The organism is Bacillus cereus group sp. BfR-BA-01360 (assembly GCF_022663595.1).
GTDB lineage: Bacteria > Bacillota > Bacilli > Bacillales > Bacillaceae_G > Bacillus_A > Bacillus_A cytotoxicus.
The window spans coordinates 115,343-171,020 of the sequence record NZ_JAKUFV010000008.1; the positions used below are offsets into that span (position 1 = coordinate 115,343).

The window sequence follows — 55,678 nt, forward strand, 5'->3', positions numbered from 1 at the left end:
AGAATTCCAGCTGATTTTTTCGTCATATTCCCTTCATGGAAATGTTCTAATACACGACCATTATTTAATAATAAATCATAGTCTTCTGGTGCTTCAACTGGCGGCACCCATTCATCTAGTGATAAGCGAGCTTTTTTATCAGGAAAATTAAAGCCATCTACATATAACAGCGGTGTATCTTTACCGTCATGGCTTCCCCAACATAAACTATTCCATCCTTCTAGACGATCATATGTTGCTTGTGAATAAAGTGGTGCAAGCGATGCAATTTCATCCATAATTTCACTTGGACTCTCATAATTCCAATCGCCACCAAGAGCGCGTGCTACTTTTTGTAAGATCCACCAATCAGGCTTCGAATCACCAAGGGGTGGCATTACTTCGTACAACCTTTGAATGCGGCGCTCCGTATTTGTAAATGTTCCTTCTTTTTCTAAGCTTGGTGCTGCTGGTAAAATGACATCGGCAAAGCGAGCTGTTTTGGATAAAAACATATCTTGTACAACAAGGAAATCAAGATTTGCTAAAATATGTTGTACGTGATTCGCGTTCGAATCCACCAATGCCATTTCTTCTCCCATTACATACATACCACGTAGTTTGCCTTCTTCTGCTGCAACAAGCATCGCAATGTTATTCAATCCTGGCTCTTTCGGAATCGTAGTTCCATATGCTTTTTCAAATTTCGCACGAAGCGCATCATCTGATACTGCTTGATATCCCGGAAGCCAGTTCGGCAATGTTGCCATGTCGCAAGCACCTTGTACGTTATTATGCCCGCGCAATGGATATGCACCTCCACCTGGACGACGATAGTTACCTGTTACAAGAAGCAAATTAGAGATTGCTGCTGATGTTGTACTTCCTCCTGTATTTTGTGTAACTCCCATACCCCAAAGCACGCAAGTTCCATCTGCTGCATAAACCATACGTGCAATATCTTTTAATGTATCCTTAGAAATCCCTGTAATTTCCTCCGTATAATCGAGTGTATACTTCTCTAACATTTTGCTATATGCATCAAAATTCTTTACATTTTCATTTATGAAGGATTGATCATGCCATCCTTGATCAATAATATATTTTGTTACTCCAGCAAGCCATACATAGTCGGTTCCTTGGCGCGGATGAACAAACAAATCAGCCCGTTCTGCCATTTCATGTTTCCGAAGGTCTGCTACAATAAGCTTTTGTTCATGCAATTTATGAGCACGTTTCACACGCGTTGCCAGCACAGGATGACCTTCTGTTGGATTTGCTCCTACGATAATAACAAGTCCAGCTTCAGCAATATCCTGTATTGTACCAGAGTCTCCCCCCATACCAACTGTTTTAAATAAACCGTCTGTTGCCGGTGATTGACAATAACGGGAGCAGTTATCTACGTTATTTGTTCCATATATTTGCCGAGCTAATTTTTGCATTAAATAGTTTTCTTCATTTGTTACTTTGGAAGAAGAAATAAATCCAAATGCATCGCTTCCATATTCAGATTTGATACGTTGCATATGAGATGCAACTACTTCTAAAGCCTCTTCCCATGAAGCTTCAACAAACATATCCCCTTGACGAATTAACGGTTTTGTAATGCGGTCTTCACTATTGATAAAGTCCCAGCCAAATTTCCCCTTCACACATGTAGAAATTCCGTTTACTGGCGCGTCTGATACAGGTTGTACTTTTAAAATTTGACGGTCTTTCGTCCATACTTCAAATGAGCAACCAACGCCACAAAATGTACAAACTGTTTTCGTCTTACGAATCTTCGTTTTCCTCATTGCAGCTTCCACTTCTGAAACTGCTAAAATACTACTATATCCTGGTTCTACATCTTTCACAAAATCAATCATTGGATCTAGTACATCCGGCTTAAGCCCTGTCATAAATCCAGCTTCTCCGAGCATCGTTTTTTCCATTAATGCATTACAAGGACAAACTGTTACACATTGACCACAACTTACACACGATGAGTCATTAATGCTTACACCGTTATCCCAGATTACGCGCGGACGCTCTAAACTCCAATCAATAGATAATGTTTCATTCACTTGCAAGTTTTGGCACACTTCTACACATTGACCACATGCAATACATTGGTTCGGGTCATAACGATAAAATGGATGTGACATATCCACTTCGCTTGGGCTGACTTTCGGTTTATATGGATATTTCTGCTCTTCAATTCCCATCATATGTACCGTATTGTGAATCTTACAATTCCCATTATTGTTATCACAAACTGTACAATATAATAAATGGTTCTCTAATATGCGGTCCATCGCTTCAGTTTGCGCTGTTTTAGCACGTGCTGATTTTCTTTCAATATGCATACCATCTTCCACTTTTGTAGAACAAGCACGCATTAATTTTCCATCTACCTCAACAATACATGTGTCACAAGTTTGAATTGGATCTACTTCTGGCACATGACAAATTTGTGGATGCTCTAAATTACTTTCGTTAAATAATTGTAGTATCGTTTTTCCATCAGATGAAACGAACTCTTGCCCATCAATCGTTACACGAACTGTCTGTTCAGCCATACTTTCCCCTCTCCTTACCACTCACTGCACAACACAAATATGAATCCGTTTTCATTTTATGTTGTTATACATATTTTGAAATACCTTACATCCTATCTAAGATGGTCAATTCTATGGTGCTATTAACATATAATACGAAAGTCAAAATGACACTATTCTACAGCTCTATTATATCGTAAATATACAATAATAACCAAAAGAATCTTATAATGTAAGTAGTAGTTCAATATTTCATGATGAATAAGAAAAAATACATAAAAAGGGGAAAAGAATATGGGTCCTGTCCAAGAAACATATAACATGGTGCATTATCAAGATGGCATGTTCTCTGAAAAACATGATGAAATTGTTACCGAAACTCCGATTACAATTAAATTAAACGGTGAAGAATATGTTACTGTAGTATGCACTCCAAATTATATTAAAGACATGGTAGTAGGCTTTTTAATTTCGGAAGGCATTATTTCTTCTTACCAACATATTGAAGAGTTATGGATTCAGAAAGATCAGGGAATCGTTCATGTAAAAGCAAAGCAAATTAATCCTCTTTACCAATCTTTATATAATAAAAGATATGTTACCTCTTGCTGTGGAAAAAGTAGACAAGGCTTTGTTTTTGTTAATGATGTAGCCAAAGCAAAAAAATTACATGATGTACATATCACACTTACTCCTGAAGAATGCTTTTATTTAATGACTGCCTTACAACAGTCTTCCACTACATTCCAACAAACCGGGGGCGTTCACAATACAGCCTTATGTGATCGAAATAGCCTCATTTTATCAAGAATGGATATTGGAAGACATAACGCATTAGATAAAATATATGGCTATTGTTTACGCCATGATATACCCGTCACAGGAAAAATCATTGCATTTAGCGGCCGAATTTCATCTGAAATCTTATTAAAAGTATCTAAAATCGGTTGTGAAATTATCCTTTCTAAATCCGCTCCAACAAAATTAGCATTACAACTCGCACATGATTTAGGCATTACTGTTGTCGGCTTTATTCGCAATAACTCTTGCAATATTTATACACATCCAGTGCGAATTGAGGGTTATATATCTTCAAAAAAATAATTCCTGTTTTATATAAACATGGAATTGTCACTATTCGCTTCCAAAGCATCTTTGTTTCATAAAAGATGCTTTTTTCTTACAACAATGTAATGTTTACGTCATCTTTATCGATCGTTCTTTCCCAACCAATTCGCTATACTAAAAATATAAAATAATAATCCAAAATATTCAGCAATGATGCAAGCAATAAAGCGAAACTTTAATCAGTGGGGGTTTTCTTCATCCCCTACTGATTATGAACCCTCACCAATCGGGCTGTTACGGGCAGTAAGACTCCCACCTATCTTCCTTGTTTCTTTCTGAATCTTGAGGTGGGAGTCTTACTGCCCCAAAATAGCGGGATAAACCAATTGTTATATAATTTAAATCCATAATTAGAGGAGTATACAGAATGAAACAAACAAAATATCGGATTTTTTTTATTTGCAGCATGGTAATTGTCACTTCAAGCTTAGCTATTCTTCCGTGGTTTATCATATAAATTACAATCTTTCTCTTGATTATATAAATCAACGCATCCTCACTCATTATTAGCCTGAATTATTTTTCGTGGGATAGCTCTCCTCCCGCCTAGCACCTTTGTTTTTCGCTAAATCTTTAATAATGGGATTAAAAAAAAGCGAGTTGCTTCTAGTTACAGAAACAATTCGCTTTTTTATTTATTATTAAATCCCGAAAAATTTATTTACACACGTTATAATGATTCATGCAGATACTGCAATACATATTATAATTGCATTACGCCTTGTTTATAAACAATCTTCTTTTTCATCTATGTGCACGAAGTCTCCTGTATAAAAAAGTGTGAGATAGGAACCTTTTCTTATCCGATGCGAGGTGAATACGAAAATCCTCACTATCTCACATACACAATAGAATGGAATTGTCATTTTATAATTAAAATGACATGACGTTATGTCGCAACATAGGGTATTTTGTGTCGCTACGTTTTCATTATAAAAAAGAGTTGTGCAAAAGTAGTGCATTTTTTATGTCAATTACTTTTGTGCAAAGAGTTTTTTATTATTTTCATGTAAACTATACAAAGTAGAAAGAATTGTTGGGGTGTACAAAAATATGATAAAAATTTTGTTAATAGACGATGAAGAACGCATGTTACAACTGTTAGACCTATTTCTCAGTCCACGTGGTTATTTTTGTATGAAGGCTAAATCAGGTTTTGAAGCTCTTGAACTCGTCCAGCAAAAAGAGTTCGACATCATTTTGCTAGATGTCATGATGCCAAACATGGATGGCTGGGAAACATGTAAGCAAATTCGGCAACTTAGCAATGTCCCGATCATCATGTTAACAGCTCGGAATCAAAATTACGATATGATAAAAGGATTGACAATAGGAGCTGATGATTATATTACTAAACCGTTTGATGAGCAAGTACTTGTTGCAAGAATCGAGGCGGTATTGCGCCGAACGAAAAAAGAAGGATTTGTTAGCTTCAATGGAATTGAATGGGATAAAATGAAACATACCGTTACTGTTTATAATGAAAAGATTTCACTTACACCAATTGAGTTTGCATTATTAGGACTATTTTTACAAAATGTTAATCGCGCATACAGCCGTGATGATTTAATCGAAAAAATATGGGGTTATCAAACAGATATTGAATATCGTACTGTCGATTCACATATTCGAAATATTCGTGAGAAATTAAGAAAAAAAGGATTTCCTGTTGAAAACTACTTAGAAACAATCTATAAAGTAGGATACAAATGGAAAAGTGACTAATCACTACAACCAGCTGAATATAGCATCTCTTCTTTTATCAAAATTTCATTTCACTACTTATAAGGCAGTTTCCCTTTTATTTCTCAATCGAGCGTAGAAAAGAAAGGGGAACTGCCATGATTCATTAGGGAAAAATATATTTTTAATAACAGACTGATTCAATATAAAAATAAGGTATGGTGGAACAAAATGGACAAACTTTCCCTTAAAATTGCTACATATTTTTTAATATTAGCTTTATGTATTGAAACAATTGCCTTTGTTTCTTTTCATACAAGCCTTGTGAAATTACGTATCGATGAAGAAACAAATACTCTTTTAAATCAAGGGAATAAGTATCGAAACATCATCGAAAAATTTATACATACTGGAAATGAGTCACGTGCTTTTAAAATCATTACTTTAATGGAATCTCACTCCGATTCAGATACAACTATGGTCATAACAGACACAAGCGGAAAAATTATATCCACTTCAGATATTGTTACAGAAAGTATGAAGAAGCAACTAGCTTGTAAAATAAAATCTATTTCGAGAAATGGGAAAACAGTTGAAACAAACTGGAAAAAGTCTAAATTCATTTCAACTGCAAGTCCCATTATTACAAAAGGACAAGTTACCGGATATGTACATATGTTTTTAAACACATCTTTCTTAGAAAAAATGATTTCTCGTTTAACAAATCAATTCATTATTATTGGATGTTTAACTCTTATTTTAACAACTATTTCTGTCTTTCTTTTTTCTCGCGTTATTACAGACCCACTTATTAAAATGAAAAAAGCTACAGAGCGAATGCCTAAATTAAATAAACCCATTGCATTAGGAATCAAACGCAATGATGAACTTGGTAGTTTGGCTACAACAATTGAAGAATTATCAAGTGAACTAACTTATATGAAAAAAGAAAGAAATGAATTTCTTTCCAGTGTTGCGCATGAATTGTTAACTCCCCTAACATATATGAAGGGATATGCAAAGGTCGCCAAAAGAGAGGGTTTGTCCAAAGAAGAACGCGAGGAATACTTACAAATTATCGAAGATGAAACAGATAGTATTACAGCACTCATACAAGACTTATTCGACTTAGCCCAGCTAGAACAGCATCAGTTTATCATAAAAAAACAAAAAGTAACTCTTAGACCATTTCTTGAAAAAATCATTGAAAAAACAAAAACAAACTTTTCTAAAACGGACATACAAATTCGATTACATTGTAATGACCACCTGAACGTTTATATAGATGAACGCCGCATGGAACAAGTTATGCTAAATTTGTTACAAAATGCGTATCAGCATTCTCACGAACCATCTATCATTACAATAAATGTGCTTGAAAATGAGAATACTTTTACTATATGTGTTCAAGATGAAGGAGAAGGTATTCCTAGTGAAGATCTTCCTCATATTTTCGATCGCTTCTACCGTGTTGATAAATCAAGAACAAGGGCAACAGGTGGAAAAGGAATTGGCTTAGCTGTTGCGAGAGAAATTGTAGAACTGCATAATGGGACCATTACCGTCCAAAGTGAATTAAACGTCGGAACAGAATTTCTAATAAAATTACCAATCCAATAAAGTGAAGCTTGAATCGACGGGGAGTTTTCTTCATCCCCACTGATTATAAGCCCTTACCATTCAAGCTACCTGCAAATAACGAAATAAAAGAAACCGATATTTTTCGCCAACAAAAACCATTATTCGAGCCAAGTTTTTGAAATTATTCTTATTTCAATATAAAATATAACTACATTTGTCAGAAATACGGAGGATGATATACTTGGACATTCATGTACTAACAAAGGATGAAGCAGAAATTTATTTAGAACTTCGTGTAGAAGGATTAAAACAAAACCCTGAAGCTTTCAGCTCTTCTTATGAAGATATCATTAATAAAGAATGCCCGATTGAATATAAAGCGCAAAAACTTGAACAAGATGAAAATTATACACTAGGTGCATTTAAAGACGGTAAATTAATCGGGGTTGCAACTCTAGAAACAAAACCATATGTAAAACAAGAACATAAAGCAAAAATTGGTTCTGTATATGTGTCTCCAAAAGCACGCGGTCTTGGCGCTGGACGCGCTCTTATTAAAGAATGTATCGAACTTGCAAAAAAACTCGAAATCGAACAAATTATGCTCGATGTTGTTGTTGGAAATGACGGTGCAAAAAAACTATACGAATCATTAGGATTTAAAACGTTCGGCGTTCAAGAACGCTCTTTAAAATATAATGGCCAATATTGGGACGAAGAACATATGGTATTATTCTTAGATCAAGAGAAATAGTGTAACCAAGAAAAGCACTCTCATACACATGAGGGTGCTTTTCTTGGTTACTCTTACATATCTAATTACGTATCTGATCCTATAATTTCTAATGAAATGTAAAAAGAAGTCGTACGAAACTTATAACCTCTTTGTATCCTTTTAAAGGAATTGTCCCACTCTCTAGTAAATACAATTACAGTAACAATACAAAGTGGGAGTGTGGCTACATGAAAAAAATAAGTACTGCGATACTATCCATCTTTCTTATGAGCGGCTGCGCAGCAATACAACCAGATTCAAAATCCCCCGAAAAACAAATAATGAAGATCTCAAAACCTCAAACAAGCGCACCTTCATTTTTTCACCTTAGCGTTTTAAAAGATGTGAATTGGGAGGAAAGCCCTTCGTTTGCCGAAGGAAAAATGCTCTTAAAAGGTATTGAAGGAAAAATTGGCATTGTAGATAGTGTATTTACTTCGAGTGAAGCAATGGAACATATGTGGGTTTTTCTCGATTCCCAAATACCAAATGGACAATTCTCTATTATTGCTTTAAAACAAGGGAAGACCGCTCCAACTCCCGTTATTCTTTCAAATGAAAACTCCGAAAAAATTTGGACAGCACAAAAATTACTCCAACCAGGTACAAAAGAAATGTCTCTACTTATGTCACTGCCTTCTGCTGGATTATGGGTTTTAAATGTGTATATAAATAAACAATACTATGAGCAACTTGTTATCAATGTAGAGTAATTTCTATTTCCGCAATTCGCTTCTCACACTCTTAATTACTCAAGATAATAGAACAACATTGTCATGAAGTAAAATTCATAATGCTATAAAGAATAACAACTTATTCCTTGTATTAAAGATTTCTTATCTGCTAAAAAGGAGCCTTCTTTCGTAAGAAGGCTCCTTTTTAGCATTCATAACTTGGTATTTTTTTAATTTGCGCTACTCCTGACTCAATTGCTGCTTTTGCTACTGCCGCTGCCACACTTGGCACAACTCTTTTATCAAGCGGATTTGGGATAACATAGTTTTCATTTCTTTCTTCATCCGTAATAATGTTAGCAATTCCATATGCTGCTGCTAATTTCATTTCTTCTGTAACATCCGTTGCACGTACATCTAATGCCCCTCGGAAGATACCGGGAAACGCCAATACATTATTTACCTGATTTGGATAATCAGATCTTCCTGTGCCAACAACAGCTGCTCCGGCTGCTAATGCTTCATCTGGAAATATCTCTGGAATTGGATTTGCCATCGCAAATACAATTGGCTTTTTATTCATCGCCTGTACAAGCTCTTTTGTTAATACATTTGGAGCAGATACACCGATAAAAATATCCGCCTCACGAATTGCCTCTTTTAATGATCCTCGCACATGTTCTCGATTTGTTTTCTTCGCAATTTCTATTTGTGCTGGATTCATCCATAATTCTCCCTCACAAACAATGCCTTCTAAACTTACTAATGTTATATGTTCTACTCCGGCTTTTAATAACAAGTTACCAATTGCTATTCCCGCTGATCCCGCACCATTAATGACAATTTTCACTGTATTCATTTGCTTCTTTACAACTTTTAATGCATTAATTACAGCAGCTAACACGACAATTGCCGTTCCATGCTGATCATCATGAAAAACTGGAATATTTGTTTCCTCTTTTAGACGTTTTTCAATTTCAAAGCAACGCGGTGCTGCAATATCTTCTAAATTGATTCCAGCAAATGTCGGCTCTAAATTTTTCACAAGGGTAACGATTTCATCTACATCTTTTGTTCCCAAACATAACGGAAATGCATCTACGTTCGCGAATTTCTTAAATAAAATACACTTTCCTTCCATAACAGGCATCGCAGCTTTCGGTCCAATATCACCTAAACCAAGTACAGCTGTCCCATCGGATACAACCGCCACCATATTACCACGTGCTGTGTAATCATACGCTGTCTCTTCATCGGCCGCGATAGCTTTACAAGACTCCGCTACTCCTGGTGTATATGTCAAACTTAAATCCTCTGCTGAATTTACTTCTACTTTACTCGTAATTTCAATCTTTCCTACTAACTCTTTATGAAGTAATAATGATCGCTCATTAATTTGCTTTTCTAACATCGGTATATTCTCCCCTCAATTTGACAAGCTAGCCATATCTTTCTATAGCTAGCTTGCCCGATTGTTATTTAAGAAAACATTTTTAATAAAATTGTTGCGGTTACAACCATCGCTGCGCCACCTAAACGTGTTGAGATTTGCGCAAATGGCATCAATTCCATACGATTAGAAGCTGATAAGATTGCAACATCTCCTGTTCCACCTAAGCCGCTATGACACCCTGTTACAATCGCAGATTCAACTGGATACATTTTCATAATCTTTCCAACAAAATAACCGGACATTATCATTGTTAGAACAACTGAAGCACACACAACGACATATCCAAATGAAAGAACCTCTGCTACATCTTTTAATGGAATATATAATAACCCTAGACCAACCATTAGAGGCCACGTTAAATTTTTCGAAATAAATTTATATAATTGAAATGCCCCTTGCTCCATCTTTGCTGGCATTAATCTAAAATATTTCACAATTGCTGCCGAAAAAATCATAATGATAGCGCCTGGAATTCCAATAAATTTAGAGGCAAATCCTCCAAAAATAAAGAATGTGCAAGCAATTAATAATCCTGCTCCCATTAATGAAAAATCAATTGGCTTCTCTGTATTTTGTTCTTTTAGTAATTCTGCTTGATTATCCGTTTTTACTAATACACCATTCCCGCTTAGCTCTGGCTTTTTCTCACCTAAGCGCTTCATATACCCCGCGCCAATAATTGCAAACATATTCCCGATAATCGCCGCTGGAATAAGCTGTGAGACGAATGTTGCTGATGATTCATTTAAAATATCACTATAAGCTAATGAAAGTGGTAAAATCCCTTCTCCAATTCCTCCACTTACAATTGGCACAATAATAAAGAAGAATGTTCTCTTCATTTCAAATCCAAATAATGAACCAACTAATAGTCCTACTACTACAGATGCTATCGTTCCCACCACTAAAGGAATAAACATTCGAATAAATCCTTGCACTAACACTTTTCGATTCATTCCTAAAATACTTCCTACTACTAAACAAGAAATATATAAGTATAAAAAGTTCGATTTCTTCATTAACATCGTTGCAGCTTCCATAGACGCTGGATTCATCCAATTAAAAAAGACGAGTAAGGATGGAATGAATAATGAAAGAATCGCTGGACCACCAATATTTCTTAAAATTGGAATTCTCATTCCAATATCACCTAAGAAAATCCCCATAATCATAATAACGGCAAATCCACCAATCATATCTGCAGGCAATTTCTGATATATAGATGCTCCATAAATAATAGCTGCTAGAACAAGATATAATGGCAATGGTATAACACCTATTTTAATATTCATCATTTGAGAAGCGAAAGTTTCTTGTTTTGATTCATTTCTCTCCACAAATGATACCGCTTCCATATTATTTTGAATTCCCATGTGGCACCCCCTTATATTCTTATTCCCATATTAAAACGCTTCCAATAGTAAAAATAGTTTTTGTAAGTTTTGTAACCAATTTTGTAATTAAAAAAAGTATAAGCGACTTGTAAAAGTCGCTTATACATATAGATTTATTTTGTTATGATCAATACATCTTAATTTGCTTACAGGCCTTCCCACTTGTTGATATACCATTTCATTTTCTAAAACTCCAATTTCTATTAAAAACTTCACATATTTCCGAATAGATACTCTTGAGATCCCTACTAATTGAGCCATTTCATCAGTAGTAAATGACTTGCCGTAAAGCAACTCAATTTGCCGCCAAATGAGTTGTAATGTTTGCTTTGTTAGTCCTTTTGGCAACTCTTGATTTGCATTTCCTTCTACCTTTTCCTTTTTGAGAATGAGTGTATCTAATTCAGATTGACTAATCTGCTGTTGCTCTTTCATAAATTGAAACTTCTCCCGGTATGCAATTAACGCCTCTTTGAACCTTTCAAATGTAAATGGTTTAATTAAATAATCTACAACTCCGTATTGCAGTGCCTTTTTAATGCTGCTCATATCATGCACAGCTGAAATCATCATAATATCAATTTCTTTTTCTTGATTTCGAACATACATCAATAGCTCAAATCCTGTATCTTCAGGCATAAAAATATCGAGTAGAATAAATTCCACATTTAATTTCTCTAATATTCTTATCGCTTCTTTGACAGAGTAGGCGACTGAAACTAGTTCGAATCCCCCAATCTGCTCTAAATAAGATTTATTTAGCATTGCTACCATCGGATCATCTTCTACAATTAAAACTTTAATCATCTTTGTATCTCATCCCTACTTTGTATATGGTATTTCAATTGTGATAGTTGTTCCCTTTTCTAATAATGATTGAATATGTATTTTCCCATTGATTCTCTTCATGCTTTCATTTACAAGAAATAAACCATAGCCTCGATTCTTTCCTTTTGTAGAATATCCTTTCATCAACACTGTATCAAGTCGATCTGTCGGTATCCCATGTCCTGTATCTTTCACTACAATCATTAATGTGTCTTCATAATAAATTGCAATTTGAACTCGCTTCTCTTCACAATTTGTTACCGCATCCAATGCATTATCAATTAAATTTCCCACAATCGTGATTAGCTCATGAATCATACTTTCATCAAATATATCTGGTAAATAAGAATCCTCACTTACAATGAGCTCTATATTCCTCTCTCTTGCATAGCTAAGTTTACCAAGTAAAAAAACAACAAATACAGGATTTTTAACTTTTTTCATAACACCACCAATTTCATATTGATGCTCTGATACCATACTACTCACATATTTCTGTAACTCATCATATTGCTTCATGTGTGTAAGCCCCAGTACAACATGCATCTTATTCATAAATTCATGAGACTGCGCTCGCAAAGCTTCAGCATATAATCGAATCCCTGTTATTTCTTCTGCCAATTTTCTTATTTCTGTTTTGTCACGAAAGGTTGCAATCGCACCAACAATTTCACCATCTACATATAGAGGAACCCTATTTGTAACAATCGTAACTCCATAAACATTTTGCTCTTCATGTAACTGAACTTGCCCTGTCTGTAACACTTCTTTAATACGTGAATTAGGCATATATGATTCAACATCTTTACCAATCCATTCTTCCTCAAGACTACTTTTTTTCAATAATCGCTTCGCCTCATTATTAATAAGTGTAACTCTTGCTTCTTTATCTACTGCAATAATTCCTTCTTTAACAGATTGTAGCATTGTATTTCTTTCTTCTAAAATTTTTGCAATTTCATGTGGTTCAAGGCCAAATAAAATCTTTTTAGTATGTCTGGCTAATAACACTGCCCCAATAATTCCAACTAATATTCCTATGCTAATCCCAATATAAATAATATGTCTACTTTCTTTCGTTCTCTCTTTTACATTATCAGCTGAAATCCCAACAGCAACTGCACCAACTTGCTTTCCTACTTCAGAAAATACAGGTACAAATACGCGCATCGAAATCCCTAACGTTCCTTCAGCTAAAGACACATGTTCTTTTCCCTTTAAAACCGTTCCCTCATCCCCTCCAACAAAATGATGACCGATTTTTTGAGGATTTGGATGAGATTTTCGAATTCCCTTCATATCCATAACGACAATAAACTGAACATCTGTATTTTTTAATAACCTGTTCGTATATGTTTGAATTTCAACTGCATCTCTTCTACCTGTTAAGCCTTCCAGCACAATTGGTGAATGCGCTACAATACGCGCAATTATTTTGGCTTTTTCTGCTTGGCTTTCTTCTGTCGTACGCTCAACATGGTGACTAATTAAAATATCCGTTACAAGTAAAGAAAGTACAACAACAGTGCATACCAGCAGTGTAATCGTTTTCCATAAACTTAATAACCTTCTATTTCTCATCCTTTCATTGACTCCCCTATTGTTTATCAAAATCATACTTCTTGAGATAGAAAAATAAGTAAGGCAATAACAATTTCACCTTACTTATTTCATACTATTCTAGTTTAAATTCGCTAATCATTTCTTGTAATTCTTCCGCCATCTCTGCTAAATTTTGCGCAGCTGAATGAATTTCAGTCATCGAGCTAACTTGTTCTTCAGCAGATGCTGCGATACTTTGCACACTCGCTGTATTTTCTTCTGCGGCCGCTGCAATTTCATCAATTGCATTTGTTACTTCATTCGCTTCTCTTGCCATAAGCTTAGTCGTATCTACCATTTGATTCACTTGTGAAACGATATGATTTGTCGAATCTAAAATTTCAACAAAACTTAATTTTGTTTTGCTTACAACTTCTAATCCACACTGAACCTCGTCACTTACATATCCCATTGATTGTACAGTATTCTCAATATCAGCTTTAATTTCTTTAATTAAATTAGCAATTTCACGTGATGATTCCCCTGACTGCTCTGCCAACTTTCTAACCTCATCTGCCACAATGGCAAACCCTCGTCCCTGCTCGCCTGCGCGAGCTGCTTCGATCGCTGCATTTAAAGCAAGTAAATTTGTTTGCTGAGCAATACTTTGAATAGCTTCTGAAATGACACCAATTTGTTTAGATTTCTCATCAAGACGCTTGACCATACCATCTGAGTGCGAAACAGATTCAGAAATAGAATGCATTTGTTTCGCCGTTTGGTCTACTAGTTTTTCCCCTTCACCAGCTTTTTGTCTTGTATGAGATGAAGAAACAGAAATAGCTTGTACGCTTCCTGTTAAATTTTGAATTGCCATGTTTACTTGCTGTAATGTCGCTGCACCTTCTTCAACCCCTTGACTTTGCGATTCTGCTCCGCTTGATACTTGTTCCAACGCTAATGTAATTTGATCTGTTGCATCATTTGCCTGTTGTACATTCGCTGTTAGCTCCTCAGCTGATGCGGCCACATGCTCTGATGAAAAGCTAATTTTTGAAATAACACTACGAAGAGAATCTGACATTTTATTGAATGACTGTGCTAAATTTCCTATTTCATCCTTCGAGTAAATCTTGAGCTCTTCTCTTAAATCACCTTTACTAATTTTATGTGCAGAATCCACAATTTTACGTAACGGTTTTATAATAGATTGTATAAGGAAATAAACTAAAATACTACCAAGAACAATAGAAATCATAATAACAATTAATGTTTTATAAAAGACTGGCTCAGCTGCTTGAACCACTTCCTCTGCAAACATAACCCCAACTATTTTCCACCCTGTTTTTTCATTTGTTATAAAAATTATGTTTTTGTCATCGCCTTTTTCTGTATAGGATAAGCTTCCTTGCTTTTTCTCATAAATAGGCGTTACCCAAGAATCTGTAATCTTTGAACCAGCTTTTTTTGATGGATGACTAACAACTTGTTTATTTTGATCTAAAATAACAGGATAGCCCTTATTACCGATGTCTATCATTTTAGAAATCTTTAATATGTTATCTAGATTTAAATTAATCCCTACAACACCTTTACCATCTTTCGTTTGCTTCGCAACCGTTACCACCATATTTTTTGTAGATGTTGACTGATACGGAGTCGTAACAATTACTTTTCCTTTGTTTTCAATCGCTTCTTTGTACCATGACCTTTCCGCTGGATTATATCCATCGGGCATTTGCTTAAATGGCTCTCTTATAAATTTCCCTGTCTGCGTTCCAATATAGATGCCTTCTACCTCTGGATGAAGCCTCATATATTGTGTGAATTTTGTTCTTACACTCTCTTCTTGTCCGTCCGGATATGTATCCTCAGTTAAAACATCTGCAAAGTACGCCGCATCCACATATTTCGCTTCCATATTTTGTTTAATCACACTATTTAAAACTGCGACATTTTCCTTTGCTTTTTTCGTAAGTTGTTGATCAAAATTTTCCTTGGCAGTCTGATATGATACACCACCAATAATAAGTCCAGGTATAGTTAAAATAATTAAAAATGCAAAAACTAACTTCTTCTTAATACTTGTTCCTCTAAATCGTTTCCATATATTTTGCATAATCCCCCACCTCTAGTTGAATATCAAACATCTGTGTTATTTTATATAATTAAAATCTATAAAACAATATATAATGATTATTTTTTAGAAAATTGTCAATTAAATGTTTGAAAACTATTCACTCATTTGAATAATCCTTATATATAATTGTTGCTGTTCAATATCTCTTTCTTATAAAAAAGAAGCGGAATTCAGTAGCATATATCTATACTACATTCCGCTTCTTTTTCCGCTTTTTGATGCATTCCAAAATTGAATATATATACTTGCTTGTTTATTTGAATGGTTCTAGAAAAGGATTACATGATTCTAAAACTCTTATTTATACTCGACTAAATAAGTATAAGGAGTTCATTTCTCATAAGTATCATCTGTACTCGTATCCAAAATAATTTCATCAAGTCGTTTCACGTTCATATCTTTTCTCATTCATTGAAATCGCTTGACTTCCCATTTGAACCCATGCCTGTTCAAAGTTTTTTCGTGATACGCGTATGCTCGGTTGGTTGCTAAGCGGGTCATGAATGTATACCGATTCCTTATCGTAGCCAACGAGAAGAACACAATGTTCATTGTACGTAATCGAAACATTTCCTGTCTTTGTTTTCCATATACGAAATTCATCCGCATCTAATGGGGCGTATGTTGCATTTGTAATCATCACAACAGGATTACCAGCACGTATTCTTTCATAAATCCCCTCTATATTTTCACCTGTTAAATCAACAACTTGATTCGGTAAATATTTAGTTGCTAGCTGAAAAAGCGGCTTATGATATACCCCATACCCGGGCTCAGAAAATGTATAAATGTTCCCTACAAATCCTTCATTTGGATTACCGCGCAAACCGTTATGTAAAAACGGAATTTTAGGTATTTCTTCTGCAAGTGTCATTTTATCAACTGTAACACCCGCATACTGTAACATCATCGCTAAACTTGTTACTTCACACCCTCTATCCAATTCTGGCGCTTGTCTAATGAATGGAACATGTTGTAATAATACCTTTTCTTCATTTCTTTTTTGTACATTTTGTGAAGTTGAAAAAAAGCGCTGCGTTTGATCATTTATAGAAACTGGATAAAAAGCAATATTCTTAGTCACTTCTTTATGATCTGTAATCGGCAGAATATCATTCTTATTTATGTACATACTACTGCTGCCGATGCCGACTCCAATTAAGCAAATACATTTCTTCCAATTGCGCATCATTCTTTTATTTCACGCCCTTGTTCATTCGTTAAAAACAAATAGTCTTATTGTTCTTTCGAGCTTTTCAAGTATTTTTCCTTATTGTTTATCTATTTCTTGCTCCATTCACCATTTGAATCGCTTCTTGCTTATTTCTTTTTTATGTTTCATAAATATCTTGTCCATATAAAGTAATATAATACTTTCTAGTAGCTAGGTTCACATGATAAGAAATGATGAATAAAAATAATTATGTATGATCCTCCAACTATAGAAAAAAGTAAGAAATCATGATGTTCCTGACCTCTTACTTTTTCTTTCATACTACTCTATCGTTTCAAGTGTTTCGTTCGCTCCCGCTTCTTTGAGCATATTTACGATTTCTGTAAAACCTCTTCTTTCTGCATGCTCCAAAGGCGTTATCCCTTCACGATCCGCTAAATTTACATCTGCTCCATGATTGATTAGTAGTTGCACAACTTGTTTATGATTCTCACTACCATTTCCTAACACAATTGCCTTAAGTAAAGCTGTCCATCCATCATCATTTTTATCGTTCACATCAATATCTGTACGATTTAATAGCTCTTCGACTACTTCGACATGCCCTCTCTCAGCAGCTGGAATAAGCGCTGTCCCACCAGAACGGTTTGTTTCTCTTACATTTGTTCCAGCATCAATTGTTAATCTAACAATATCGACATATCCTTCGGTACTTGCATAAAGAAACGGATTGTCTTGCTTTTTATCCTGTAATTCAATATCAGCCCCTGCCTGAATCAAAGCCTTTACAGTTTCAACATGATTGTAATATGTTGCAGCCATGATAGGTGTTTCTCCTTGGTCACCCGTTACATTTATATTCGCTCCGTCTTTTATTAACTTAATAGCAGTTTCTGTATCACCAAGCGTTGCCGAAAGCAATAATTGCTTATCCATTAAGTTCATGCTCTTTTCTTCTTTTTCCTTCTGTTTCTTTTCACTTTTCACATGAACTGGCTTCATTTCAGGTTCTTCTTGTTTATCACAAGCCACTGCTATCATTAATAATCCCAATAACATACATAATAAAATCTTTTGTTTCCTCACACTTACAGCTCCTATGAAAGATAATGTTTTTTTAACCATTCCTTCATTACATGTAATAATTCTTCTTCAATAGTTTTATCCAGAAGTCCCTTATATTCCTTCCTTAATCGAAGCATTGTGTGCTTATGTTCAGCATTTCTTAAAACATGATTCATGTTCGGAATGATATGCCACTCTGCTTTATCATGAACATGTGAAACAATTCGCTTCGCATGTTCAGGAGGCACCTGTATATCCCTTCCTCCTGTAATTGCTAAAACTGGGCATAATACTTTTTCTAAATATGAAATTACATTATATTGTAACCGTTCTCTTAACCATTTGGCATCTAATTTTATACTTTTTGTCCGACTGCTGTCTTCTTCCAAAAGTTGTACTTCCCTCATCATTTTATCATTTCTTAATTTCATATGATATGGTATTTTGAAAACCTTCCATAACCAGCTTACAAATCTAGACCATCTCTCGTTCACATGATTTTCTATTTTTGCTTCTAATATAGAATTTGCTGGTTCCACCGCACCTGCAAGCATAATGAAACCAGCAACAGACTCCTTACTATAAAGTGAAAATTTAATCAGTAGGGGGTTTTCTTCATCCCCCACTGATTATGAGCCCTCACCAATCGGGCTGTTACAGGCAGCCCTACTCCCCCCTATCTTCCTTGCTTCTTTCTAAATCTTGAGGTGGGAGTCTTACTGCCCTAAAATAGCGAGATAAACCGCTGGTGCTAGTAGCGCTCCTTCGCCATATCCTGCGATAATGATTCGTTTTGGATCTATGAGCGGATGAGCTTTTAAAAAACGAACCCACAAAGTAGCATCATCAATTAAATCTTGTATTCCTATTTTTCTATAATTCCCTTTACTTTTACAAACTCTCCGCTTATCATAACGCAACACCGCAAATCCTAATGCTGTCCAATAATAAGCTAATTCTTTATATAAGTTTACTTGTAAACATCCAACATTTCATCACGATCCAATTTTCCAGCATCACTAATCATCATAATTGCTGGATATATTTCCGCGTAATATGTAGGAATTGTTAAAGTTCCTTGAAGGGGAGTAACACTTTTGATTGTTACCAACAATTCTTTTCCCATTGTTATTCTCTCCCTATCTTTTTGAAGATAGTCGGAACAAAAATAGTTATAAGTTCTTCCTTTTACGCCTTATGTTATCGTATTAAAAGTGAAATATAGACATTCCATTTCTTCTAACGAAATGTTGTACAGTTTACAATGAATGTGCTTGGAATGAGCCTCTAACCAAAAAAGGTGTGTAGTAACTTCTACGCACCTTTTTATTCACAACCTGTAATGATTAAATCATCTTCTAATGTTATTAATAGTGTGTCCGTATTCACTTTTTGACCAACTTCTATATTTACCGCTCTTATATTTCCGCTAATACCAACTGCAACCTTTTCTAATGTCCCATCATTTTTGCGAATCATCATTAACTTTTCCCATTCATAAACATAGGATGACTCATCAACAAAAATCTCTTCTACCACTCCGATACACGGGCTATAAATTTCTTCAATTATTACTTTCATTCAAAACCTACTCCCTACTTCACACGTCTCTATTTTCTCATCTATTCTATCACCCTTGTCTTGAACAAATTATATTTTTAAATATTCTAAATAAAACTTATGAATAATGTAAAAGCGGAGTAGCCTTCCCCACTCCGCTTTTACCTCTTATACTCTAAATTTCCCTATCATCTCTTGCAATTCTTCAGCCATTTGTGATAAATGTACTGCTGCTGAATTAATTTCTTCCATTGAAGCCAATTGCTCTTCAGAAGAACCAGCGATATTTTGTACACTTGCTGCATTTTCTTCAACTGTTGCTGCAATTTCATTCATAGATGAGCTTACTTGGTTCGCATCCGTCGTCATACGTTTTGCGATTTCTGCCATATTATGAATTTGTGACACAGTATCATTTGTAGATTGTAATATTTCCGCAAAGCTTTGTTTTGTTTCATTCGCAACAACAATCCCTGATTCTACTTCTGCTCCTACTTGATTCATCGAACCTACAGTTTGTTTTATATCCGATTGAATTTCTACAACTAGTTTTCCAATTTCTGTTGAAGATTTCCCCGATTGCTCAGCTAATTTTCGAACTTCATCTGCTACAATTGCGAAACCTCTGCCATGCTCGCCTGCTCGCGCCGCCTCAATCGCTGCATTTAGTGCTAATAAATTTGTCTGCTCCGCAATATTTTGAATGACTTCAAGAATCTCTCCAATTTGTTTTGATTTATCCTCGAGCAGTGTAATTACTTTATCTGATTGCGAAACAGACTCATGAATTAATTTCATTTGTTGAACAGTCTTTTCGACTAACTTCCCACCATTTTCAGCTTTTTGTTTTGTATATGCAGACGCATTTGATACAAGTGAAGAACTATCCGCAACACGTTGAATGCCTTTTGTAACTTCTTCCAGCAACATTGCACCATCTTCAACTTCTCGATTTTGTATTTCCGCACCGCTTGATACTTGCTCCATTGCTTTTGTAATTTGCTCTGTCGCTTCACTTGCTTGCTTCACACTAGCTGTTAATTCTTCTGATGAGGCTGCTACATGGCCTGCTGACAGATTAATTTTGGAAATTAGATCATGTAGAGCTGTTGCCATTTCATTAAAGCTAATCCCTAATTGCCCAATTTCATCATTCGAATGAACACTCACCTTTTCTGTTAAGTCACCTTCACTAATTTTTTTCGAGGACATAACAAGTTGTTTTAACGGTTTAATAATAGATGCAATAATGAAATAAATTAAAACCCCACCAATTAATAAAGAAATACCTATTACAGTTAATGTTTTGAAAAAAATTGGTGCAGCTGCTTGAATGATTTCTGCCGAAGGCATAATACCTACTATTTTCCACCCTGTTTTCTTATTTGTTTCAAAAATTACATTCCGTTCTTCACCGTCTTGGACAAATTTGAAATCTCCTTTTTCTTTTTGATACAGCTCTTGTATTGCTGAGTCTTCTAATTTTTCACCCGGCTTTTTCGTTGGATGTGCCACCACACGTGTATCTTGATCAAAAATTGCTACATACCCTTGCTTACCGATATTAACCATTTTTGAAGTATTTACAATATCATTAATAATTAAATCAATACCAAGAACACCACTTTTATCCTCATTTTGTTTTGCTAATGTAATCACTATGTTTCCTGTCGTTTTGGATTTATATGGAGCTGTTACAATTACCTCTCCGTTTTTTTTCACCGCCTCTTTATACCAATCTCTTTCTGTAGGATTATATCCTTCTGGCATTTCAGTAACCGGTGATTGAATAAACTGCCCATTATTAGATCCAGTATAGATGGCCTCCAATTCTGGATGTAACTGATTATATTCTTCTAATTTATTCTGTATATTTTGAACTTGATCCCCTTGATAACTCGCTTCGGTAAATAATTTTGTAAAATATTCAGCATCTACTTGCTTCTTATCTAGTTCTTTATTAATGACATTATTTAAAATTTTTATGTTATCTTTTGCTGTTTCCAAAATTGTATCATTAAAATTTGTTTTCGCTTGTAGATAAGACGTCCAACCAATTACAATACTTGGAAGAACCAAAATGATAATATATGATACAAGTAATTTCGTTTTTAAACCTATTCCTCTCAATTTCTTTTTTCCTTGTTCCATTTCTCTGTCTCCTTTATATTTTGTTCATAGATATTTCGTGATAGTATCCATTTGTAAAAATGATGACATAATTAAGTCTTACATATATTTTTAATTCTATATAAAACGAATAATGAAGACAATATATAAGATTGTCTATTTTTTTAATTTTCAACAATACAAAAAGAGCTTCTGATACGTGACCCAGAAGCTCTTTTTGTATTATTATTGTTTATCGTTCCTTTGTTCTTCTAACACTTGTACAGGAAGCTGCTCCTTTACTACTTTCTCCACCGCATCTTTTCCTGCGAAACTTTCTAATAGTTCTTTTAAGTCAATACCAGAAGAAGCTTTCAATGTTTCTTGCATCGTTGCCATTAAGTCTGTTGCATACCCTGCAACTTTTCCAGCACCGCTGTTTTTTCCACCACCGCCTGTATCAACAACTGTAATCTTATCAATATTACTAAGCGGACTCGCAATTTCTTTCGCATAGCTTGGAAGCATTTTCAGAACCATATCCATAATTGCTGCTTGCCCATATAATTCAAATGCTTCGGCAATTTTTTGTTTTGCTTCTGCTTCCGCTAAACCTTTTAGTCTAATAACATCTGCTTCTGCAGTACCTTGTGCTTTTTCAACTTCTGCCTTCGCTTCCCCTTGCGCCTTTTCAATTTCTGCTTTTGCTAACCCTTCTACACGCACTTCTTCAGCCCGTGCTTTTGCTTCCGCTTCAATCTTATATTGATCTGCATCCGCTTTTTTCATTTGTCTTACTTTTTCTGCTTCTGCCGCTTGCTCAACTGCATAACGATCTGCATCTGCTTTTTTCTTTACTTCAGCATCATATTGTTTCTCACGACGAGCAATTTCTTTTTCTTCTAATTCAATTTGTTTTTCACGCTCAATAATTTTCACTCGCATTTGTTCTTCTGTTACATTTTGTTGTGCTTTTGCTTGCTGTAATTCATAGGAAAGATCCGCATCCGCACGAGCCTGCTCTTGTTCTTTCTTATATGATTGCACTTTTAACTCTTTATACTTTTCTGCTTCTGCAATTTGAGCATCGCGTTGATATTCAGCTTCTTTCGCTTCCTTTTCAGCACGTGCTTTTTCAATGCGCGCTTCTTTTTCACGCTCTGCATTTGCAATTTGAGCATCACGCTTAACAGTTGCAATTTGCGGTTGACCGAGTGCATCTAAATAGCCATTTTTATCTGTAATTTCTTTAATTGTAAAAGAAACGATGCGAAGTCCCATTTTCTTTAAATCTGAAGACGCTACTTCATGTACTTTCTGTGCAAATTGTTCTCTATTACTATATGCATCTTCCACCGTCATCGAGGATAAAATCGCTCGTAAATGCCCTTCTAATACTTCTTTTGCCTCCACTTTTAACTCTTCTGTTTCTTTTCCTAAATATTGTTCTGCTGCCGTTGATACTTCTTCAATTGTTGAGCCTACTTTAATAATGGAAACACCATTTACAGTAACTGGTACCCCTTGTTTTGTATACGTATCACGCGTTCCAACTTCTAATTTATAGTTTAATAAACTAAGAGGTTCTGCACGCTGCATAATTGGTACAACAAAAGTACCTCCACCACGAATAATTTTAATTTTCTTTCCATCATCCGTCGTCACAACATTTTTACCACCGCCAAGCCAGTTTCCTGTGACAATTAAAGCTTCATCTGGACCAACGGTGCGATATTTCGTGATAAATACTAAAATAAGCAAAAGTAAAATTGCGAGTAATACACCACCAATAATTAATGGAATCATGTAAACTCCTCCTTACCACTTTGGTTTTTTTAAAGAATGAGCAATATTTCGTACAAGTAGTACTCCATCTTGTACTCCTTCTATCATTACTTGTGTACCTTGTAAAATATCCTGCTTTCCAACCGTTTTAGCTGGTATCGCATTACTTCCAAATTTTGAAGAAATTAACACTTCTCCAAATCCTTCCTTTGGAATAGTAATAATGACTTCTCCTCTGCAACCGATAAATTCCTCCATACCATGTACTGTATTTTGTTCAGATTCAGCAATGGGTTTTAAAATTAATATTTTCATAATAAAAACACCAATCAGTGATATACAGAGCGAAAGAATAAAGATAACGATACTATCTAAAGACAATACATATTCACCAATATAACTAAAACCACAAAGCATAGCTAAGAAACTTAGTAGCAACGTGACAATAGAAGTAGATCCACCTCCAAAGCTAAATACAGATTCAAAAATATCTCCAAAAAAGATGTAAATCACAGTAAGAATAGTAATAATAATAAATCCGTATAAATAAATTGTCTCAAGTGGATACCCCAATACAGACATGCCCGCTGTCCTCCTTTCTCTTTCATACTTCTTTTTTATATGTATGCTTCACCTCTTTCGATATTTTTTCACAATTTTCAGTCATTTGTTCTTTAAAAGAAAAACCTGTCGTACAGGTTTCCTAAAAAAGAACAGGAGGAGCCTGTCGTGACAGGCTCCTCCTAAAAAACAACCGATATATTGTATATTTATATAATATATCATTTCCCATAAAAAGTAAAGTTTCGTATACATCGGACATACACTTATTTTACTGATAATGTGTATGTCCCATTTCCGTTATCAAATTTATATACATATAAATAATACTTTCCTGGTTTTGCTTCAAATTTCCCTTTTATATCATTTCCATTAGCTTGGCCATACGCAACATAATTTTGCATATCTGATTCATGATGAAGAACCCATGTCATCCCAATGTTATGTTCATTTACAACAGAAATATCTATATTTTTTGAAGAAGTGACATCAAAAGTATAAATATCTGTACGATCTTCATTCATAAGACTACCTTTTATCAATGTATGGAATGCAATAGGATTCGCTTCCTCCAGACGATTATTTGGTTCGGATTCTACCGTTGTTTCGTGTCCTTTTCTAACAGTAACGGTTGTTTCGGTTTTCGCTTCTTTTCCTTTATCGTCTTTTACTGTTAATGTTACTTTATATGTTCCTTCCTGCTTATATACATGTTTTGGATTTGCTTCCGTAGTTGTTGTACCATCTCCAAAATCCCATAAGTAAGAAGTAATTTTTCCATCCTCATCTTTGGAACCATCACTATTAAACTGAATGGCTTGATTTACATTTCCATTGTATGGACCATTTATATTTACAACTGGAGCTTGATTTTCTCCACTATCTGTTGCGATACCATGAAATACAACATCGTATTCGAATTGATTTTCTGCATTTACACGATAGTTCACAAAATAAGCTGTAACTGTTTTATAACCGCTCCATTCCTTCTGAGTCAATTTTTCTAGAGATTGGTTGATGTGCTTACTCATCTCTTTCCAGTCCTCAGCTTCTCCCTTTGTCGTACTACCTGTATACGTTCCTTCTACCGTAAATGTATCAAAAAATTGGGACTTATGCTTTTTAATCGTTGCCCCTTTCAGATTCGTTGTATCCTCGATATCTTTCTTCACTTCTGTTAATGCCTTTGGTGCATGCTCTGCTAAATAATCATCTGATACCTCTGGCACGTTATATCTTTCTTGATTATCAATTAATTTTTGCATATACGCCTGGTACTCAGTATTTAAATTCGCATCCTTACTTAAAGCCTCACGATATGCATCATAATTCTTCACATCATTCGCTCGAATTAAGTCTTGAATTTGATCAAATATTTCAAAACGATGATTATATAAATAGGACTGTAGTGCAAAAGAATAGTTATAAAAATCCCATGAACCATATTTTGCAAATAATGTTCGTTCTGCTGTATAACGATTTGCAGGATCAGATGATAATCCACTAATTATACTTTTACGTGGAATAACATTGTTCATACGAGTAGATCCTGCAAAGAACTCTGCATTCCCTTCTTGAAACCAAGTTAATCTCTCATTTTGATACATATCTCCTTCTCCAAATAAACCAGGAACCTCATATCTCCCTTGTAAATAATGAGTAAATTCATGACGGAATAACTCTTCTAAACTATAAATACTTTGTTCTGGAGTACGTTCATATGTAAAGAAAGTTCCGTCTTGTTCAATATAAATTCCACCATTATTTGTTTCATATCCATATAGTTGTCTATTAAGCTTATATTCATCTGGACTATTATAAATAACAACTGTTAGCACATCATCCGGATTACCTGGCTCTAGCGCTTTATCATTTCCAATCACACGATGATATTGCGCTTTTACTTCTTTAGCAGCCCAGTACAATCGCTTCACTTTTTCTTCTGTTACTTTATCCCCTGTTTTAAATACAATAGATCCATCATCAAATGTATATGTTTTTGGCAAGTACCGTTGTTTTCCCTCTTCACGTATTTTCTCTGCATCTATTTTATTTCCATTGTAATCTTTTCCGCCATAATTCGTTTTAATCTGCTCTACTGCAACAAAATAAGCATCACTTAAATGCGGATACATATGCATTGCTTGTGTAACAACTGCTAATCCTTTATTTGGGTCACTATGAAATTTCCCTAAACGACCTGCAAAATAAATGCCATTATTAATTAACCAACTATTTTCTGTTGTTACATGCTGTAAAAGCGCAATACGGCTCACTTCATTTACAAAAGCATCCATTTTACCGTACCACATTGTTTGATTTGCTTCTTTATACGAAGCATACACATAAGAATCTATATCATAATCAATCCCTTGTATAAGACTATATACAGCTTGCCCTTTCATAAAATCGCTTACATAAGTAGCGAGATTATCATTGTACTGTTTTAAAATATTTGCTGCATATTGCACTGTTTCGACATCGCTCGAAGCGTTACTAATTAATTTCCCGTATGCAGATACTACCGTATCTTGTTGTTCTGTCCCAAGTTTAAAGTTTGGATTTTTCGCAATGGCTTTTAATGCTGGCAAGCATTTATCATGGAAACTACGCTCATTTAAATAGTTTAATTCTTTATGATAGAAACCAAGGTAAAAAGCTGAACGTAACACTTCAACAAATGTATCAATTCCTTTTGCATCATCTTTTGTAAATGTACTCCCACGACGACCTAATTCATCAATCAGAACTTGCATTCTTTCCTTATTTTGATAAAACGCTTTTGTGTCTTGATTAAATTGAAATAAATCTGTGATTTGATTCCAACGAATATTTGCCAATGTATCAATCAATTCTTCATTATTCATTTTATTGAAATCAGCCATAGAATAACTTTCTTGAAACTGTTTAGATTCCGTTCTCTTCATTCCAAAAGCTGGACGTTGAGAGAAATCTCCCGTTCTTAATCGTTCTTCAAAAGATAATGTTTTATTTTCCTGCGAAACATGAGCAATTTGATCCGTCTGAGTTTCAACTCCAATCGGCTTCATTTGCATGACATTATAAGGTATTTTTTCTTCTGCTGATACTTGTGTTTGAATACTTCCAAATGATAAAGCTACTGTACTAATACCGAGCATCATTTGCGTAATTTTTGATTTCTTATTCATAATAACTTCCTTTCATCTTTATATTTCTATATTAATTACTTAAAATTTAACATATTATACTAGTAAAATAATGTAAAATGCAATATTTCATATTATTGTTTGATAAATTGTGAACATTTCTCAAACAATATCTCTACCTTATAAATTCGTTAAAAACCGAATTTTTTGACATTTAAACTCGTTATTGTTATAATAAATATAATTATTAACTTTATTAAATAAAAGGTGGGATTCTATGATAAAAAAAAAGAACAGTGTATTCTATATCTCCATCTTGCTTACAACATTATTTATTATATGGGGTGCGATTCCAGCAAGTTGGATACAAGGCTATGATTTACAAAGTGTTACTTCTTCATTAAACTCATTTATCCTCAATAAGTTTGGATGGTTTTACTCTTTACTTATGACCACAATGATTATTTTAGCTGCTTATTTAGCTTTTTCAAAATATGGTTCAATCCGTCTTGGTAAAGATGATGAGAAACCAAAATACAGTTACCTGTCTTGGCTTTCTATGTTGTTTGGAGCAGGAATGGGAGTTGGTCTTCTCTTTTATGGAATTGCTGAACCAATTTCGCATCTTGGTTCACCGCTTACTGGTGAACCTGGGACAGAACAAAGCGCAAAACTTGCTATGAGATATTCTTTTTTCCACTGGGGACTTTTCCCTTGGTCACTATATGCAATGGTTGCTTTAACAATCGCATACTTTACATTTCGAATGAAAAAAGGTAGTACAATTAGTGCTACAGTTACTCCTTTATTTAATCGATCGAAAAACTCTCCTATCGGAAAAACAGTCGATATTTTAGCTGTTTTAGCAACCGTCTTTGGAATTGTGCCATCTGTAGGAATCGGTGCACAACAAATTGCAGGAGGCTTAAACTATTTATTCCCTTCTATTCATAATACCATTAGTACACAGCTCATACTCATCGCCATTTTTACTATACTGTACTTAACAAGTGCACAGACTGGTTTAGATCGTGGGATTAAATATTTGAGTAACTTAAACTTCTCCCTAGCAAGTATATTACTCATTTCCTTTTTATTTCTTGGACCAACTGTCTTTATTATGAAATATTTTACCTCTACAATAGGTTCTTATATCGGATCACTACCAAGTATGGGATTAGAATTAGGAGCCTTTAGCAAAAACTCCTCTTCATGGATTGAGAATTGGACCATTTTCTATTGGGGCTGGTGGATCTCTTGGTCTCCATTCGTTGGAACATTTATCGCAAGAGTTTCCCGCGGACGTACAATTCGAGAATTCATTTTTGGCGTAGTTTTCATTCCAACACTCATTTGTACATTTTGGTTTGCCGTTTTTGGCGGTACTGCTATCCATATGGAAATGTTCCAATCGCTTGGAATTGCTGATGAAATCGCCAAAAACGGCACAGAAATCGGATTATTTTCCGTTATTTCTCATTTACCATTCTCAACGTTCTTAACAATTATAAGTCTCGTGTTAATCGCAACGTTCTTTGTTACATCGGCTGATTCTGCAACATTCGTTGTTTCTATGCAAACGAGCAATGGGAGCTTATCACCAAAGAACCATTTAAAATTAATTTGGGGATTAACAATTGCAGTCATTGCTGCTATTCTCTTACGAGCTGGCGGACTAAAAGCCTTGCAAATTGCAGCCATTATCGCTGCCTTGCCATTCTCATTTGTTGTCATTTTAATGATTACTTCATTATTTAAAGCATTGCGACAAGAAAACGTTGCTATGCAAACGAAACAAGCAACAAATACTATTAAAAAAGTAATGTAATGTAAAGCACCTCTCGCTTATTGAGAGGTGCTTTTTATGATTGAAACTCAATCGTTTGATAGCATTACAAGTCTTAAAAGAATTGTTGGGAAAAAATAAGGAACCTAACTACTTCTTCGATATTTGAAATAGAACATATATATAGAAACATTTCCTTCATATACATATGATATATCACTTAAAAATTTAATGTATAATATATATTATTATATTTATATTGTTATATTCTTTCAGACTTTTCAACATAAATTGAAAATGCCTAAAGAAAATAAATGATAGATCAGGAGAAATTAGAATGTACACAAAACTATTAAAATCAATCACTTCACTCACACTAATTGGAAGCGCTCTATTATATACACATACTGATACCATCAAAGCTGCTGAAGTGCCCTCTTCTTTTTCTGATGTTCCCCAAAAACATTGGGCATACCCTGCTATTACGACTTTAGCAAGTCAAAATATTATTGCAGGCTATGGAAACGGAAAATTTGGTTTAGGTGATGTTGCTACTCGCGAACAAGTAGCCGCTTTAATTTACCGCGTACTATTTCCTAATAAAAAGAACGGCACTTTCAGTAATGATAATACTCGCTATATTTTAAAAGATGGCTCACAATTGAAAAATCCTTATCGTGACATTACGCATTCTTCTACCATGTTTCCAGAAGAAATTTTAGCACTTACAGATTTAGGAATTTTTAAGGGGGACGACCAGGGAACCTTCAGACCAAAAGATTCTATAAGCCGAGCAGAGATGGCACAAATTATAAAAAATGCCTTTCATCTTTCTACAAAACAAGGACATACATTTCATGATATTCCAAAAAACTTTTGGGCAGAAGATGCGATTAGTGCTATACAATCCAATCATATTGCAGCTGGTACAGGCGATGGAAATTTTGAACCATTCAAAACTGTAACTCGTGAACAATATGCCCAGTTCTTATACAATGCTTTAGAATATAACAAACAAGCCAATGGAAATATGAAACAACAAGCTAATACCCCACCAAAAGATATGCAATTACTAGAGGAATTTAAACATGAATTACAAAAGCATATCAATGCCTATGAAGTAAACATTACACTTCCTTATAAAACACAAAATAGTAATAGGCAGGAAGTGATGGATATACTTTTTAATGCGTACAAAGAACTGATGAATACAAATGAATATGCGAATTATACACTAGCCCGCACTTCATATTCTCTCTCTGGTTCACCTGGTAATTATCGTTTTACTTTAAACATTACATACCGCGAATCGAAAGAACAAAGAGAATATGTCATGAAACAAACAAAAGCAATTGTTCAGTCTATTATTCAAAGTGGCATGGATGATCATGAGAGAGTAAAAGCCATTCACGATTACGTTGTAAAACATATTGCCTATGATACTTCTTACCATGCTTATACAGCATATGAAGCACTAGCAAACCGTTCCGCTGTTTGCCAAGGTTATGCACTATTAACCTATCAATTACTAAAAGAAGCTGGAATAGATAATCATATTGTAACAGGCACTGGAAATGGAGAGCCACATGCTTGGAACTTGGTGAAAATCGACAATAAATGGTACCACCTTGATACAACATTTGATGATCCTATTCCAGATGAGCAAGGAAGAGTTATGTATTCCTATTTCAATGTAACAGATGAACAGCTCTCAAAAGACCACCAATGGAATCGTAACGCATATCCAACGGCTACTACAAACTATTACAATGAATTAATCAATAAAGTCTCAGCTGGCAGTCCAAAATCAGCGAGCTATGAACAAATATTAAAAGACACAAAATTAATGTATCAATCAAAGCAATATGTTGCTGACAACTATGAAGAACTAACAGCAAAATTACAACAGCAATTCTCAGCAAAACCTGAAAAAGTTGAAGTTCTTTATAAACAATCCGTGCAAAATGCTATGCAGGACATCAAAAAAGCCCTTGCAGAAATCCATCTACCAGCTGGTGCACAAAGAGCTTCCTACAAAGCTACACCATACAGTGCAAAAGAAGGCTACTCATTTATAACAATTACTTTTACATATTAAAAATACGCCAAGGCATCTATAAAAGATACCTTGGCGTATTTTATTACTATGCCATTCTTTCACTGGATTCTTCCCTAAAAAAGCTCTTCATCGCATGAAATACATCTGCTTTTTGCTTTAAAATATAATATCTAAATTTTTCTTCCTTTATATTTTTATAGGCTGACATCAGTGTACTGTGGCGATTGTACTGGTTTAATTAGCAAAGATATACCCATAATACAATTCTATATAACTATTGTATATAAATATATCAAGTTAAGAATTATAAGAAGGTATTCCTAAATGACATCCACAATACCCAATATAAACTTTTTCATCTTCTTCATCTACATAGTAATGAATTCTGGTTGTACGACCAATTTTTATATGCCATTCAAATAATCTTTTTCCTTTAGAAGGTATATTAAGCTCTCTTTTTCCTTCTAAATTTAGGTGTTTGTATCATCCTTTTTGATTCTCCTAAAATTTCATAACCTGTTTGTTTTAAAAATATTTCTTTTCTATCTTCTTCAGATACTCTCTTTTTTAATAATGATAATTCAATATACTATCTTCACCAAGAGATTCTTAAATTTCGATATCCATAATTTGGTATGTTTTTTTATATACTAAATCAACTTATTCTCTTATACTTAAATGTATTTTAAATGAGCTAGCATCCAATGACCGAGACTGCTTCATTCAAAATAGAGTTCTCTATCCTAATTACCGAACATGTTTATTCCACTAAATTTCTGTACATCATAATAAATATAATCAAGTTTTTGTCATAATGGAATTAAAGAATTTCTCAATGGTATCAAACTCAGTGATTAAGTATATGTGGTATACGCTTCAAACCATTTTTGAGCTGATTCTGGATCATGAACATAACTTACTGATGTAATTGTAATTTTCTTTTGTTTATTCATTTTATGTATTCCTTTCAATAAATCCATGGAGGTTAGTCTTATGATAAACGAAATTGGTAAACACATTCGTACACTACGTACTCAAAAAGGCATTGGACTAAACACCTTTGCAAAACAACTTGGCGTATCACCAGCCTATTTAAGTAACCTTGAAACGGGAAAGACGGATACCATTCAACTTTCATTATTACAAAAGCTACAAGATGAGCTTCACCTCATTACAATAGATAATTCATCCTTACCCCTTGATGAAACAAAATATAGAATTGCTCGCGCAAGCACCCTATTACATAACTTGATACAACAGGATAAAGCATTTGGATATTACTTATTAGAAACCTTAGAGAAAGGGATTGATCTATCTCCAGTTTCACCTACCTTCCATAATAATGATCAAGATTATTATTTACAGAACTAAAAAAGCTATTCATCATTAAAAACACTTATTTATTTTAATGAATAATTTAATCGAAAAAAGAGGAGCATATCTCTTAATGAAAGAGAATGCTCTTTTTATTTTTCATCTTCTTGGCAACTTACTGCCGCTTCAACTATAGACCTTAAAATCGGATTTTTCTTTTCCCATTCTTGTTGAAACCATTCTTTTTGTTCTTCTTTTCCCATTGATGCAAGTGGCGAATGGATTATGACTTTTGTATTACCGAATTGGAATTCTTTCATCATATCCCCCCCTTGCATTATATGTATGCAAGACAGGAAAAAAGACGAACTATCATTTTCATAGGACAAGCTAGCTATACATATCCATAACAATAATACTAGACAAGCTGGTAGGTGAAACTAATGTATCGTCCAGAAGAACTTGATGTATTTATTTATTTACGTAAAAGCCGTAAAGATCTAGAAGAAGAAAAAAAAGCAATGGAACACGGACAACATTATGATACACTTGAACGTCATCGAACTCAGTTATTAGAACTCGCTCATAAAGAGCATCATAATATCATTGATATTTTTGAAGAAGTTGTTTCTGGTGAATATATATCTGAAAGACCTATGATGCAAAAACTTCTTCGAGAAGTAGAAACAGGCATTGCAGATGCAGTGTTAGTAATGGATTTAGACCGCCTTGGTCGCGGCGACATGGTCGATCAAGGAACGATTTATCGCGTATTTCGTTATTCAGAAACATTCATTATTACACCAACGGAAGTTATTAATCCAAATGATGAAAATCAAGAGTTAACCTTTAGTATAAAATCTTTAATTGCACGGGAGGAATTAAAAACAATTGTTAAGCGTATGCAGCGTGGTAGAAAAGCTTCCGCAAAAGAGGGAAAATCAATCTCTCGTGTTCCAGCTTATGGATACCTACGAGATAATAACTTAAAACTTTATCCTGATCCTGAAAAAAGTTGGGTAATACCTAAAATTTTCGAATTAATGGCAAATGGAATAGGTAGACAAACAATTGCACAAGAATTAGATAGATTAGGTATTGCTCCTCCTGAAGGCGAATATTGGAATCCTTCAACTATCTCATCCATTATAAAAAACGAAGTATACCTTGGTCACATTATTTGGGGGAAAATCCGTTACATTAAACAAAACGGGAAATACATTCGAAAAAAAGTATCAAAAGAAAGATGGCAGCGACATGATAACGCTCATCCGCCACTTGTATCAGAAGAATTATTTCAAAAGGCTAATACGGCTCATAGTAAACGCTGGCGACCACCAACAATTAAGACAAAAAAACTTTCTAATCCATTGGCAGGCCTCTTGTTATGTGAGCTATGTGGGCATTCTATGCTTTATCAGCCACGAAAAGATCGCCCTAATCCTCAAGTACGTTGTGTACAGCCGTCATGCAAAGGAGTTCAAAAAGGTGCTTCTTTGGCACTCGTTGAACAGCGCATACTTGATGGATTAAAACAAATTATCGAAAGCTTTGAGATACAAGAAAACATGGTACAACAAAAGAAAAGAAAAAATAATATTCATCTACAACAAAAAGCTTTAGAAAAGAAAGAACAACAAATGATTAATTTGCAAAAACAAAAAAATAATCTCCATGATTTGTTGGAGAAAGGTGTATATGATGTTGAAACATTCTTAGAGAGGCAAAAATCTATTGCTGTACGATTGAAGACTACGCAAAAGGCAATTGAAGAGCTTAAACATGAAATTAAAAAGATATTAGAAAAAGAAAAACATATACATGAATTTGTTCCGAGAATCAAAAATGTTTTAGAGGCTTATTATGCAACGAATGATATAGAAAAGAAAAATCGCCTTCTCAAGTCAGTGCTTGAAAAGGCTACATATTTAAGAAAAAAAATCTGGCAAAGAAAAGATGAATTTTTAATCGAATTATATACTAGAATATAGAACAGATAAAATAAAAAACTAGGCTACACTTTTCTTAAAATACAAGTAATTATGGCCTAGTTTTTTTATTATTTATCCCCTATCATCTTCTTTTCTACCCAGGGAGAATAGCGATAGATTCTCTTTAAAATTTCTTGTCAGAATCAACTCTTTATTTTTTTTCAAAATATCCAATTAACCTCCTATTGTTAAACGTATTAAACTGGCTATAATTATATTTTAGATCTAGACTATCTTTAGTAATTTTTTCTTCATTACTTCAAATTCATTTCTAATCCACCATTTATTCATTTACGCAAAATGTGTTATATTCTCATATGTATTTAAACATGGTTTGCCAGCTTTAAATACTTGTTTCACATTTTTCAAATCCAATATATTCTCTAATGGATTCCCTTCAACTATAAGAATATCTGCCCACTTTCCTTTTTCTAATGTTCCAGTTAGAGAGTCAATTTTCAAACAAGCAGCACCTACACTAGTTGCCGCCTGAATCGCTTGTAAATTACTCATACCTTCATCTACCATAATCTTCATTTCATCTACTATTTGGCCTGGGAAATTATATGGAGTACCCGCATCAGTACCCACAGCAATTTTTACACCTTGACTCAAAGCACTACGGAAACTTTTTCTATGATGCACCTCAATATCTTCTAATTTATCTAACATATGTTGTGGAATCTGATTTGGATTATTTAAAATTAATATAGGTGCCAAAAGAGTTGGAATCAAATACACATCTTGGTTAATCATCATTTGAATCGATTCATTATCTAGATAGTAACCATGCTCTATCGTATGAACACCTGCTCTTATGGCATTTTTAACACCTTCTATTCCTATTGCATGAGCAGCTGTAGCTATATTAGCATTCTTAGCCTCTTGACAAGCACATTTTAACTCATCGATAGTTAATTGTACTGAGGCAGGTTTATTTCCTTTTGTTAAAACACCACCCGTAGCCATTAATTTTAGTAAGTCAGCACCAGCTTTTATTTGAGTTCTAGATGCTTTTCTTATCTCATCAATTCCATCAACCTCAATTCCCATTGCTTGTCCATGTCCCCCCGTAATAATAATGGGGTTACCTGAAGCAAATACGCGTGGTCCATCTATTATATTTTTTTGAATAGAATCTCTATATTGAATATCAATATTATTTCTAGTTCCTAAATTTCGTACGGTTGTAATTCCAGATTCAAGAAATTGAATACCTTGTTTATAAGCAAGATAAGCAATTGTGGTATCATCTGTATGACTCATACTGAAAAATGGATCTGGCGAACAATCCATTCCTAAATGAACATGAGCATCGATTAATCCAGGTAATGCCGTCAAGCCTGTTCCATCAACCACCTGACATTCAGTAGGTAAATTTAATAAAGGTTGATTCGATACTTCAATAATACGCTCTTGATCAAAAACTATAAAGCCAGTTTCAATAGTTTCCAAGTTATCCCCTATAATTAATCGAATGTTATTTATACAAATCATTAAAATCTTCCCCCTTTTCAGAATTATTTTAAATTATATAACAAAAATGGTAAAATAATCATAAAAAAAGGAGGGTTATATATGTCAAAAGAAATTTTTTTAGAGAATCCTTACATAAAACAGGGGTTTTCTATAATTAAAAATATAGAAAATGAAAAAATAATATTAGATAAAACCATATTTTATCCCACTGGCGGTGGACAACCCTGTGATATTGGATATTTAAAGCAGAATAAAATTATTTTTCCAGTTAATAAGGTTGAAAGAGTTGATAATGAGATCATTCACTTTATTGATAATTCAGAAAAGTTGCAATATGGACCAGTTGAACTAGTATTGGATTGGAATCGAAGATATAAGTTTATGCGCTATCATTCCTTGCTACATGTTTTTGCTGGTTATCTTTATAACGAGTATGATGCATTAACTCTCGGAAATCAAATCTTTGAAAATCGAGCTAGAATTGATATACAGTTTAATGCACAACTTTCCGACACTGAATTTCAGAATATTGAAAAACGTATTAATGAAATTATTCAAGATAACCATCAAATTAAGTCCCGAATTATTAATCGATGTGAAGGAACCAATTTAGATGGAAAAATTAAAACTGTTCTTAGTCTTATTCCTAATAATATAAACAATATTCGCCTCATAGAAATAGAAAATTTAGATGAACAACCATGTAATGGTACTCATGTTTCTGAAACTAAAGAAATAGGTTCCTTTCAAATAATATCTAATAAATCTAAAGGCAAAGGAAAAAGGAGATTTGAACTGATTATTAATGATGTATAAAAAATAGTGTTAAAATATAACTCTATATGATAAACTATTAAATGTAAAAAATGTTATATTTTGGGAGGAAAATTTATAATGGTTATTGTTAAAACTTGGGGCATAGAAGAAACGCAAAAATTATCTGTAGAACTACTGGAAGATTTATTCAAAGGAAATATCGGTGCAATTAGAATTCCTAACTTTATATCGAAAGAAATTTGCGAAAAAGCTTTAAATGGCATTAAAGAATATGGAGTAAATTATTATGAAGGTGTATATCCTAAAATCGGAAAAATAGGAACCACTCAATTTGAACATAGATTCAGCATAGAAAAGAAAAAGGAATACTTTAAAAAAGCAGTTATAGCAAACCAAGCAAGAGAATCTATTTTTAGAGATTCTGGAGATTTAGCTAAAAACGTAATAAGATTCGTTGGGGATGCTTGGCCACACAATGTAGACTTTGCCATAGAAGAAGAAACTGGGGATACATATTTTGCAGGACTTGTACGTGTTATGGACCGTGCCTTGATTCATGTTGATTGGGCTGGAGGACTAGACGGCTTATTCCCTGAATGGACTATAGGTAAAATCAATGCTCAACTAGCTTGGAATATTTATTTACAACCAAGTGCTAATGGAGGTTCTACAGTAGTCTATAATCGTCCTTGGAAAAAATCTGATGAAGCTTTTTATAAATTAAAAGATAGTTATGCATACGATTATGAAGCTGTTAAAAATGCAGAATGTATTAGAATTACACCGCAACAAGGAGAATTAGTGTTTTTTAATCCTCAAAATTATCACGAAGTTCAAAAAGCAAGTGGTAGTGAGGATCGTATTACTGTTAGTTCTTTTGCGGGTTTAATGCCAAATAAAGATATAGTTTTTTGGTCTTAATTTAATAAAACATAGGCCCTCTTTTATTGAGAAGGCCTATGTTGATTTTACAACTGAAAAAATAATTTTTAAAGCAAATAAAATAATTACAGTACCTAGGAAACGATCGAACCAAAAAGAATACCTTCGGTAAAATAATCTGAATTTTCCATAAGATATTATTGTTGCTAATACCACAAACCATAATCCTACTGCAAAAATAATTTCAACTCCATATACCCAGCGTATCCAATCAGGCGTATTAGTAGAAATAAATTGAGAGAATATGCTTAAAAAAAACAAAGCAGATTTAGGATTTAGAACATTACAAAGAAATCCCTCTTTAAATGCTTGAAAAAGATTTTTTGAAATTTTCTCATTCTTTAAATCTTCGGTAATTTCATTTGTTTCTTTAGAAGTTGACCGGATGGCATTCCATCCTAACCAAATTAGATATGCTGCCCCTAATAACTGAATAATTATAAATACCGCAGGATATTTCTGAAGTATTACTGTAAATCCAAGTATGGTATAGGTAATATGTATAACGAGAGCTAAAGCTATACCTATTGCAGTAGCAATACCTGTACGGGACCCAAAATCCAGACTATTTTTCATGACAATAAAAAAATCTGGCCCTGGTGACATAGCTGCTAAGAGTCCTACTAAGAATACTTGAATATACAACCCCCCACCCCATTTCTATACGTTTCTTAAATTGTAACAAAATACCATTTTCAAAACAAGATATTGAGGGAGGAAAAAATATGGATGACAAACAAGTAAAACATTTATTAAAAAACTGGAAATTACATGCTGTAGTTTTTTGTATTGTGCTTCTCACTGAATTTATAGGGCCGTTTTATATTAAGTTAGGAATTGGAATTATATTGTTATTACCTATGCTTTATGCATTTTTAATAGGACTTCTCTCATACTTTTCACCTCTTATTCAAAAAGAACATGCTAAAAACTTAGAACCTATAATTGTTACTGGCGTTACTTTAACCATTGCAAAAACAGGCGTTGTGATTGGACCACAGTTGCAAGTACTATTAAGTGCAGGTCCCGCTTTATTATTGCAAGAACTAGGTCACATAGGTACTATTATTTTAGCTCTTCCTATAGCTATGCTACTCGGCTTTAAACGTGAAGCTATCGGAATGACTCATTCTATTGGTAGAGAGCCTAATGTAGGATTAATTACGAATAAGTATGGTTTTAATTCTCCTGAAGGTCATGGGGTAATGGCAATTTACATTTTTGGAACGGTTTTTGGTGCCTTATTTTTTGGAGTGTTAGCAGGATTATTAGCAACTTTTAAAATTTTTCATCCTTATTCTTTAGCAATGGCTTCAGGTATAGGAAGTGGAAGTATGATGGCGGCTTCTTCAGGTGCATTAGTTGCCTCATTTCCTTCCTTACAAGATGAGATTATAGCTTTTGCAGGTGCTAGTAATTTGATTTCTTTATCTACCGGATTATATGTAAGTATGCTGATTAGTTTACCTTTAACTGAAAAAACATATAATCTATTAGATAAACGACGAATGAAGAAAAAAGATTCAGTAGTTAAGGAGGAAAAATCTGATGTCAACAATATTTAAATCCTCTCTCTTATTATGTATTATCGGTTTTATGTCTATAATTGCAAACTGGATTAGCTTCAATATACCACCTAAACAATCTATTATGGGTATGTTAATTTTAATTACTATTTCTTCAATAGGTTTCTTCTTAGAAAAAATAGTTCCTTTAAAGATTCCAGCAGTTGGCTATATAGGCCTTGTCGGTATATTAATTACAGTTCCTTGGTTTCCATTTTCTTCTTATATTGTAAATTGGACTTCAAAAATAAATATTCTCTCTTTAGCTACCCCCGTTCTAGCATATGCGGGTATTTCAGTAGGTAGAAATTGGGTTACTTTTTCTAAATTAGGATTACGTAGTATTATCGTAGGAATATTTGTTTTTTTAGGGACATTTTTAGGTTCTATTGTCATAGCTGAAATTATTTTAAGGATTCAAGGAGTAATCTAATAAGAAAATTCATGCTCTGATTGATATAAAAAGAACCTCTTACACCTCTAAACTTAGATATACGTCCTTTTCAAAAATTGAAGCATTTTTATACCTTCCTAATCTTTTAAACAAAAATATGTTTGGGTATATGGTGGAGTGTTGTACTGGTTCACTTCCCCATACCCAAACATATTACATACCTTCATCAATTCCTGCACAAGCTTGACGCAACGAGCATTATCAGATGTTAAGTTATCCCCATCAGAAAAATGAAATGGATAAATATTACAGCGTTCCGGCGAATACTTTCCATCTATAAGCTCAAGTGCTTTTCTATAAACAGAGGAACATATTGTACCACCGCTTTCGCCTTTGGAGAAAAATTCTTCCTCCGTTACTACTTTCGCTTCTGTGTGATGTGCGATAAATTCAATATCCACTGTTTCATACTTTGTACGTAAAAATCTTGTCATCCAAAAGAAAAAGCTTCGTGCCATATATTTTTCCCAAATTCCCATCGATCCACTTGTATCCATCATTGCTAATACAACTGCTTTTGATTCTGGTTTTAACACTTCATTCCATGTTCGAAACTTTAAGTCTTCTTGATAAATTGGATGGAACGATGGTTTTCCATTCATTGCATTTCGTTTATACGCTGAAATCATTGTTCGTTTCTTATCAATATTTCCCCATAACCCCGTCTTTCTAATATCATTAAATTCAATATGCTCAAGCCGATTTTCATCCATTTCTTTTCTCTTTAAATTAGGTAATTCTAACTCCTTGAAAAAAGCTTGCTCCAATTCTAAAATAGATACTTCTGCTTCATAATAATCCTCTCCGGCTATATCACCTGCGCCTTGCCCTTTTCCTGGTCCCTTCTGCTTTTGACCACCAGAACCGTCTCGTGCAACGACATCGCCAACTTTACTATCACCATTTCCTTGCCCAACATGTTTATTTTTATCATAGTTATATCTAATTTTATATTCATCTAAAGAACGAATTGGTATTTTGACAACATCCCTACCATTAGACATTATGATACTTTCTTCTGTTACAAGATCTGGCAAATTATTTTTAATTGCCTCTTGTACTTTTTCTTGATGGCGTTGTTGGTCGTCATATCCTTTGCGATGGAGGGACCAGTTTTCCTGTGAAATTGTGTAATTATGTTTATTTTCTTCGCTCATTCCTTTCCCTCCTTACTAGTTTTTCCTTCATATTGCTTAAAACAGTATGATTCAAATGGCAATACAAAACTGCTCATGAACCTTTCTTCTCAACTCATACTTACATCCTACCCCGAACATTCCCAACAAAGAATTTGATACGCAATCCATAATCGTGAACATACTGCCAAGATGTACGAAATAAACACAATGCATTATTGCACACTTTTGTGCTTTGTAACATATGATATTGTGTCGGCTTTTTTCTGTATGAATGGTTGGTTACTCTATCATATGCATATTACAAAAATAATTGACAATAAATTCATAAAATTGCATCTTAATTTATTATATTGGACAAGCCTTATTCTTCATTTGGAGTTCCTATACCTTTCTTTATATCGCTATTTGTAGACCGTACTCTCATACGATATAAAAACGCCGTCTCCATTCTAGAAAGAGACAGCGTTCTATTATCATATTATCGATTCAATAAACTGCCCACATAACGTAACAATTCATTAGCAGACGAAGAGTTGTATCCATGTTCATCAATTAAGCGTGCTACAACATCATTAATTTTCTTGAGTTGATTTTCATCAGGCGTTTTCGTTGATGTCGTAATTTTTACTACATCTTTCAGATCAGCAAACAGTTTTTTCTGTATTGCTTCACGAAGACGTTCATGTGAATTATAGTCAAAGCGTTTTCCTTTACGCGCATAAGCTGAGATACGAATTAAAATCTCTTCACGGAATGCTTTTTTGGCGTTTTCGGAAATACCAATTTGTTCTTCAATAGAACGCATCAGCTTTTCATCTGGACTCATTTCTTCGCCCGTTAATGGATCACGTAATTTTGATTTATTGCAATATGCTTCGACATTATCTAAATAATTATCCATAAGTGTCTTAGCTGATTCTTCATACGAATACACAAATGCCTTCTGCACTTCTTTCTTCGCAATTTCATCATATTCTTTTCGCGCTAATGAAATAAAATTCATATAACGTTCTCTATCTTCATTACTAATAGATGGATGCTGATCTAATCCGTCTTTTAAAGAGCGCAATACATCAAGTGCGTTAATAGATGGAACTTCTTTTCGAATAATTGTAGAAGAAATTCTATTAATAACATATCGAGGATCGATGCCGCTCATTCCTTCATCTTGATATTCACGCTGTAATTCTTCCACATCAATCGAATTATATCCTTCTACCATTTCACCATCATATAAACGCATCTTTTTAATGAGATCAATATCTGGACGCTTTGGATCTTTTAATCGAGTTAAAATAGTAAACATTGCTGCAACTCGAAGTGTATGAGGGGCAATATGCACATCGGATACATCGCTTTCGCGAATCATTTTTTCATAAATATGCTCCTCTTCGCTTACTCGTAAGTTATATGGTACTGGCATAACAATAATTCTCGAATGTAATGCTTCATTTTTCTTATTTGCGATAAAGGAGCGATACTCTGTTTCGTTTGTATGAGCTACAATTAATTCATCTGCTGAAATAAGTGCAAATCTGCCCGCCTTGAAATTCCCCTCTTGTGTGAGAGATAACAAGTGCCATAAAAATTTTTCATCACACTTTAACATCTCTTGAAATTCCATCATTCCTCGGTTCGCTTTATTTAACTCTCCATCAAAACGATAAGCACGCGGGTCCGATTCTGAACCATATTCAGCAATTGTAGAGAAGTCAAGACTTCCTGTTAAATCAGCAATATCTTGTGACTTTGGATCCGATGGACTAAATGTTCCAATTCCTGTACGACGGTCCTCTGAGAAGAAAATGCGCTCAACCATTACATCTTCTATCCTTCCACCATACTCCTGTTCTAACCTCATCATATTTAACGGCGATAAATTCCCTTCTATCCTTACGCCATATTCCTCAAAGAAAGCATCTCGTAAATGATGCGGGATTAAATGAAGAGGATCTTCATGCATTGGACAACCTTTAATAGCAAAAATAGCTCCACGATCTGTACGTGAATATGTTTCTAATCCTCTTTTTAACATCGTAACTAACGTCGATTTCCCACCACTAACAGGTCCCATTAATAATAAGATTCGCTTTCTAACATCTAGACGTTTTGCTGATGGATGAAAATATTCCTCAACAAGACGTTCTAAAGCATCCTCTAATCCAAAAAGTTGATTACTAAAGAAATTATATCTTTTTCTCCCATCTACCTCTTCAATGCCAGCATCTTTAATCATATTATAAATGCGAGAGTGTGCTGTTTGGGCCACCCATGGTTTTTCTTTTACAAGATCCAAATACTCCGCAAACGTCCCTTCCCACTTTAAACGTTCCTCTGATTCTCGGTGCTGTTCAATCTTTTTTAGAATATCCATTATAGCTCCTCCCCCATCTCCTTGTTCAATCGGATTATTATAAAAGGTATGCGAGGATGTCCCTAAACATTCTTTAAATCAAAATGAAATATCTTATCATCCTAAAAAATCTACCCAAAACAATAAGAAAATTCTGTATAATAAAGATATTAGGGAACGCATCTCTTTATTCGTCCGAATTTAATCCCTTCTTCACCTCAAAGAACAATACATAACGAAAGAATGAATTTATAAACAAAAAGAGAGGGGGGAATGTAACATGAAATTATTATTAATTCTAGGGGTTTCACTTACATTTCTTACTGCTATTTTTACAGCTGGGTATAATGATAAGCCGGGAACAAACAAAAAGTGATGTGCCTAAGCACATCACTTTTCTACATCTTGAACAGAAAGCAGATGGTTAAAATAATCACCATGCGCAAATGACACATCTTTTTTCAAAACGTATGAAGGCATATTTCTTTCATAAAAAAGTCGTCAAGTGACAACTTTTAGTACACAATCTTTTCATCTAGACCTGGATAATTTTGTTGACGAAAAGCCTCATAAACTAAAATAGCTGCTGTATTTGATAAATTTAATGAGCGAACTTTATCTGTCATTGGAATACGCAAACAATGGTCAAAGTTTTCTTGAATGATATTTGCTGGTAAACCATTTGTTTCTCTTCCAAATACAAAATAATAATTTTTCTCTGGATTACTATAATCAAACGCTGTATGTGCTTTTTCACCATACTTTGTTAAATAGAAAAATTCACCATCTTGATTTTTTTCATAAAACTCTTCAATTGAATCATAGTACGTAATTTTTACATGCTCCCAATAATCTAAACCAGCGCGCTTCAACATTTTATCATCTGTTGAAAACCCAAGCGGTCTAATTAAATGTAGCCCAGCTCCAGTCGCTGCACACGTACGTGCTATATTTCCTGTATTTGCTGGAATTTCTGGTTGATATAAAACAACATTTACTCCCACGGAATATTCACCTCAATTTTTTCTCTACTACGTATTATACCACTTGAATGAAAAATCTCTACCCATTAATAATATGAAAAAATTTGTACTTCATTTGCGGTGTATACTTACTAGAATCTTCATAATTCCAATAACGCTTTCGGCTATTAGCTGAATGAGCATTGACAAGCGGCATCCCATCTGCATCTTTCGCCACTACAATCGTCGTATGATTCCATCTTCCATCATTCTCGAAGTCATAAGCAATTATATCGCCAAGTATAAGGTCTTCTGGTTTTTCAACCGATTTAGCTCTTAAGCCTGTTGTTGCTCCTGATAAATACCAATAAAACGAATGAGCAACTGCCCAGCTCCAGCTCCATTGATTTCCCCTTTGCCACCAACCTTTACGAATATTAGGATATCCTGTCATTGGTACTTCCCCTGCATGAAGACATTGGGAAACAAAATTTGTACAATTATCAGGAAAATTACGGTATACTGGATTTCGATTATCCCACCAACGTTCCGCATATTTAACTGCTTCAAGACGATTGTATTGATAGAACCCAAATTTTTCTTTTGCTCTTTCACGTTCTATTGGTCCTTCACTGCTAAGTTTATCTTTCACTTCAATAACGTAATCTTCTTCGATTCTCTCTCCTTTTAAACGTATACGCCGCTCTACTCGTTCTTCTTCTATATAAAATAATTCTTTATGTTGAATGAAATATTTCAAATGTACTTGATAATCCACTTCTTGATACGCTTTACTATTTAATTGCCGAATAAAAGAAATATCTGCTGTTGCTTTTATAATATTTGCACCACGTTTTTGAAATAAGTTTTTTTTCCGCTGTAATACCTTCCATAAATCTGGAGAAATTCCATCTACATGTTCCCTTTTATCAACTATAAATGCTAAAGATTGTTGTATCTGTTTTTCAATGTAAGATTTTACAGTCATTTTCTCCCCTCCCCATATTACAATATGAAACAGGGGAATATTATCTACTCTTTTTTCTGTGCTAATAATTCAAGTCCACGCTTCATTTCATGAAGAACTTCTTCATCCTTCTCACGCTCCATTGCACGTTCAATAGCAACACCTACTCCATCACCGCCAATTTTCCCAAGAGCCCATGCCGCTGTTCCTCGTATAACAGGCCTTGGATCATCTTTCATTACATCAATTAAGTGTGGTACTGCTGCTGTTTCTTTAAAATGAGCAAGTGCTAAAATTGCATTTCGCTGCAACGGTTTCTTTCCTCGCCATGATCCAGACATTATCCCATATTTTTCTTTAAACTCTCGATTACTTATTGTTAATAACGGTATTAATAGTGGTTTAACTAATTCTGGATCTGGTTCCATTTCGGGATGATTATGGAAGTCTTTCCCTTTATTCTTTGGACAGACAGTTTGACATGTATCGCACCCATATATTCTGTTTCCTATCTTATCCCGATATTCTTCTGGCAAGAATCCTTTTGTCTGTGTTAAAAAAGCAATACATTTCTTTGCATTTAATTGTCCCCCTTGTACTAAAGCTCCAGTTGGACAAATATCAATGCATTTTGTACAACTTCCACACTGATCTTCTATAGGCTGATCAGGAGGAAACGGGACATTCGTAATCATTTCACCTAAATATACATAAGAACCAAATTCTGGAGTAATAATCGAGCAGTTTTTTCCACTCCACCCGATACCAGCACGTTCTGAAACAGCACGATCACTTAATTCTCCTGTATCAACCATTGATTTTACTTCTATACCAGGTAGCTTTTCGATTAAATACGTCTCTAACTTTTTCAAACGGTCTCGTAAAACAAGATGATAATCTTGTCCCCAAGACGCGCGACAAAAAATGCCTCGTCTCTCTCCTCTCTTACTTAGCGGTGCATTTTTTAGTTTTGATGGATAAGCTAATGCAATCGCAATAATTGATTTTGCCCCTGGTAATAATAGCTGTGGATTTGTTCTCTTCTCAATATCAGGTTCTTCAAAACCAGATTGATAATTTAATTGTTGCTGCTGAATTAAACGCTGCTTCAATTCTTCAAAAGGAGAAGCACTTGCAAACCCTATTTTATCGATTCCAATCGTTTTACTATACGCTATTACATCTTGCTTTAATTTCTCAAAATCCATGCTTTGCCTCCTTCTACGATGAATATATATTGAATCATCTACCGTTGGTTAGCAATTCATTTCATAATCATATTCGTTCATTCTATTCTTGCATAAAATATTCTTTTCCAAACATTAAAAAACGCAATGCCTCGTTTATCTTAGAAACGAAACACTGCGTTGATCACAAGTTATTATAAAAATACGAAATAATAGCTGGAGCGGGTGAAGAGAATCGAACTCTCGACCAGAGCTTGGAAGGCTCTTGTTTTACCACTAAACTACACCCGCAAATCATAAAAAATACATAAGTTATTTCAATAACTTATGTAAAGTAGTATAGCACGTAATAAAAGCCTATGCAATAATTTTATCGAAAAAAGTCGAAAAAGTGATGAGACCCCTCATCACTTTTTCAATTCTTTATCAATTTCCTTTTTCATACTGTCATAATCAGGATTTGTAAGATTTCCGTTTACATATACCGATGGTGCACCTTGTACTTTTAGTTTTTCTGCACGATCAAAATCTTTACGTACTTTTTCTTTCATTTCCTTACTGTGTAAATCCTTCTTAAACTGTTCTACATTCACTTTTGGAAGTTTTTCCTTCACTATGTTCAGAAGCAGTTCTTCTGTAATCCATTCCTCAGTATCTTTTTTCTGACTTTGATAAATTTCATCATAGAATTTCCAGAAAGAATCTGGATCTTGTTTATAAATTGCCTCACCAGCTGCAGCACCTAATTCAGAATCTTTTCCGATAAATGGGAAGTTAATAAAATAAAACTGCACTTTTCCTTTATTAATATAATCTTCTTTTAAACGAGGAAATACTGTTGCATCCCAAGTTCGACAAGCTGGGCATTTGAAGTCTCCAAATTCAACAACTTTCACAGGAGCATCTTCTTTTCCTAAAGCTTGTTGAGTAGAATAAGCAAACATCTCATTTCCTTTTTCTTTTTTGTCATTTATAATACTGTACACAATTGTTCCAATAACAATTAATACAGCAATAGAAAAAACAATACCAAGAATCATGATTTTGTTCGATGATTTCATATGCATTCCTCTTTAATTTCATATTCTATGTACATTGCTGTACACAATACACATAATATCAATACTTATATCAGTCATGCAATGAACACGCTCACATAAATTCCAAAAACAGAGTAAATGTGACAATATTGTGTCTCTTCTGTTCATATTTTATCCATAAAAAAGAAGCTCCTCTCTCGGAACTCCCTTTCACTAACAAGCTTTTCACGTGCTGTCTTTTGTATCAAATGCTCTGTTTTTGGATCGTGACGAATAACAAGTTTCTCACTTAGTGCTTGCACATATTGGTTATGATTAATATATCCCTCTCGCTCCATTAACTTTAAGACTACGTTTCTTCGTTCGACAGCTTTATTGTAATTTTTTGCAGGTGAATAATACGCAGGTGCCTTTACAACAGCAGCTAACATTGCACTTTCACTTAATGTTAGTTTGTTAACCTTTTTACCAAAATATAACTTTGCTGCTTTTTCAATTCCCCATGCACCTTCTCCATAATAAATATTACTCACATATAATTTCAAAATTTCATCTTTCGTAAATGTACGCTCAATTTTTTTTGTATAAAAAATTTCTTTCCATTTTCGAGAAAATGTGCGCTCATTAGATAAAAAAGCATTTTTAGATAACTGCTGTGTAATTGTACTTCCTCCTTGTACAATACCACCCGCTTTTATATTTTCAATAGACGCACGAACAATTGCAATATAATCTAATCCATTATGATGGTAAAACCTTTTATCTTCAGTCGCAATAAATGCGTGAGCCAACGAGCTTGGTATCTCTAATTTAGCAGGAACTTGCAGCTTGCTAATATCACTACGTTCAATCATTACATTTCCGATAAATAATAAAGTACAACTTAGTAATAATAATAAAATAATAGCTTTATAAAGAAACTTTGTAATCGGATTGAATGAAATTTTTTGATGATAATTCACTCTAGATAATACACGCTCTTTCATCGTGCCCACCTCTTTTCTATATAGAATATATTATTCTTAATTTAAGAATATCGTCTTCCAAAAGAAGATCCAATCGATTTCTCTTACACCTATCTTACAATCTTGTAAGTTATAACATCCTTTCATCACCTTAACAACATTCATATGGAATAAAATGTTTATCTTTTTATTATACCATCTGCTATATATTTTTTCGGAATACAAATGTATTTCTTAGTTGTTTTATATACTAAAATGTATATCCATTATATAGAACAAACGTTCTTTCAATCAACTTAAAAATATTTTATGCTTTTATAGTCTTTCTGTTCTTTTTGAATATAAAAAAGCCTTTTGCTAAATAACAAAAGGCCTTTTGCTCATATATTATTCACCTAAATCAACGTTATGATAAACTTGTTGTACATCATCTAAATCTTCTAATGCATCAATTAACTTTTCAAATTGTGCTTGTGCCTCTTCTGAAAGTTCTACATCATTTTGTGCAAGCATTGTAAGCTCCGCAACTGTAAATTCAGTAGTTCCAGCAGCCTTAAGCGCTTCTTGTACTGCATGAAACTGATCTGGTTCAGCATAAATAATAACAGAATCCTCTTCCTCTAAAATATCACGTGCGTCTACATCTGCTTCCATCAAAATTTCAAGTACCTCATCCGCAGTTTTCCCTTCAAGTCCAATAACAGCAGTTGCATCAAACATATACGCTACTGATCCATTTACACCCATATTTCCACCGTTTTTATTAAACGCAGCACGTACGTCCGCTGCAGTACGGTTTACGTTATTTGTAAGTGTATCTACGATTATCATCGAGCCGTTTGGACCAAATCCTTCGTAACGAAGCTCATCATAATTTTCTTCCGAACCGCCTTTTGCTTTTTCAATTGCACGATCAATAATTGATTTTGGTACACTGTATGTTTTCGCACGTTCTAATACAACTTTTAACGCTTGGTTTGATTCTGGATCTGGCTCACCCTGTTTTGCTGCCACATAAATTTCACGTCCAAATTTTGCATATATACGGCTTGTGTTAGCATCTTTTGAGGCTTTTTTGTCTTTAATGTTGTTCCATTTACGACCCATTCTGTTCCACTCTCTTTCACGTTTAAATCTACATAAAAAATATTAATATGAAATATAGTATTTCTTCAACACTTTTTCAAAATAAGTATAAAAAGTTCATAATTCATTATGAACTTAACAAAAACTCGCATAGCTTTTATTTCACATTATATATTATACATGAATTTTATTCTTCATTGCGAATGTAATACTTCTTCCATTTATTATGTAATAAGAGAAAGCAAATAATTATTTTAAGACAGATCTCTAGGTCTCGTTAAATAAGTAGCAACTGTATCTCCAAGCAGAATAAGTTATTCTTTTATCTCATTAAATGCTAAAAGACTCTAACCAAAATTGTTAGAGTCTTTTTCTACGCTCTTCAATACCGATGGGCGGGGTCGAACCGACACTCCCGAAGGAACACGATTTTGAGTCGTTTTTTTCCGTTATATCATTAGTTATTATCATTTTTTTACAGTCATATTAAGTAATTCTACAGTTAATTGTAGGGTGTTACAGTTAGCCTGTTTACACGACTACTATATACTTTACAGTATAATTCTAGCAGACTAGATTTTCAATAAGTTTTTCTACTTTTCTTTTATATAATCATTATTATCTCTATATACCTGTTTCTAATGTAAGTTGGTAAGTATTAGAGGCTTTCCCCTGTCCAACTGTAACAGACAGTATACCCTGTTCTTTCAGTCCTTTTATTGCCTTTGATGTTGTATTACGATTAGCACGTAAATAATCCTGCAACTGGTTATACGATAACTTCACGGGTGCTTTATCCGCTTCTAATTCTTTCATAATATATAGTAACAATAGTTCTGTTTTATCTAAGTTAGTGCGTTTGAATAATGCCAATGTTAGCCTCTTCCCTTGTTCTATCATTTAACACTCATACTAATGGTGCCTTACACTTCATATAGTACATATTAATTACTATAAAAACAATAAAAACTTCTTCTTAACTGTGGGATAATATTAAAAAGACTTATGTGAATTACGCATAAGTCTTACTTTTGTTACTCATAATTAATTATTATTTGTCTTCGCAATCACATAAGCTAGAAAACAATTCTTAAAATGATGAACCAATAATGCACTACTCTAAAAAAATAGAATTGATATCTATTAAATATAATAATCAGGATTTTCTTCCATTTTTATTAATAATTCTTCTAAAGAATCCTCTATTTTCGTTGAACCATAATATATAGGACATTGACCTAATTCATTTTCCTGCTTAAATTTAATTGTTAAAAAGCTAATCTCTGATACTTCAAAAAATACTAGTGATTCTTCATCATCGACATCGTCGAAATTAGGATTATATTCATAAATATCTTGTCTTAAACGAAAATCTGCAACAGAAAATGGGTCCATGAATCTGTTAATAAGAGTCTTATTAGTCTTTAAAAATCCATAGCCAATTTCCTCATAGAAACGTTTTAATTCTTTTGGGAATTGCATTTTCAACAAATCTTCTGCTTCTGCTATCTCTTCTTTTGGTAAAGGATAGAAAATAGGTTTTTGTTTAGAACGGACACTTCTGTCTACTACAACATATTCTTTCAAAAAATTAAACATATTTTTTACTACCCCCTATTAAAGTAGGGTTATTTTTAACGCTTCCTCAAGCATTGTATTAAAATCATTATATGTGTTCATTACCGTACCTGATGGTTTATCAAGTTCTAGATAAGTACCGTCTGATAAGTTTTTACAGAACCATGCTATATTTGAATCTCCAAGGAAAAGATACTCTTTTTGAAATTCATTTTCATACCAAATCTCATTGGTTTCTATAAGCCCGCAAATTGATTCGTCCCTTTCTGTATCTAACAAATAAGAGTCGACTCCATAAAGTACTAGCCCGTTAAAATCTAATCCATTTACAGTTTTAAGAAACTCCTCATATTCACTCGGTAGGTCAACATTAAAACTCTCTTTCATGCGTTCTCTTAATTTCTGAATTTCACTATCTGTTGCTGGTGTATTCAGTTTATCATTAAAACTTTTCTCTATTTTTTCAATTTCTAAAATCAGATTTTTCCACATATAAAAATCCCTTTCTAAGTTTATTTATTCTCCCTTAGGGTAGATGTTGTATTTTGGTATAGGCCAACTTACGTCTACACTATCTCCATCTTGTAAGTGTCTAGTTAACGTACGTTGTGTATTAGTTATAGCTTTATGATATGGATGATTTTGTATTAAGGTTAAATTTCCAAAGTCGTTTGTTCCTCCATCATCTAAAGGGAGGTTATGATGTACTTGCCACCCTTTTGGATTGTTTCCTCTTTTCATCCTTTCTATATCAGCATCTGTTATTCCCGCTTTTTTGAGTTCTTTCAGTTTAACAGGGTCATTTACCAATGCATTAAGAAAATCTTTTCTCACACTCCTATCAAATTCCTTCCGAAGTTGTTCAGCTTCTTCTCGAGTTCTCTTAGAGTATGTAATTTCATCAACTTTAACATCTTTAAGAATTACATCTTCTCCATATAATTTACCAACAAAAATGTCACCATCCGTAGTCCTTTTAGTATATTGATAAGGTGATAGCTTATCCTTAGCTGTTTGATAAGTATCAATAAAGCTAGATTTTAAGGAACTTCCCCCAAAACCAGCATAAGCAAAACGGTTTCCAATGTTTAAATTAAAATTATTTAATGCATTTAGTGTGTTTCTATATGTAGCAGAATTAGTTACTTTGGACATACCTTTTGCTAGATTTGCAGTAGTTGCTACCTTCGATGCTTTACTTAATCCTTTATCACCAATGAGACCTAGCCCAACTTGAGTTAAAGCATAACTTCCCCACTTCGCCCGACTTTCTGCGTCTCCATTTATTACATCATCAATAAATGAATCCGACAATGCATTATACATGGTACTAAGGGTATCGATAGGGTGCAAAGCAGCGTTCCCCATGTTTTCCCACGTTTCCCAATCTCCTAAAGCTTTTATTCCGTCTATTGTATCGCTAACTGCTTGTCCCGTACCATCTACAATACCGTCCCAAATTTTTTCACCAGTAGATTTTTCAGGTAGCTTACCACACATTTCACCTTCTTCAATTGAATGGGCAGCTTGACGTGCCCTCTCTTCTGTAATTGCTTGAATTGAAGTTGTCCATTCCATATTCAATCCTTGTATACTAAATGTACCAGTGGCAGGACTAAAACCTTTTCCACTTTGTACCTCTGCTAAACCTTGTGCGATACTAGCTGCTAGTTGAAGTGCTGTATCATAATTACTACTAGAAGCATAATTAAATTCGTATAAATGTTCTAGTTTCTCTTGCAGTTTTTTCCTCATGACAGTAAAAAGATTCGCCATAGCGTCCATACCTGGGATTGGCATAGCTTGACTGATGGCTTCCATACTTGCTTTCATTCGGTCAATTTCTCGAATTTGTTCTAATATTTCTTGTTCGATTACATCTGTGGAAGCGACTTGTGATTGAAATTGACTTGGAAAAGCATCATTCTGACGAATTAACTCTTCACACAGATAAATGATTCCTTGTGCTAAAGGACGAAAGGTTTGTACAAAAAATGATTTTGCACTGCTATAAGTTTGTCCTTGTAGAACAGTATCAATTGCAAAGGTGTCAATCGACTGAATGACTTGTTCCATACCTTGAATGGTAGCGTTACATACAGCATTCATGCTTTGAGTTTGGCTTTGTACTTCTCCCAAATACATATTTAAACTCATGAATTGCCCTTCCTTCTTTATACAGTATTTTATAAGAAAATTATACCATGTTAAATTCCCCCACTGTATCAAATGTTTGAATTTACTAAACACAATGAATTAATGAATTTCTTCTTTTAAAATAAGATTGTTAAACAAATGTTGAGGAATATTAAAATTAAATTTCCATTATATTCTATTCTTGTTATTATTAATGTAAGACTATTCAGAAAAGAAAGGGGGCTATATGCACGTTCCAGTGAAAGAGAATGAACAAGTTACGAAACTGCTTAATAATTGGTATCAAGCCATGTTACAGGAACAAGTGTTAAAAGCAACCAATTTAAAACAAGAAATTGATGAGAAAATTAATAAAATCAAGGAAATTCAAGATGAACAGTATCAAGAGCAAAACTTACTATTATATTATTCGTTGTTAGACTTTAGATATAAGGCACTAACGGACAGCTTAAGCATTGCAAAAAATAGTTTTGATATTGTGGAATCATATAATGCATCCTCTGATGAATTTCTATCCTATTACTACTACTTTTTCAAGGCAGTACATGCCACATTAACGACAAACTATAATGAAGCGAGTGAATACTATGAAAAGGCAAACTCATTTAAATAATACTTAATGGTAAATGATCGAAGATTTCTTAGCTCACAGTCCTTTACAAACAAGGTGATAGCTTCATCAAACGTTTCAACATAGAATTTACTTTATTTTTTAATAACAGCTAATTTACTTTCTGCTGAAGTGTTTTTTCTTCTAGCCATAAGTTAACCACCTTTCTTTACCAATGAACACGACCAATGAATACGATTATAAAAGTGGATTTTTTAAGCAAAATTACCCCTGAAAACACAAAAAAACGCCTTCCTACAAAACTGTAGAAAGACGTTTTAAACGTTGCTATTACTTAATTCTTCTGTAATTCACGATAACCATTTAACGATACCGATGGTCGGGGTCGAACCGACACTCCCGAAGGAACACGATTTTGAGTCGTGCGCGTCTGCCAATTCCGCCACATCGGCATATAAAAAAAAGGCGGCAACCGGATTCGAACCGGTGGTAAAGGTTTTGCAGACCTCTGCCTTACCACTTGGCTATGCCGCCATATTCAATTTGGAGCGGAAGACGGGATTCGAACCCGCGACCCCAACCTTGGCAAGGTTGTATTCTACCACTGAACTACTTCCGCAAAATGGCTGGGCTAGCTGGATTCGAACCAGCGCATGACGGAGTCAAAGTCCGTTGCCTTACCGCTTGGCTATAGCCCATCGAATGATTAATACATTATATGTTATCATCATCAACTTTATTACAATGATTTTCATATAAGACATTAAAAATCTTATCATATTTTAATCAATTTGTAAATATTCAAAGTAAATGGGGCGACTGATGGGAATCGAACCCACGAATGCCGGAGCCACAATCCGGTGCGTTAACCACTTCGCCACAGTCGCCATATTCATTTGGCAGGGGCAGTAGGAATCGAACCCACATTGGAGGTTTTGGAGACCTCTGTTCTACCATTAAACTATGCCCCTATATAAATGGTGGAGGGGGGCAGATTCGAACTGCCGAACCCGAAGGAGCGGATTTACAGTCCGCCGCGTTTAGCCACTTCGCTACCCCTCCGAAACTTACTGGTGCCGGCTAGAGGACTTGAACCCCCAACCTACTGATTACAAGTCAGTTGCTCTACCAATTGAGCTAAGCCGGCTTATTTTATTTGCATGGTGGCTCGGGACGGAATCGAACCGCCGACACGAGGATTTTCAGTCCTCTGCTCTACCGACTGAGCTACCGAGCCTTATGTAATGGCGGTCCCGACCGGGGTCGAACCGGCGATCTCCTGCGTGACAGGCAGGCATGTTAACCACTACACCACGGGACCATTTGGTTGCGGGGACAGGATTTGAACCTGCGACCTTCGGGTTATGAGCCCGACGAGCTACCAGACTGCTCCACCCCGCGACGATTATTATTTTAATTTAAAATGGTGGAGGATGACGGGATCGAACCGCCGACCCCCTGCTTGTAAGGCAGGTGCTCTCCCAGCTGAGCTAATCCTCCAAAAGTGGTGACCCGTACGGGATTCGAACCCGTGTTACCGCCGTGAAAGGGCGGTGTCTTAACCACTTGACCAACGGGCCAAAAGTTCCTAATGGCGGAGAGCAAGGGATTCGAACCCTTGATACGCTTGTGACGTATACACGATTTCCAATCGTGCTCCTTCGGCCATCTCGGACAGCTCTCCATAAATGGCTCCGCAGGTAGGACTCGAACCTACGACCGATCGGTTAACAGCCGATAGCTCTACCACTGAGCTACTGCGGAATAATATAGCCTGGCGACGTCCTACTCTCACAGGGGCAAGGCCCCAACTACCATCGGCGCTAGAGAGCTTAACTTCCGTGTTCGGTATGGGAACGGGTGTGACCTCTCTGCCATCATCACCAGACAATATTCATTTGAGACAATCATTATTATACCTAATTCACTTAAAAAGTCAACAAGTTTTTTTATATTCTCTCAAAACTAGATAACATTTGCTTCATATTGAATCCAGCTCCAGCGACTAGAATTTCGATCATTTCGTACCTTCCTGCCGAAGCAAAGAACGCTTCTATAGTCAGGAACTCCAATGCTTTTCAATTCTGAGCGAGTCGCTTCCGCTTTAGATATATGGTTAAGTCCTCGATCTATTAGTATTCGTCAGCTCCACGTGTCACCACGCTTCCACCTCGAACCTATCAACCTGATCATCTTTCAGGGAT

At 34.5% G+C, this 55,678-nt stretch carries 43 protein-coding genes, 16 tRNA genes, 2 rRNA genes and 3 pseudogenes (1 of these 64 only partly in view); 14 read left to right on the top strand and 50 right to left on the bottom strand.

The genetic code is table 11. The features are described 5' to 3' along the window. On the bottom strand, positions 1-2,543 hold the 5' portion of the coding sequence (gene fdhF, locus MR056_RS10045) for a formate dehydrogenase subunit alpha (RefSeq protein ID WP_048723273.1). Its footprint begins 400 nt before the window's first position; the window shows 2,543 of its 2,943 coding nt (coding positions 1-2,543); the start codon lies at positions 2,541-2,543; its stop codon lies off the left edge, out of view. 273 nt (positions 2,544-2,816) lie between these two features. Between fdhF and fdhD the strand changes: the two genes are divergently transcribed. The 5 genes from fdhD (at position 2,817) to MR056_RS10070 (ending at position 8,402) form a co-directional block, all read left to right on the top strand. After that, positions 2,817-3,626, top strand: a complete 810-nt coding sequence (fdhD, locus tag MR056_RS10050; protein ID WP_048723275.1) for a formate dehydrogenase accessory sulfurtransferase FdhD — start codon at positions 2,817-2,819, stop codon at positions 3,624-3,626. A gap of 1,077 nt (positions 3,627-4,703) precedes the next feature. Then, positions 4,704-5,375: a response regulator transcription factor gene (locus MR056_RS10055; RefSeq protein ID WP_011983612.1), complete on the top strand. Its 672-nt coding sequence runs from the start codon at positions 4,704-4,706 to the stop codon at positions 5,373-5,375. 189 nt (positions 5,376-5,564) lie between these two features. After that, on the top strand, positions 5,565-6,953 hold the full coding sequence (locus MR056_RS10060) for a HAMP domain-containing sensor histidine kinase (protein ID WP_011983611.1): 1,389 nt from the start codon (positions 5,565-5,567) through the stop codon (positions 6,951-6,953). A 202-nt stretch (positions 6,954-7,155) separates the two neighbouring features. After that, positions 7,156-7,668 carry a GNAT family N-acetyltransferase gene (locus tag MR056_RS10065; RefSeq protein WP_011983610.1) on the top strand — a complete coding sequence of 171 codons (513 nt, stop codon included), beginning with the start codon at positions 7,156-7,158 and terminating at the stop codon, positions 7,666-7,668. 209 nt (positions 7,669-7,877) lie between these two features. Beyond that, the gene (locus MR056_RS10070) at positions 7,878-8,402 is read left to right on the top strand and encodes a DUF4871 domain-containing protein (protein WP_011983609.1); all 525 of its coding nucleotides are present in this window, start codon (positions 7,878-7,880) and stop codon (positions 8,400-8,402) included. A 166-nt stretch (positions 8,403-8,568) separates the two neighbouring features. Here MR056_RS10070 and MR056_RS10075 read toward each other — a convergent pair whose 3' ends face one another. The 15 genes from MR056_RS10075 to colA all read right to left on the bottom strand — a co-directional run bounded on the left by MR056_RS10075 (position 8,569) and on the right by colA (position 27,144). Beyond that, positions 8,569-9,774 (bottom strand): NAD(P)-dependent malic enzyme, encoded by a 1,206-nt coding sequence (locus MR056_RS10075; RefSeq protein WP_048723277.1) that lies wholly within the window; start codon positions 9,772-9,774, stop codon positions 8,569-8,571. A 68-nt stretch (positions 9,775-9,842) separates the two neighbouring features. Next, positions 9,843-11,189, bottom strand: coding sequence for a 2-hydroxycarboxylate transporter family protein (locus tag MR056_RS10080; protein ID WP_048723280.1), 1,347 nt, complete (start codon positions 11,187-11,189; stop codon positions 9,843-9,845). 120 nt (positions 11,190-11,309) lie between these two features. Beyond that, entirely contained in the window at positions 11,310-12,017 is a 708-nt protein-coding gene (locus tag MR056_RS10085; protein ID WP_048723282.1) for a response regulator, read from the bottom strand. A gap of 15 nt (positions 12,018-12,032) precedes the next feature. Continuing rightward, positions 12,033-13,619, bottom strand: coding sequence for a sensor histidine kinase (locus MR056_RS10090; RefSeq protein WP_242136551.1), 1,587 nt, complete (start codon positions 13,617-13,619; stop codon positions 12,033-12,035). Positions 13,620-13,713: 94 nt separating this feature from the next. Further along, positions 13,714-15,699: a methyl-accepting chemotaxis protein gene (locus tag MR056_RS10095; RefSeq protein WP_048723284.1), complete on the bottom strand. Its 1,986-nt coding sequence runs from the start codon at positions 15,697-15,699 to the stop codon at positions 13,714-13,716. Between the two features lie 397 nt (positions 15,700-16,096). Continuing rightward, positions 16,097-16,912, bottom strand: a complete 816-nt coding sequence (locus MR056_RS10100) for a C39 family peptidase (RefSeq protein ID WP_087097688.1) — start codon at positions 16,910-16,912, stop codon at positions 16,097-16,099. A 303-nt stretch (positions 16,913-17,215) separates the two neighbouring features. After that, positions 17,216-18,019 (bottom strand): ankyrin repeat domain-containing protein, encoded by an 804-nt coding sequence (locus MR056_RS10105; RefSeq protein WP_087097686.1) that lies wholly within the window; start codon positions 18,017-18,019, stop codon positions 17,216-17,218. Further along, positions 17,992-18,585, bottom strand: coding sequence for an alpha/beta hydrolase (locus MR056_RS10110; protein ID WP_087097684.1), 594 nt, complete (start codon positions 18,583-18,585; stop codon positions 17,992-17,994). The genes MR056_RS10105 and MR056_RS10110 overlap by 28 nt, the downstream gene beginning before the upstream one ends. Before the next feature lie 90 nt (positions 18,586-18,675). Further along, complete coding sequence (locus MR056_RS10115; RefSeq protein ID WP_087097682.1) at positions 18,676-18,879, bottom strand: alpha/beta hydrolase; 204 nt, start codon at positions 18,877-18,879, stop codon at positions 18,676-18,678. A gap of 50 nt (positions 18,880-18,929) precedes the next feature. Next, positions 18,930-19,085 (bottom strand): hypothetical protein, encoded by a 156-nt coding sequence (locus MR056_RS10120; protein ID WP_157671218.1) that lies wholly within the window; start codon positions 19,083-19,085, stop codon positions 18,930-18,932. A 200-nt stretch (positions 19,086-19,285) separates the two neighbouring features. Further along, complete coding sequence (locus tag MR056_RS10125) at positions 19,286-19,540, bottom strand: biotin/lipoyl-binding protein (protein WP_011983601.1); 255 nt, start codon at positions 19,538-19,540, stop codon at positions 19,286-19,288. Positions 19,541-19,687: 147 nt separating this feature from the next. Continuing rightward, on the bottom strand, positions 19,688-21,670 hold the full coding sequence (locus MR056_RS10130; protein ID WP_011983600.1) for a methyl-accepting chemotaxis protein: 1,983 nt from the start codon (positions 21,668-21,670) through the stop codon (positions 19,688-19,690). A 204-nt stretch (positions 21,671-21,874) separates the two neighbouring features. Then, the gene (locus tag MR056_RS10135; RefSeq protein ID WP_048723287.1) at positions 21,875-23,434 is read right to left on the bottom strand and encodes a flotillin family protein; all 1,560 of its coding nucleotides are present in this window, start codon (positions 23,432-23,434) and stop codon (positions 21,875-21,877) included. Positions 23,435-23,446: 12 nt separating this feature from the next. Beyond that, positions 23,447-23,995, bottom strand: a complete 549-nt coding sequence (locus tag MR056_RS10140; protein ID WP_011983598.1) for an NfeD family protein — start codon at positions 23,993-23,995, stop codon at positions 23,447-23,449. Between the two features lie 245 nt (positions 23,996-24,240). Beyond that, positions 24,241-27,144: a collagenase ColA gene (gene colA / locus MR056_RS10145; RefSeq protein WP_048723289.1), complete on the bottom strand. Its 2,904-nt coding sequence runs from the start codon at positions 27,142-27,144 to the stop codon at positions 24,241-24,243. 235 nt (positions 27,145-27,379) lie between these two features. On the opposite strand from colA, the gene opuD reads away from it, so the two are divergent. Together opuD and MR056_RS10155 are read left to right on the top strand one after the other, a co-directional pair. Continuing rightward, on the top strand, positions 27,380-28,930 hold the full coding sequence (gene opuD, locus MR056_RS10150; RefSeq protein WP_011983596.1) for a glycine betaine transporter OpuD: 1,551 nt from the start codon (positions 27,380-27,382) through the stop codon (positions 28,928-28,930). Between the two features lie 295 nt (positions 28,931-29,225). Next, positions 29,226-30,986 carry an S-layer homology domain-containing protein gene (locus MR056_RS10155; RefSeq protein ID WP_048723291.1) on the top strand — a complete coding sequence of 587 codons (1,761 nt, stop codon included), beginning with the start codon at positions 29,226-29,228 and terminating at the stop codon, positions 30,984-30,986. A gap of 46 nt (positions 30,987-31,032) precedes the next feature. On the opposite strand, the pseudogene MR056_RS10160 reads toward MR056_RS10155, so the two are convergent. Then, positions 31,033-31,185: pseudogene (locus MR056_RS10160) on the bottom strand (sporulation protein YhbH); the annotation flags it as partial. 755 nt (positions 31,186-31,940) lie between these two features. Between MR056_RS10160 and MR056_RS10165 the strand changes: the two are divergent. Continuing rightward, on the top strand, positions 31,941-32,318 hold the full coding sequence (locus MR056_RS10165; RefSeq protein ID WP_011983593.1) for a helix-turn-helix domain-containing protein: 378 nt from the start codon (positions 31,941-31,943) through the stop codon (positions 32,316-32,318). A gap of 95 nt (positions 32,319-32,413) precedes the next feature. On the opposite strand, the gene MR056_RS10170 is transcribed toward MR056_RS10165, so the two are convergent. Continuing rightward, the gene (locus MR056_RS10170) at positions 32,414-32,581 is read right to left on the bottom strand and encodes a hypothetical protein (RefSeq protein WP_164468635.1); all 168 of its coding nucleotides are present in this window, start codon (positions 32,579-32,581) and stop codon (positions 32,414-32,416) included. A 123-nt stretch (positions 32,582-32,704) separates the two neighbouring features. Here MR056_RS10170 and MR056_RS10175 point away from each other — a divergent pair, with 123 nt between their 5' ends. Continuing rightward, positions 32,705-34,252 carry a recombinase family protein gene (locus MR056_RS10175; RefSeq protein WP_048723293.1) on the top strand — a complete coding sequence of 516 codons (1,548 nt, stop codon included), beginning with the start codon at positions 32,705-32,707 and terminating at the stop codon, positions 34,250-34,252. Positions 34,253-34,543: 291 nt separating this feature from the next. On the opposite strand, the gene MR056_RS10180 is transcribed toward MR056_RS10175, so the two are convergent. Then, positions 34,544-35,749 (bottom strand): metal-dependent hydrolase family protein, encoded by a 1,206-nt coding sequence (locus MR056_RS10180; RefSeq protein WP_011983590.1) that lies wholly within the window; start codon positions 35,747-35,749, stop codon positions 34,544-34,546. Between the two features lie 81 nt (positions 35,750-35,830). Between MR056_RS10180 and MR056_RS10185 the strand changes: the two genes are divergently transcribed. Beyond that, positions 35,831-36,547 (top strand): alanyl-tRNA editing protein, encoded by a 717-nt coding sequence (locus MR056_RS10185; protein ID WP_011983589.1) that lies wholly within the window; start codon positions 35,831-35,833, stop codon positions 36,545-36,547. Between the two features lie 78 nt (positions 36,548-36,625). Next, a complete protein-coding gene (locus tag MR056_RS10190) occupies positions 36,626-37,429 on the top strand; it encodes a 2OG-Fe(II)-dependent halogenase WelO5 family protein (RefSeq protein ID WP_011983588.1) in 804 nt (267 codons plus the stop codon). Between the two features lie 36 nt (positions 37,430-37,465). Here the strand turns inward: MR056_RS10190 and MR056_RS10195 are convergent, their stop codons facing one another. Then, positions 37,466-38,095, bottom strand: coding sequence for a LysE family translocator (locus MR056_RS10195; protein ID WP_011983587.1), 630 nt, complete (start codon positions 38,093-38,095; stop codon positions 37,466-37,468). A gap of 80 nt (positions 38,096-38,175) precedes the next feature. Between MR056_RS10195 and MR056_RS10200 the strand changes: the two genes are divergently transcribed. Together MR056_RS10200 and MR056_RS10205 are read left to right on the top strand one after the other, a co-directional pair. Beyond that, a complete protein-coding gene (locus tag MR056_RS10200) occupies positions 38,176-39,015 on the top strand; it encodes a DUF3100 domain-containing protein (protein ID WP_011983586.1) in 840 nt (279 codons plus the stop codon). Next, positions 38,999-39,448 (top strand): hypothetical protein, encoded by a 450-nt coding sequence (locus MR056_RS10205; protein WP_011983585.1) that lies wholly within the window; start codon positions 38,999-39,001, stop codon positions 39,446-39,448. Before MR056_RS10200 ends, MR056_RS10205 begins: the two co-directional genes overlap by 17 nt. A gap of 140 nt (positions 39,449-39,588) precedes the next feature. On the opposite strand, the pseudogene yhbH reads toward MR056_RS10205, so the two are convergent. From yhbH to MR056_RS10270, 13 genes and pseudogenes are all read right to left on the bottom strand, one after another. Beyond that, a pseudogene (gene yhbH / locus MR056_RS10210) lies at positions 39,589-40,626 on the bottom strand (sporulation protein YhbH); the annotation flags it as partial. A 460-nt stretch (positions 40,627-41,086) separates the two neighbouring features. Next, positions 41,087-42,982 carry a PrkA family serine protein kinase gene (locus MR056_RS10215; protein ID WP_011983583.1) on the bottom strand — a complete coding sequence of 632 codons (1,896 nt, stop codon included), beginning with the start codon at positions 42,980-42,982 and terminating at the stop codon, positions 41,087-41,089. A gap of 494 nt (positions 42,983-43,476) precedes the next feature. Further along, positions 43,477-43,965: a tRNA (uridine(34)/cytosine(34)/5-carboxymethylaminomethyluridine(34)-2'-O)-methyltransferase TrmL gene (trmL, locus tag MR056_RS10220; protein ID WP_011983581.1), complete on the bottom strand. Its 489-nt coding sequence runs from the start codon at positions 43,963-43,965 to the stop codon at positions 43,477-43,479. 58 nt (positions 43,966-44,023) lie between these two features. Beyond that, positions 44,024-44,911, bottom strand: coding sequence for an amidase domain-containing protein (locus MR056_RS10225; protein WP_011983580.1), 888 nt, complete (start codon positions 44,909-44,911; stop codon positions 44,024-44,026). A gap of 44 nt (positions 44,912-44,955) precedes the next feature. Beyond that, positions 44,956-46,098: a tRNA epoxyqueuosine(34) reductase QueG gene (gene queG, locus MR056_RS10230; protein WP_011983579.1), complete on the bottom strand. Its 1,143-nt coding sequence runs from the start codon at positions 46,096-46,098 to the stop codon at positions 44,956-44,958. Between the two features lie 196 nt (positions 46,099-46,294). Then, positions 46,295-46,368: transfer RNA gene (locus tag MR056_RS10235), tRNA-Gly, on the bottom strand. A 116-nt stretch (positions 46,369-46,484) separates the two neighbouring features. After that, complete coding sequence (locus tag MR056_RS10240; protein ID WP_011983578.1) at positions 46,485-47,138, bottom strand: DsbA family protein; 654 nt, start codon at positions 47,136-47,138, stop codon at positions 46,485-46,487. A gap of 143 nt (positions 47,139-47,281) precedes the next feature. Further along, positions 47,282-48,103 carry a transglycosylase domain-containing protein gene (locus MR056_RS10245; protein ID WP_011983577.1) on the bottom strand — a complete coding sequence of 274 codons (822 nt, stop codon included), beginning with the start codon at positions 48,101-48,103 and terminating at the stop codon, positions 47,282-47,284. A gap of 366 nt (positions 48,104-48,469) precedes the next feature. After that, positions 48,470-49,189, bottom strand: coding sequence for a YebC/PmpR family DNA-binding transcriptional regulator (locus tag MR056_RS10250; RefSeq protein WP_011983576.1), 720 nt, complete (start codon positions 49,187-49,189; stop codon positions 48,470-48,472). A 603-nt stretch (positions 49,190-49,792) separates the two neighbouring features. Next, the gene (locus tag MR056_RS10255; protein WP_242136552.1) at positions 49,793-50,041 is read right to left on the bottom strand and encodes a GntR family transcriptional regulator; all 249 of its coding nucleotides are present in this window, start codon (positions 50,039-50,041) and stop codon (positions 49,793-49,795) included. Between the two features lie 270 nt (positions 50,042-50,311). Continuing rightward, the gene (locus MR056_RS10260; protein ID WP_087097676.1) at positions 50,312-50,767 is read right to left on the bottom strand and encodes an SMI1/KNR4 family protein; all 456 of its coding nucleotides are present in this window, start codon (positions 50,765-50,767) and stop codon (positions 50,312-50,314) included. Between the two features lie 18 nt (positions 50,768-50,785). Next, positions 50,786-51,238: a YrhA family protein gene (locus MR056_RS10265; RefSeq protein WP_087097674.1), complete on the bottom strand. Its 453-nt coding sequence runs from the start codon at positions 51,236-51,238 to the stop codon at positions 50,786-50,788. A gap of 24 nt (positions 51,239-51,262) precedes the next feature. Further along, positions 51,263-52,903, bottom strand: coding sequence for a T7SS effector LXG polymorphic toxin (locus tag MR056_RS10270; protein ID WP_087097672.1), 1,641 nt, complete (start codon positions 52,901-52,903; stop codon positions 51,263-51,265). Between the two features lie 226 nt (positions 52,904-53,129). Between MR056_RS10270 and MR056_RS10275 the strand changes: the two are divergent. Continuing rightward, a pseudogene (locus MR056_RS10275) lies at positions 53,130-53,501 on the top strand (response regulator aspartate phosphatase); the annotation flags it as partial. Positions 53,502-53,844: 343 nt separating this feature from the next. Here the strand turns inward: MR056_RS10275 and MR056_RS10280 are convergent. From MR056_RS10280 to MR056_RS10360, 17 genes are all read right to left on the bottom strand, one after another. Continuing rightward, a tRNA-Leu gene (locus MR056_RS10280) sits at positions 53,845-53,926 on the bottom strand. Between the two features lie 11 nt (positions 53,927-53,937). Beyond that, a tRNA-Cys gene (locus MR056_RS10285) sits at positions 53,938-54,008 on the bottom strand. Positions 54,009-54,018: 10 nt separating this feature from the next. After that, positions 54,019-54,093 (bottom strand) — tRNA-Gly (locus MR056_RS10290). A 4-nt stretch (positions 54,094-54,097) separates the two neighbouring features. After that, positions 54,098-54,172, bottom strand: a tRNA-Gln gene (locus MR056_RS10295). Positions 54,173-54,285: 113 nt separating this feature from the next. Further along, a tRNA-His gene (locus tag MR056_RS10300) sits at positions 54,286-54,361 on the bottom strand. Between the two features lie 10 nt (positions 54,362-54,371). Further along, positions 54,372-54,445: transfer RNA gene (locus MR056_RS10305), tRNA-Trp, on the bottom strand. Between the two features lie 7 nt (positions 54,446-54,452). Beyond that, positions 54,453-54,536 (bottom strand) — tRNA-Tyr (locus tag MR056_RS10310). Between the two features lie 9 nt (positions 54,537-54,545). Further along, positions 54,546-54,621: transfer RNA gene (locus MR056_RS10315), tRNA-Thr, on the bottom strand. Between the two features lie 14 nt (positions 54,622-54,635). After that, positions 54,636-54,711, bottom strand: a tRNA-Phe gene (locus MR056_RS10320). Between the two features lie 8 nt (positions 54,712-54,719). After that, positions 54,720-54,795 (bottom strand) — tRNA-Asp (locus MR056_RS10325). Positions 54,796-54,798: 3 nt separating this feature from the next. After that, positions 54,799-54,875 (bottom strand) — tRNA-Met (locus tag MR056_RS10330). A gap of 23 nt (positions 54,876-54,898) precedes the next feature. Then, positions 54,899-54,974, bottom strand: a tRNA-Val gene (locus tag MR056_RS10335). A gap of 5 nt (positions 54,975-54,979) precedes the next feature. After that, a tRNA-Glu gene (locus tag MR056_RS10340) sits at positions 54,980-55,054 on the bottom strand. A gap of 12 nt (positions 55,055-55,066) precedes the next feature. Continuing rightward, positions 55,067-55,158, bottom strand: a tRNA-Ser gene (locus MR056_RS10345). Positions 55,159-55,163: 5 nt separating this feature from the next. Beyond that, positions 55,164-55,238, bottom strand: a tRNA-Asn gene (locus MR056_RS10350). Between the two features lie 8 nt (positions 55,239-55,246). Then, a 5S ribosomal RNA gene (gene rrf, locus MR056_RS10355) occupies positions 55,247-55,362 on the bottom strand. A 224-nt stretch (positions 55,363-55,586) separates the two neighbouring features. Next, a 23S ribosomal RNA gene (locus MR056_RS10360) occupies positions 55,587-55,678 on the bottom strand; the annotation flags it as partial.

Bases quoted from the DNA above. Each gene is read 5' to 3' on its own strand.
- fdhD (WP_048723275.1), top strand. From the start codon at position 2,817: ATGGGTCCTGTCCAAGAAACATATAACATGGTGCATTATCAAGATGGC.
- MR056_RS10055 (WP_011983612.1), top strand. From the start codon at position 4,704: ATGATAAAAATTTTGTTAATAGACGATGAAGAACGCATGTTACAACTG.
- MR056_RS10060 (WP_011983611.1), top strand. From the start codon at position 5,565: ATGGACAAACTTTCCCTTAAAATTGCTACATATTTTTTAATATTAGCT.
- MR056_RS10070 (WP_011983609.1), top strand. From the start codon at position 7,878: ATGAAAAAAATAAGTACTGCGATACTATCCATCTTTCTTATGAGCGGC.
- MR056_RS10075 (WP_048723277.1), bottom strand. From the start codon at position 9,774: ATGTTAGAAAAGCAAATTAATGAGCGATCATTATTACTTCATAAAGAG.
- MR056_RS10080 (WP_048723280.1), bottom strand. From the start codon at position 11,189: ATGGGAATTCAAAATAATATGGAAGCGGTATCATTTGTGGAGAGAAAT.
- MR056_RS10085 (WP_048723282.1), bottom strand. From the start codon at position 12,017: ATGATTAAAGTTTTAATTGTAGAAGATGATCCGATGGTAGCAATGCTA.
- MR056_RS10090 (WP_242136551.1), bottom strand. From the start codon at position 13,619: ATGAGAAATAGAAGGTTATTAAGTTTATGGAAAACGATTACACTGCTG.
- MR056_RS10095 (WP_048723284.1), bottom strand. From the start codon at position 15,699: ATGCAAAATATATGGAAACGATTTAGAGGAACAAGTATTAAGAAGAAG.
- MR056_RS10100 (WP_087097688.1), bottom strand. From the start codon at position 16,912: ATGATGCGCAATTGGAAGAAATGTATTTGCTTAATTGGAGTCGGCATC.
- MR056_RS10105 (WP_087097686.1), bottom strand. From the start codon at position 18,019: ATGGTTAAAAAAACATTATCTTTCATAGGAGCTGTAAGTGTGAGGAAA.
- MR056_RS10120 (WP_157671218.1), bottom strand. From the start codon at position 19,085: ATGGGAAAAGAATTGTTGGTAACAATCAAAAGTGTTACTCCCCTTCAA.
- MR056_RS10125 (WP_011983601.1), bottom strand. From the start codon at position 19,540: ATGAAAGTAATAATTGAAGAAATTTATAGCCCGTGTATCGGAGTGGTA.
- MR056_RS10130 (WP_011983600.1), bottom strand. From the start codon at position 21,670: ATGGAACAAGGAAAAAAGAAATTGAGAGGAATAGGTTTAAAAACGAAA.
- MR056_RS10135 (WP_048723287.1), bottom strand. From the start codon at position 23,434: ATGATTCCATTAATTATTGGTGGTGTATTACTCGCAATTTTACTTTTG.
- MR056_RS10140 (WP_011983598.1), bottom strand. From the start codon at position 23,995: ATGTCTGTATTGGGGTATCCACTTGAGACAATTTATTTATACGGATTT.
- colA (WP_048723289.1), bottom strand. From the start codon at position 27,144: ATGAATAAGAAATCAAAAATTACGCAAATGATGCTCGGTATTAGTACA.
- opuD (WP_011983596.1), top strand. From the start codon at position 27,380: ATGATAAAAAAAAAGAACAGTGTATTCTATATCTCCATCTTGCTTACA.
- MR056_RS10155 (WP_048723291.1), top strand. From the start codon at position 29,226: ATGTACACAAAACTATTAAAATCAATCACTTCACTCACACTAATTGGA.
- MR056_RS10165 (WP_011983593.1), top strand. From the start codon at position 31,941: ATGATAAACGAAATTGGTAAACACATTCGTACACTACGTACTCAAAAA.
- MR056_RS10170 (WP_164468635.1), bottom strand. From the start codon at position 32,581: ATGAAAGAATTCCAATTCGGTAATACAAAAGTCATAATCCATTCGCCA.
- MR056_RS10175 (WP_048723293.1), top strand. From the start codon at position 32,705: ATGTATCGTCCAGAAGAACTTGATGTATTTATTTATTTACGTAAAAGC.
- MR056_RS10180 (WP_011983590.1), bottom strand. From the start codon at position 35,749: ATGATTTGTATAAATAACATTCGATTAATTATAGGGGATAACTTGGAA.
- MR056_RS10185 (WP_011983589.1), top strand. From the start codon at position 35,831: ATGTCAAAAGAAATTTTTTTAGAGAATCCTTACATAAAACAGGGGTTT.
- MR056_RS10190 (WP_011983588.1), top strand. From the start codon at position 36,626: ATGGTTATTGTTAAAACTTGGGGCATAGAAGAAACGCAAAAATTATCT.
- MR056_RS10200 (WP_011983586.1), top strand. From the start codon at position 38,176: ATGGATGACAAACAAGTAAAACATTTATTAAAAAACTGGAAATTACAT.
- MR056_RS10205 (WP_011983585.1), top strand. From the start codon at position 38,999: ATGTCAACAATATTTAAATCCTCTCTCTTATTATGTATTATCGGTTTT.
- MR056_RS10215 (WP_011983583.1), bottom strand. From the start codon at position 42,982: ATGGATATTCTAAAAAAGATTGAACAGCACCGAGAATCAGAGGAACGT.
- MR056_RS10225 (WP_011983580.1), bottom strand. From the start codon at position 44,911: ATGACTGTAAAATCTTACATTGAAAAACAGATACAACAATCTTTAGCA.
- queG (WP_011983579.1), bottom strand. From the start codon at position 46,098: ATGGATTTTGAGAAATTAAAGCAAGATGTAATAGCGTATAGTAAAACG.
- MR056_RS10240 (WP_011983578.1), bottom strand. From the start codon at position 47,138: ATGAAATCATCGAACAAAATCATGATTCTTGGTATTGTTTTTTCTATT.
- MR056_RS10245 (WP_011983577.1), bottom strand. From the start codon at position 48,103: ATGAAAGAGCGTGTATTATCTAGAGTGAATTATCATCAAAAAATTTCA.
- MR056_RS10250 (WP_011983576.1), bottom strand. From the start codon at position 49,189: ATGGGTCGTAAATGGAACAACATTAAAGACAAAAAAGCCTCAAAAGAT.
- MR056_RS10260 (WP_087097676.1), bottom strand. From the start codon at position 50,767: ATGTTTAATTTTTTGAAAGAATATGTTGTAGTAGACAGAAGTGTCCGT.
- MR056_RS10265 (WP_087097674.1), bottom strand. From the start codon at position 51,238: ATGTGGAAAAATCTGATTTTAGAAATTGAAAAAATAGAGAAAAGTTTT.
- MR056_RS10270 (WP_087097672.1), bottom strand. From the start codon at position 52,903: ATGAGTTTAAATATGTATTTGGGAGAAGTACAAAGCCAAACTCAAAGC.